This window comes from Vibrio sp. C8 (assembly GCF_054051265.1).
In genome coordinates this window covers 515957-573627 of sequence record NZ_JBPAOE010000011.1, presented here as the reverse complement: position 1 = coordinate 573627, position 57671 = coordinate 515957, and the positions used below count along the sequence as shown (strand labels likewise).

Sequence of the window (57671 nt, the reverse complement as noted above, 5' to 3'; positions counted from 1 at the left end):
CATATGGAGAAACAATCAACGCCAAACAGAAAAGTACAAATATGTTACCAGCCCATATAAATAGCCAGTCGAATGATCCAATGATCTGCCACTTCAAGCCGTCCAATGCGGATTTAGCGGTATCTGCGTCGACAACTAAAATCGTCAATAAGAAAAGTAATATTAAGCCAGCGCTAATACCAAACACAGAGTTGTGGACATCAAATCCCCACTTCTGAACGTTGTCTTGACCTACCGTATAGTCGGTACTGTCAATACTGTATTTATCAATACCTTTTGTCATTTGTCCTCTCTTTGAACCAATCTAAATTGAACTCAAATAACTATGAGTAAGAAGTAAGTTCTTACTGAAGTCACAAAAATTACTTTGTACTCATAACTATTAACTCAACAATCAGAGGTCTACATTGTACACATGACCATTTACAAATCTACAAATAGCTTAAAATAAACACAATATTCATTAAAAATAACGTTTGAATGAGCAATATTTCAACACTAAATACAACATTAATGATTTGTGTACGAAACATTATTGCATTTTAAGTCACTTATACATTGCCTCTTTGTAGAGAAAAAAAGTATGACGTCTATGCTTTTCAATAACGTCTAACTGCGGTATTGTCGCGCTAGAAAATTACACCGCTTTTACTGGGTAGCTAACCGTGGAAAAACATGAAGAAGTTCTAGTCGCAATTCGCCAAATCATCAGAGCCATCGATCTACACTCTAAAAAGCTTAGCAAAGATGCAGGCTTAACAGGGCCACAACTTATTCTCATGCGTGCGATTCAAGAGTTAGGCGAAGTCACAATCCGAGAACTCTCCAAACACACTAATATGAGTCAAGCCACTGCGACCACCATACTTGATCGTCTTGAGCGAAACGGTTATGTACAGCGTATTCGTAGCGTCGAAGATAAGCGCAAGGTCCATGCTCATCTCACCGAAGCAGGAAAAGTTTTGTTGGCACAAGCTCCAGCACCTCTGCAAGAAAGCTTTGTTAAGCGCTTTCAAACCTTAGCAGATTGGGAACAAAGCTTGTTACTCTCTTCTGTTCAAAGGCTTTCATCAATGATGAATGCAGAAAACATCGATGTCGCACCACTGCTCGAAATCGGTAGCATTACTAAAAATGAAGAATAGATGATTTGACGAGAAAAGGTTGGGATTTACCAACCTTTTTTTATTTTATAATTGCAGATGATTAAGAGTGGTTATTCCAACAAACCATGCTGCACTGCGTACTTTGCCAGTTCCGCTGTTGAATGGATATCCAGCTTATGTTTGATATTTTGTCGGTGCGTCTCAACCGTGCGATAGCTAATACTTAATAGCGACGCAATTTTCTTGCTACTACAACCTTGAGCTACCAGTTTTAAAACCGCCTCTTCTCTTCGGCTTAGAGGGTTAGGTTTATTGGCCGAGGGGGTAATCTCACCCGTGAACAGAGTTTGTGTCACCGATTCGCAAAAATAGGTAGACCCTTGATTCACGGTTTTGATCGCCTGAACCATCTTAGAAGCAGAAATCTCTTTGAGCATATAACCCACAGCTCCCGCCTGCATCACTTTCATTATGTACTCTCGATTATCATGCATTGTCAGCATCAGTACTTTTGCATCAGGCACTTCTTCTTTGATTAATCGAGTGGCGTCAATACCATTCATTATCGGCATACTGACGTCCATTAGAATAACGTCCGGCTGATGTTGTTTAACCACATCTAAGGCTTCAAGACCATTACTTGCAGTGGCGACGACTTTTATTTCTGGTTCCAATTCAAGACGAGCCATGAAACCTTCTAGTACCACCTGATGGTCATCGACTATGACAACTCTAATTGGCTTTTCCATACACTAATCCATCCAATCGCAATAACACCGTAATCTCTGTACCAAAACCAGCTTCACTGATTAACTCAAATTCACCACCGATAAACTCGACGCGCTCACGCATATTACGCAAACCTATTCCCCGCTTGTTGAGCGCGTCTTTAACGTTAAAGCCAACACCATCGTCTCTTACCATTAACTGAAGCATATTACCCATTTGATGCAGAATCACCGTTACTTTCTTCGCTTGTGAGTGTTTACGAATATTATTTAGGGATTCTTGAACCACGCGATATAAAGTAGTCGCTGCTTCCGACTTCAGTTTATCCGGTTTGGTATCAAACAAGGTTTCAATTTGAATATTAGAGTGCGCTTGAAAATCTTCCAGCAGTGTCACAAGCGCGGCTTGTAAGCCGATGTCGTCCAGCGCACTGGGGCGCAAATTGTGCGAAATACGCCGGACTTCATTAATTGCAGTCATCAATGATTGCTGGGCCTTTTCAACATGCAAAACTAACGCATTTCCTTGCAGTTTATGATCAAGCAGCTCTAAATGACACTTGCTGGAGACAAGCAACTGATTGATGCCGTCGTGAAGTTCACGTGCCAAATGTTTCTTTTCGTCTTCCTGAAACATCACTGTTTTGTGTGCTAGCTCTTTTAAGTTTTTATCCGCGAGACGATGTTCATGAAGGTTAATCGCTAGCGTTAGCACAATAATCACGGCCACCGTCACGGCCAGAATCACCATCACGGAGAAAAAGGTCGTTTCGATATTTTTATTTATCGCAGACTGCATGGAGGCGACTTCTTGCCTTACATCCTCGATATAGAGACCGGTGCCTACCATCCATTGCCATTTATCCAACCACGCAACATAACTGAGTTTAGTGACAATCTCTTTGGTTGACGGCTTTTGCCATAAATATTGATGAAAACCGCCACCCGACTGAGCCTGAAAAAGAAGAGCCTCAATCAGGAAGTCACCTTCTTTGTCCTGCAAGCGCAGTAAGTTTTGACCAATTAATTCTGGTTGGATCGGGTGAACTAAGTTGACGCCTTCACCATCGTACGCAAAAAAGTATCCATCAGAGCCATAACGAAGCTTAGTCAAAATGGCTTTCACTTCTTCTTGCGCTTGTTCTGTGGTTAAAGAATTGCTGTTATAGATATGAGCTATCGAGTCCAGCGCGAGATCCACACTGTCTTTAAGCGCTGTTTCACGCGCTTTGATTAAGTTGATACGAAAAATCTCGACTTCACGTTGACCGAGTGTTTTCGCTTGATGAATAGAGATCCAACTAATACTTGCTGTTACAAGAAGCAGCGGTAATAACGTCAGCAATATTAGTTTGGCTTTTAGAGGCATTCCGTTTCCCAAAGATCCCTTTGCAAAAATAAAAACAGCTTACTGATTGTCGATGGTTCGACAATCAGTAAGCTGCAATACTTTAGCAACTTCTAAGGTGTGTTTTACCAAATCATTGTACAACCAAGAATTGGATCACATTCCGTAGAATTCCGGGAAGACTAAAATCGAAGCCAGTACCAATATTTGAATCGCGATAAACGGCATTACGCCTCGATAAATATCCATTGTGGTGACCGATTTCGGGGCAACCCCTTTTAAATAGAACAGACTAAAACCAAACGGCGGAGTTAAGAAAGATGTCTGTAAGTTCATCGCCACTAAGATACCAAACCAAGTCATTTCAATACCAAGTGTGCTCGCAACTGGTGCTAAAATCGGCACAATGATGAAACAGATTTCAACGAAATCGATAAAGAAACCGAGAATCAAAATGACAATCATGGTCGCAATCAGGAAGCCCCACTTGTCGCCCGGTATCGCTAACATCCACTCCTCGACTAAAATGTCTCCCCCAGTGTAGGTAAACGCCATTGAGAACGCAGTCGCACCAAGCAAAATAGCGAATACCATTGCAGTCACGTTCACCGTCTCTTTAGATGCTTCGTAAACCATCTTCCAGCTAAATTGACCATAGAGCATCGCAAGAATAAGAGCACCGGCACCACCTAATGCTGCAGACTCGGTTGGTGTGGCAACACCCGCAAAAATGGAACCAAGAACCACGATAATCAGCGCCAGTGGCGGTATTACCGCTTTTAAAGCTGTAATCACTTCTTCTTTGCGAGAAATAGAATCGTCTCGACCAATAGGCATGGCTGCTTCTGGGTTAAGTTTGGCGTAAATTAAAATGTAAACGATATAAGCGCCAACCAAGACCAAACCCGGCCACAATGCCGCATGGAATAAGTCTCCAACAGGGACGCCTAATACATCACCGAGTAAGATCAAAACGATCGAAGGTGGGATAATTTGCCCCAGTGTTCCCGACGCACAAATTGTTCCGCACGCAAGGCCTTTGTCGTAGTTGTATTTGAGCATTACAGGCAATGAGATAAGCCCCATCGCCACTACTGATGCACCAACAACACCGGTTGAAGCGGCAAGCAGAGCGCCGACCAATACGGTTGAAATAGCAATACCACCACGTACGCCACCAAACAGGCGTCCCATAGACTCTAGCAACTGCTCAGCTAAACGAGTTTTTTGTAGTACCAAACCCATAAATACAAACAGCGGCACGGCCATCAGCACGGTATTTTGCATGATGGATTGAATTCGATATGGCATAAAGGCAAACATTTCGATGCCTTCCGCCCATACACCAAATATCAGTGCGATTCCTCCGAAGGTAAAAGCAACGGGGAAACCTAAAAGTAGAGCAAACAGCGCTACAAAGAACATCACGATTCCGATCATTGTTTTTTCCTTTTACTTCGAATCTTTAAAGTTGGTATGCAAAAGCTGTGGGTTCACGATTCGGTTCAGCGAGTGCAGTATCATGCCGATACCACTCATTGCCATGAAGAAGAACGCTACTGAGATTAGGCTTTTAATGATCCATCGATAAGGTAAGCCGCCTGGGTCTCCTGATGTTTCCCCAAGCTCATAACTCTCTTTGGCATAATCAATACCGAAATAAGCCACCAGTAGGCAGAATGGTAGTAGCAGGATAAGAGTGCCTAATAGATCGATGACTGCTTGTGCTTTATTCGACAGTTGCTCGTAGAAAATGTCTACCCGAACATGCCCCCCCGCTTTTAGCGCGTATGGAATACCAAGCATGAACACAGCAGAGAACAGGTGCCATTCAAGCTCTTGAAAGGCAATAGAAACGTCATTAAACGCGTATCGCATAACAACGTCATAAACCACGTTCGCCACAAGCAATACGAATAGAATGCTGGATAACCAACCAAGAAAATCGCTGATACGATTAAACAGTCTTTCGATATAGATGAGACTTCTCATTCCCGACTCCATGGAATTTGCAAATATGCTCCGCTTAACCCAGTAAATCCGGAATGAGCTAGCGGAGCTTAGTTATATTTTTCTTGGGCTTTTCAGCAGCTTTTAATTAAAACTACTGTGCTTCGTTGTTGAGATACGCACGCATAGAAATATCTGTCCACTGGCGAACTTCTTTCAGATAGTTTGCTTGTGATTCTTGAATCTCTTTTGCTAATGGATCTTTAGCTGCGTGATCTGCAAGTAGGCGACCATTCGCATCACGAAGTGCTTTGATAACTTCAGGCGGGAAGTCTTTTACTTTTACGTCTGGATACTCAGTTTTGATTGAAACCCAGTTCTTACCACTTTCATGTACAGATTGTGCATACATATCGTAAGCAGCCGTGCGCATTGCCACACGCAAGATTTCACGTAGGTCTTCAGGTAACTTTTCCCAAGTACGTTTGTTCACTAGGAACTGCAACTCAGTTGCTGGCTCATGCCAACCTGTGTAGTAGTAAGGAGCGATTTTGTGGAAACCCATACGTAAGTCAAGAGATGGACCAACCCATTCAAGTGCATCGATTGTACGGCGTTCTAGCGAGGTATATAGCTCGCCTGGTGCGATGTTCGTTGGCTTGGCTCCTAGTTCTGCAAGCACTTCACCAGCAAAGCCAGGAATACGCATTTTCAGACCTTTAAGATCTTCCAGTGAATTGATCTCTTTTTGGAACCAACCACCCATCTGGATATCGGTATTACCGCCAGGGAAAGAAAGCATGTTGTGAGGTTCATACACTTTCTCCATCAGCTCCATACCACCGCCATGATAGAACCAAGCGTACTGTTCAGGTGCAGTCATACCGAAAGGCATAGAAGTGAAGTAAAGAGTATTTGGAACCTTACCTTTCCAGTAATAAGAAGCAGAGTGACCCAAGTCATATTGACCTGATTTCACCATATCGAACACACCTAACGGTGCTTTGTGTTTGTTCGCAGAGTCGATGCGAATTTGCAGACGGCCGTTTGACATTTTCTCTGCCATTGCAGCCATGTTTTTCGTAGCATCACCGAAAATCGGGAAGTTTGGTCCCCAAGTTTCAGCTAGCTTTAAGCGATACACTTTCTCATCAGCGGACGCTGATGTTGACAGCAAAGCAAAACACGCTGTAAGCGCAACCATACTTGTTGTCATAACTCGTTTTACAGATTGATGAATCAGACTCATTGTTCACGTCCTTTTGTTATTGGTCAGTGCAGTGGTACTTCAGTAGCACTTCAGTTCACCACATACTTTGGGTGAACTTTGATCAATAAAAAATGAGCATGATTACGCAAAGAAATAACATCACCAACCTCATATAAAACCATAGTCTTACGTATAAATACGTAGGATATATAACAACATAAACCTATATGATTGATTAAAATATAATTTATTTAAAATGGAGTATTTAATTTCTGTATTTATACGTAATTACTTTCGCAGACGCGAAGTTTGCATTTTGTTTTCGAAACTGTGACAGAACACCATAAGTACGATGTAGAGTTATGTATAAGGTTAGAAATGAAAAAGCCCCGGTAATACCGAGGCCTTAGAGTTGAAGCTGGGAGGTGAACTACACCGCTTTGTAGATGACTTTGTTACCCGCTAACTGCTCTTTCACTACAAGATTTTCTTCAAGTAGTTTTTTAAGTGCGCCTGTTGCCCAAGAAGCCGCTTTTGCGTCTTCCTGACCAGCTTCTAGACCAATAGACTTAGGATTAATGCCTTCCGCATTTTTAGCAACAATATCAAGAACCTGTTGTTGCTTAGGCGTTAATTCTACGTCAACTTTAATCGCTGCTGCTTGAGCAACAACTTTTTCAACCGCTGGTTTAGCTACTTTTTTCTCTACAACTTTCTTTTCAGCTGCAGGTTTCGCAGTTTTCGTTGCTGAAGATAGGTTCGCTACAGTCGCTTTAACACGCTTTTGCAGTTTAGCCTGCACTTTGCGCTTATGAGCAAGTCTCATCGAGTATGTCTCCATTTCACTGCTTTAATCGCAGTGGTGAAAATTTGAAGCGCGTTTTATATCAAAATTCTGCTGTCATTTGTAGCATTGAGGTCAACTTCTCCTGTAAAAATGCATCTATCGCACGTTTATGTCTACAATTTATACAAGGGTGTTTTTGATTATCACAGTTGCAATACTGGGGATAAAAACAGTTTTATTGAGAGTGTATGTCGTTTCTATGCAGAGTATTCATATCGCCAATCATCACTTTGACTTACGTTCTCCTTATGCAAAATGGGTAGGCATCGCAGCTGCTTTATTGGCTTTGGGGTTTGTTATTTGGTCACCTAGTTGGAGGCAAGCCTTAGTCGCTATAATCGGTATTTGTGTATTGTTGGTTGTGGGTTACTGGTTAATTAGAAAAAGCCAAGTTGGCTATACCTTCACTGCCACTCACTTTCAGCAGCATCTGTTTCGAGGCGGTTGGGTTTTGCGTTGGAATAACATTAGTAAAATCGGCATTTGTACTTTCGAACAAGATGGATGGCATCATCCGTTGCCATGGATTGGCATCAAGCTAAAACGCTACTCTCCTTATCTTGACAGTATTTGTCCGCGTATCGCCTCTGAAATATTGCTCAGCCAACGTGCTCTACTCTATCTCGGGGCACGACAAAAAAACCAAGAAACTCAGTTTGAAGATATGGTGTTGGATGCTCAGCAGTACAAAGAATCTGCAACTAAAAGCTATTCAGGCTTAATGGCTATGTTGGCAAATAGAATGATGTATCAGCGCCAATATTACGATTATGACGTTTTTATCTCAGCGAATGATTTAGATAGAAGTGCGGAAGAGTTTGTAGGGCTAGCTCGGCGCTACCTAGCAGCAGCCGAGCCAGAAAAAACAGATTAGTAAAGCGGCATTTCATCAGCCACGTAGTGATTGTGTAATCGTTCATGACCGAATGTTGATTTAGGTCCGTGCCCAGGAATAAAAGTAACATCGTTACCTAATGGCCAAAGCTTAGTTTTTATGGAGTTCAGCAAATCACCGTGATTACCCTGAGGGAAATCGGTACGACCAATACTACCGTGGAACAGCACATCACCAACAAACGCCAGTCGTGCTTCTTCACTGAATAAAACCACATGCCCCGGAGTATGCCCCGGAGTGTGAATCACTTGAAGAGCCTGTTTACCGAAGGTCACTGTGTCACCTTCATCCAACCATCTGTTAGGCTCAAATGCTTCTGTCAGTGGGAAACCGAACATTTGGCTTTGACCTTCTAAGCCTTGTAGCCAGAAATTATCTGCTTTATGTGGACCAACAATATCGACATTGCCAAGCTGATCGGCCAATGATTCTGTACCACCAACATGATCTAAGTGACCATGAGTAAGCACAATGTGAACCACTTTTACTCCCAGCTCATCAATCATAGCTTTCAATTGTTTGACGTCACCCCCCGGATCGACAACAACGCCTTCCATGGTTTCATCACACCAAACAATTGAACAGTTTTGAGCGAAGTGAGTCACAGGGACAACTTGATATTGTAAAGACATAAAACAAACCTTGTTCGATATTCGAAATTCGAAATTGTTCGAACTATGCCACTAGAACCCTAATTTGACAAGCTACGAGCCTTGCCAGTTGCGGATTGGCCCTGTATCAATATGGACAAAACCACTTTGAGGATAATACCCAACACCACCCGCTTTTAAGCTTAGTGCCGCTTCATGAACTTGTTTCAATGAAACACCATCTAAGCGGAAATCGAATGCCTTACCCATCATATGGAAGCTCTTCTGTGCAACACCATTTGAGTTTTGACGAAGCATTTCATTGGTAGCCGGAGAACGATAACCAGAAATAATCTGCACCTCAGCCTCACAGCCGATTAAGGTTTGAATACGGGTTAACTGATCAAAAAGCCCTTTGTCCATAGGATGAACTTCGTTGCGACGGAAATCGCGGCAGATATGATTGAGTCTTTTAAGCTCTGAACGCACATAACGATGACCATTGAAATAGCAACTTTCTAGCGTTTCACCCGTGTGAAGGTTATTTAGTGCCAAAACACGAGGTTCATCTGGGAGAGAGGCTTGAACTAGGCTTGGCGAACAAGCCGCAACCACTAAACCACTTCCAGCAAATTTCAAAAAATCACGTCTAGATACAATCAAACCAACACCTTTACTACTGATTAAATTTCAAACAGAGGGCGAAACTTAACGGACTCGCCAGTGAAGGTCAAATGCATATTTTGTGCACAAAATCGTCTTAAACAGTGATTTGTAACATTAGTGATTGAACATAAAGAGAAACTTTTATATGTAAATTTTGAGTAAACTTTGAAGTGAATAGCATAGGCAAGTTAAATTGCCAGCCTTTGCCTCTTATCCACGAGCTTGAGCGTCTAGGCGGTAAACATCATCCCTGTACTGAAGACTTCCACCTTCATACCAAACAGTTTGGTAAATGATATGAACTGGGATTCGCTTCTTCAGCGCAATCGACTTATTGCTAGGGTTTTGTTCATCTTTCAATTTGGACTCATCAATTCCCTGAGTTTCAAAAATCTTAGCAGCAAAAATAGACGCATCCTGTACACGAATACATCCTGAGCTGAACGCCCTTGATGGGCTGCTAAACAGATGCTTGCTTGGCGTGTCATGCAAATAGATAGCGCGAGCATTCGGCGTATTAAACTTGTACAACCCTAATGCATTTTGACGCCCCGATTGCTGGCGCATTCGGTATGGGAATGTGTCTGGGTCTACGCTTGTCCAATCGATCGCTTTTGGATCTAAAGTTTTGTCTGAGGACCAACTCTTAATTATTTCAATATGGTGCCGATTGAAATAATTTGCATCCCTCTTCGCCAGTGGAAGTATATCTTCCACCATAATTTTTCTCGGAACATTCCAAGTGGGATTTAAAATCACGGAATCGAGTTTAATAGACATCAAAGGTGTCGGACGTTTAACACTACCCACAACCACTTTCGATGAAAATACCGGTTTGCCTGAATACCAGTACTTCATGTCAAACCCAGGAATGTTCACCACTATCACGGTGTCTTCTTCTTGTGACCATAAGCGACTGCGCTCAGTATTCAACGCCAGAAGAGCCAAACGGGACTTAACAGAAAGGTTGAGCCATTTTAATGTGTCTGGACCGATGATCCCGTCTGACTTGAGACCATGCATTCGTTGAAATCGTTTAACGACTTTCACCAGACTGTTGTCATACCATGTGACATTGTCACTAACCTGACTCATATCTATGTTCACCAGCGATAAGCGATGTATTAACAGATCTCTATCATCAAGCCTATCACCCGGCTTTATTAAACCTTTTTGGTTATAGCGAGGAATGATCTCAGATTCTTTCTCAAGCAGAGTTTTGTATGCGGTCATCAAAGGTTGGTATGACGCATCGTTAGGTGTATATGACTGGACCAACTCACCAATGCCGTTCGTTGCCACTGCTACTTCTAAAGAAACAAAGGCATTTTCACTAGGCAAGGGTAAGTTGTATGTCAGCTTCTTTCCCTCAAAGAACCATTGTTGTCCGAGCTTTGCGGCTTGTTCGGCATAGCTCAGATACATGATGAGAGTATCTGTGGCTAACAGGTCGTATTCAAACCAAGTATTTTGCTCGCGGTATTTTTGCAAGTAGCTTAAGCGCCGATCAAATAAAGGACTGATACCAGCACGATGGATAACTTCAAGCTGCTGCTCAAACTTTTGAATGGTAGCTAAATCGATCCAAATAAGTTGAGCGTTATTTTGCTGATAAATACGCTCAACTCTCTGAGGATATGCCAACAGTGACAAAACCGGTGAATCAGGTTCAATCCAACCTAATTCAGAAAGCCGTTTTTCTGCTGCTGAAACCGATATGCTGAACAAAATTAGCAACACTGCAAAAAAACGATTTTTCTTCATATAACGACGCCTAACTCAACAACCTATAGATTGAGTATGGCAAAGAATTAGTCAATTGTTATAACAAAATTAAACAATTGCTGACCAGTGATTATCCCATTGCACATTTGATACACTCGTTTGCGCGCCATGAGGATATTGGTTACTCACTACCATCCCAGCACCGGAGCTTACCTGAAATTGGTCACCATACACAACAACGCCAGAAGCATCGGGTAAAGGTGCAAGTTCAACTAAACGACGAGTTTCTTTCGACCAAATACCATAGCAGTTGCCGACAGGAGACGTAGCCAGTATCCACTTATCCGTAGCCGCTATGCTTGCTATATAGTGATTAAAGCGAGCCCATTCTTCAGGTTCAGCAAACAAAGGTTGCATTTCTCCACTCCGGGTATGCATGGCAATTAAAGAAGGTGTATCTTCCGGTTGCCCACGATATTGTTGTCCACACAGTACAGTTTCACTTCCGTCGTGAGCAAGGTGACGAATACTCAAATGGTGATCCGGTAAAGAAACCTGCTCCAGTACTTTGCCATTCATAGACAAATAGGTAAGACTCGGCTGCATTGTCTCTATATTTAGAGGCTCACGACCATTGGTATGAACGCCACCCACACCAATCGCTAATGTGTTGTCCGGCATCATAATCACTTCATGTGGGCCGATACCAAAGCCTGTCAGTTCATCGGTTTTCTTGTAGCCCTTTTGAACGTCATAAACACCAATGATCCCCTTGCTAGTTCCTCTTTCACCTTCAGTAGCAAACAACCATAAGCCATCATTGGAATAGACGCCATGACCGTAATAGTGTCGCTGAGAACCAGACGAATTGAGCGCTATCATCTCGCCACTCAGATAGTCAAAAACCATCATGAACTCCCCCGGACGACGGCCAAAAGCAACGGCTTGACTCATTTGTGGATGAATAGCGACCCCATGCCCTCTTGCAGGTAAGGGCAACTGACGAATCGCTTGTCCCTTTTTATCGGCAACTACAGCGCTAAACTGGTCGCGGCTTGTCACTGCACAACCAATGAGTGCTGGTTGATTTTTATTCCCACTGCTTGCACAACCAAACGGAAGTATTGGAGTGCAAACACCGAAGAGAGCCGCTTTTAATAGCGAGCGGCGTGTATAATCAGTCACCATCGGTTGCATTGAATCCTATCACTACATCTAGTTCCACAGAGACTTCGTCATGTAACAAGTACTTGAGTTGCTCCATTTTGTTGTACTGAGAAAGCACAGTTCGGTATCCCTCTTTTGTTTGCAGCAGGTCGAACAAACTTCCCTCTTCAGGCCATGTTGCCAAAAGGTTTGCATATTGGGTTTTCACTCGTTCTGCCAAATCGACCAGTCCGCGATCTCTCAGCATTTTGTCCAAACCATTTCCATCAGATAAATACAGCGATTGCATCGCTTCAATATTGGCTTTTAGGTTGAACATAGACGTTTTAGAGCGCCATGACTCAGAGAAATATGGGCGAGGTTTACCAATATTCGCTAAAGGACGGCTTAACTTAGACATGGAAAACTCTAACTGATTAGATAGCAGCGCTATGTATTCCGAAGTCCACGTTTTTTCATCCAGTTTTGTCCAAGGGTTTGTACGCCACGCTTTTTCAATCGTATCGGCTCTGTTTGCCAGATTTTCACTAATTGCCGTAGCTGACATGCATGCCTGAGCCTTTGAAGTGGTCAGCGGTGATTTTGAATCGTAGAGCATCCATTCAATAGCACCAAGCCCTTGTACCGTCACACTGTTTTCTGCAATTTCGGAAGCAGTCCAAACTTTATCCTGCTTTGTTAGCGCGCCCATTTTCAGACCTGTAGTGTTTTTCTTATCTGGCCAAAACTGCACATTCCAACTTTGAGCAAGAGCGTCAGCAGGACCTCGTTCCTGACCTTCTAATGCCATCCACGCAAGCATAGTGCTATGCCATTGCTGTTTGATCTCTGAAATATCTATGGAATCTGCCTGACAGAACTCAGAAAACGTTTCGGCTAAAGAATGGGCTTGCATAGAAAAATGATTTGCGGCTTGATACTCCACCAAATAAGTAGCCTGGCTTACGTGTTGAGTCTGCTGCGCGTGCGAAGCTGTTTGACTTGTTTGACAAGCCGTTAAGCTCAGTACCAATATGCTTGGCAAAAAAAGTTTGAAGGTCATATAAACACCTAACAAAGAATGACTTTATAAAGAATTTAGAAATGCGATTAAGGCTTCACGTTCTTTCTTACTGAACTGAAGTACTTTTTCTTTGGCTGCTTGAGCTTCGCCGCCATGCCAAAGCACCGCTTCCATAAGATTTCGTGCGCGTCCATCATGTAGGAAGTACGTATGGTTATTCACTTCCTCTGTATAGCCGATACCCCACAGCGGTGGCGTTCGCCACTCGTTTCCTGATGCAAGAGCTTCAGGTCGGCCATCACTTAATCCCTCACCCATATCGTGTAATAACAAATCTGTGTATGGATGAATTGTTTGTTCTGACAGTGCAGGTCTAGATTCCACTTTTGCGGTTTTAACCTCTGTTTTGTGGCAGCTATTACATCCTACTTCAGCAAACAGCTTTTTACCGTGTTGAACTTTTGGGTCATCAACGTTTCGGCGCACAGGCACTGCTAAATGTTGCGAATAGAACTCAACGAAATCGAGTATATTATCACTCACTTCTGGTTCACCACCGTTAGGCACTTGACTACAAAGTGTTTGATGCACACTGCAATTTTCTTTTGGGAATAGATGGCTGGTCAAGCCTAAATCACCATTGAACGCTGCAGCATTTTGTTGCATCAACGATGGTTGCCCTGCTTTCCAGCCAAAACGTCCAACGACTTTTTTCTCTTGGCGGACATCCCAAACTCGGTTTACACGACCAGAAATTCCATCACCGTTAGCATCGTTCTCGTCTTGCCAAGAAAGAATCGTCTGTTCTGGAATAGCTTCTAACAAGCCTAAACCAATCATAGGCGGGGCGACACGCGCAGAAAATTGAGTCTTCGGGTGTAAAGCGCCATAGCCTAGATTTTGAATAGATAGATTCGGTTTACGTAAAAGTACTGGAGTGCCATCCGCAAACTTAACCACCACATCGTCGTAAGTAATTTGAATTGAACCTTCAGCTTTTTTCCCCGGGAGCGCAAAGTCTTGCAGTTGGTCACCGTAAACGGGCTCAGGTACTACACCAGCTTTGTTATATATGGCTTTTTGTGCCTGTGTTTCTGCTGGAATGCTCAAACGCACAAGCATCGAAACCGCTTGTGTATCATTGGCTTCTGGAGGATGCCCTCGTCCGTCTTTGATATGACAATTCTGACAACCATTAGTGTTAAAAAGAGGACCAAGACCATCGCGGGCGTCGGTTGATGAAGGTGCTGGAACCCAAGGATTACGGAAAAAGCTATTACCCACGCTAAAGTCCAAACGTTTTGCCATTGGCAAGTTTGATGCAGGCAGAGAATAAGCATTAGGGCCGGCTTTCGTTGTACTGGTACTGCCCCCAGATTTCACGTCTTCAGCCACAGCATGGCAAGAGGCCAGACTCAGTAGTAGTGCTGAAAAATAAGACTTCATTGCGTCTTTCTCATTATTTAAAAAGCAAGAAACCCAATCCGTCGCACCTCATGTCAAAGATCTAAAGATTGGGTATAAACGAGTTCTCTTTTATGGGGGTGAATCTAGTTAAGAGAGCTCAGTCTGCCATCGAGATTAAAAATCGTGGTCAGCATTATCTGGATTGAGATTGTCGATACCGATAATACCTGCTGCACGCTCAATAGAAGCCGTTTGAGCGACTAAACCCGCGATAGCTTTGTTGACTAACGCGTTGCCTTCAGCGTTGTCTGCCGCAATTAACTGATCAAAGTGCTGATTGTTTTGTTCTGCTGATTTAACTAACTCACTAACTTCTGCACGAGAAGCTTCAAATTGAGCCAGAATGTCTTTCGCAGCTGCTGAATCTTTGTCTGCAACTAAATCATTGATGCTTGGACCAGAAATTTTAGATCCGTCTACACGTGAATATGAGCCCGTATAGACGTTGTAAATGCCTTGCTCATTGAAGTAATGAGAATTGTGCGTGTTGTCTGAGAAACAATCGTGCTCGTCTTCAGTGGAATTCGCTTCAAGCGCCACTTTCATACGCTCGCCAGCTAACTCACCAAGAGATAGCGACCCCATGCCAAACAACATTTTGCGAATGCCGTTTGTTGCTGATTCTGAAAGTAGTTCCTGACGGTAATTGCCTTGTTCCGATGCTGACCACTGTTTTTCCATCCACTCAAGATCTTGAACCAAAAGCTGAACAGCCGCTTTTAGGTATTGAGCACGACGGTCACAGTTGCCGTTTGTACACTCTGCACCTTGAACGTAATCTGTATAACGACGAGCGCCAGCGCCAGGGTTAGTGCCGTTTAGATCTTGGCCCCATAGCAAAAATTCAATGGCATGGTACCCAGATGCAACGTTAGCTTCCGAACCACCAACTTCGTTCAGGCTAGCGATTAAATCAGGGGTAATAGTAGATGCATCGATTGTCGTTGCACCGATCGTGATCGCTTTATTACTGATAATGTTTGCACTTGCGCCTTCATTACCAAGTTCATATTGGTAATCTGTCGCAACGTAATCGATCAGCCCCTCATCCAAAGGCCAAGCGTTTAGCTGCCCTTCCCAGTCATCGACAACGGCGTTACCAAAACGGAAAACTTCAGACTGTTGGTACGGTACACGCGCTGCTAACCAAGCTTTTTTAACATCTTGCAGTTTTGCTTCTGACGGTGCAGACAGAAAAGCATTCACTGATTTTTCAAGGCCTTTGGCTGTTGTCATTGAATCAGCAAACACTGCATGAGCAATATCTGCATAGTTTTCTACAACTTGTTGTTGAGTAACTGCGGCCATGCTTGCAGCACTGGCTAAAGCTAAAGAAGCGGCGATAGATTGGACTAAAAACGATTTCACTTTCATTGAAGCATCCTTGTTGAGCAACTTATAATGTTAGTGCTAATTATTATCATTTGCACTACTAGTTACGCATCATACAAATTTACAATTTATTTGCAAGCTGTAACAAAAAAAACCTCACCGAGGTGAGGTTTTTTTATGCAAAAATGATGAACTATTAAAGTTTTAAATTGTGCTTTCCGTGTGAGACTTTTGCTTTTAAATAGTTTTCGTTGCCTGACTTAATATGAGCGGCGGTATTGACAACTTCAACGATCTCAATGCCATGCTGTTTTAGCTCATTGACTTTTTTAGGGTTATTAGTCACTAATAGAATCTTACTGATACCCAAAGCTTTCAACATTTGTGCAGCTTCAGTGAAATCACGGAGGTCGTCGCCGAAGCCCAAATGGTTGTTGGCTTCGTAGGTATTCATCCCTTGGCTTTGTAAACGGTAAGCATCGATTTTGTTATAAAGCCCAATACCCCGGCCCTCTTGACGTAAATAGAGAATAATTCCGCCAAACTCACCCATTTTCTCAATGGTTTCTTCCAACTGCTCACCACAATCGCAACGCGACGAATGGAAAACATCACCAGTTAAACACTCAGAGTGCATGCGAACTAATGGAATCTCTTGAGACTTATCAACGGATTTGAAGATAACAGCAACGTGCTCTTTGTCTGTTTCTAACCCTTTGAAAGAGAGGATTTCAGCATCAATGTTACTTTTAGCGCCGACTTTAAAGTCAACTCTGGCTCTTACTTCCGCCATATCTGTACTCACTTTACTCAAACATTACTTATGCACAGTCGTTAATAATTTATCTTCTTCTCATACTTAGCAAAGCAAATTACTCTACCACATTGAGAATCCATGCATTCGAATCAGTTAATCTTGCCATAACTATGGGGATTGACCCGCCAGTTTTCAATGAAAAGATCATAATCTGTTTATCCACTCAAGTAACTTATAGAAACGCACTCTGTAAGATTCATTAAGCTTTGTTGTTATAATATAACAATTTAAAAAAACGGCAATAAAAAACCCAGCTGTATAAAGCTGGGTGTAAAGTACTAGACTAACTTAGTTTTTCTGCGTTTTCTTCCACATTGTGAAATCAATCCAAATTTGTTCTAGCTCTTTCAATTCTTCCGCAGTTAATAACGATAACGTTGATTTAGACGGAGTCGAAGAATATGGCTGCAGAGAACTAATTTGTTCATGAAAAACTTCTTTCAATTTATAAATCATCAGTTGGTCCACTGCCTTAATCCATTAATAAGCATTAATTCTCAAAAATAATACCATTTAAAATTCATTTTTGTGACAAAAAACATATTAATGGAACGATTATCACACTTTGCATTTGATTTTTTATAGCTGCTATTTTTGATCAAAAATATTCAAATAGATCAATTACCTTAGCCTTTGGATCAGTTAGATGAGCTTGCTAAAGAATGGGCTATATGCATATTCACTTCGCTTGAATACTACTCCACCTAACCACTCTCTACTTCTCATACTTTAATAAATATTCATATTTTATTTATTAACAAATTGATATCGCATAGAGTTTCAAATATACGCAAATATCGTTTTCTAAAGTGGTATCCAGTTTTTTAGATAAAAAAAACCGAGTATTTAATACTCGGCTTTTTATATAGTAAAAGTTATTTATTCTGAGTCGGATTCGCTATCAGTTTCAGAATTATCACTCTCAACTTCAACGGTATCCGTTGACTCAACTGACGAATCTAGAACTTCATCACCCTCTTCCCCTTCAGGAAGTTCAGTTTCTTCGATTTCTTCGATACGTTGTAGTCCAACGACTTTCTCATCTTCCGATGTACGGATAAGTGTTACACCTTGAGTGTTACGGCCAACTTGACTCACCTCACCAACACGAGTACGTACAAGAGTACCTGCGTTAGTGATCATCATGAACTCATCGCCTTCTTCCACTTGAACCGCACCGATAACGAGGCCATTACGCTCTGATACTTTGATCGACACAACACCTTGTGTTGCACGGCTCTTCGCTGGGTATTCACTTAGAACAGTACGTTTACCATAACCATTTTCCGTTACTGTCAGTATGTTACCGTCAGTCTTAGGAACGATCAGAGACACAATTTGATCATCGCCGTTTAGCTTCATACCACGAACACCAGCTGCAGTACGTCCCATAGCACGAACTTGTTGTTCGTTGAATCGTACAACTTTACCTGATTGAGAGAACAACATGATGTCGTTGTTGCCGTCTGTGATATCTACGCCGATTAGAGAGTCTTCATCACGTAGGTTAAGAGCAATCAGACCATTTGCGCGTACGTTAGCGAATTGATCCAAAGAAGTCTTCTTAACAGTACCGTCGCCCGTTGCCATAAAGATAAATTTATCTTCACTGAACTCAGTTACAGGCAGAATCGCTGTGATACGTTCGTTTTCTTCAAGCGGTAGTAAGTTGACGATTGGCTTACCACGAGCAGTACGGCTCGCTAATGGCAATTGATACGTCTTCAAACGGTATGTCTTACCACGCGTTGAGAAACATAGAATGTTGTCATGAGTATTCGCGACTAGTAGACGTTCGATATAGTCTTCGTCTTTCATGCGCGTTGCACTCTTACCACGACCACCACGACGTTGAGATTCATAGTCGCTTAGAAGCTGATACTTCACATAGCCTTCATGAGATAGAGTCACAACAACATCTTCACGAGCAATCAGCTCTTCCATATCTATGTCATGGCTTGCAGCTGTGATTTCTGTACGACGTGCGTCACCAAAAGCATCACGAACCGTTTCTAGCTCTTCACGGATAACTTCCATCAAGCGCTCAGTGCTGCCAAGAATATGCAGTAGCTCTGCAATTTCTTCTAGAAGCTGTTTGTATTCATCAAGAATCTTCTCGTGTTCTAGACCCGTTAAACGGTGTAAACGAAGTTCTAGAATCGCCTGAGCTTGTTGCTCAGTTAAGAAATATTGACCGTCACGAATACCGTATTGAGCTTCTAACCACTCTGGACGAGCTGCATCTGTACCAGCACGCTCAAGCATTGCTGCTACGTTGCCTAGATCCCAGCCACGTGAAATCAAACCAACTTTAGCTTCTGCTGGTGTTGGAGCCTTACGGATCAACTCGATGATTGCATCGATGTTCGCCAGTGCTAGTGCTAAACCTTCGAGGATATGAGCACGCTCACGAGCTTTACGTAATTCAAAAATAGTACGACGAGTCACCACTTCACGACGGTGGTCAACGAAGCACTTAATCATCTCTTTCAGGTTAAACAGTTTTGGTTGGCCATGTTCAAGGGCAACCATGTTAATCCCGAAAGTAGTCTGAAGTTGAGTGTTTGCATAAAGGTTGTTCAGAACAACTTCACCTACTGCATCACGTCTACATTCAATAACAATACGCATACCATCTTTATCAGATTCGTCACGTAGTGCGCTGATGCCTTCAACTTTTTTATCTTTTACAAGTTCCGCAATTTTCTCGATCAAGCGAGCTTTGTTCACTTGATACGGAATTTCAGAAACGATGATTGTTTCTTTGCCACTCTTATCTGCTTCAATATCAGCTTTAGAGCGCATGTAAACTTTACCGCGACCAGTCTTATAGGCATCAATGATACCTTTACGACCACTAATCAATGCTGCGGTTGGGAAATCTGGTCCTGGGATGTAATCCATCAACTCATCAATAGTGATGTCTTCATTGTCGATGAATGCCAAACATCCATTCACAACTTCAGTTAAGTTGTGTGGCGGAATATTGGTCGCCATACCCACGGCGATACCTGACGAACCGTTCACAAGCAGGTTAGGAACTTTCGTTGGCAGTACAGCAGGAATCTGCTCAGTACCGTCGTAGTTATCTACGTAATCAACCGTTTCTTTATCTAAATCAGCCAACAGTTCATGGGCTATTTTAGCCATACGAACTTCGGTATAACGCATTGCCGCAGCAGAGTCGCCATCGATAGAACCGAAGTTACCTTGACCATCCGCTAGCATATAGCGAAGTGAGAACGGCTGTGCCATACGTACAATAGTATCGTATACAGCACTGTCACCATGTGGGTGATATTTACCGATTACGTCACCTACCACACGGGCAGATTTCTTATATGGTTTATTCCAATCGTTGCCCAATACGTTCATAGCAAATAGAACGCGGCGGTGTACTGGTTTTAGACCATCACGCACATCAGGAAGAGCACGACCAACGATAACTGACATCGCATAGTCTAGGTATGAACCACGAAGCTCATCTTCAATGTTTACGGGCGTGATCTCTTTAGCTAGATCGCTCATAGAGCCTTTATCCCTCTATAGTTTGATCGGTATATCCAGACAGTGAACTATTACTTTAAATAAGCCGAATAGACACTGTTTTCCAATTTCCAGATATTATTGATACTTATAAGGTGAAAAAATATAACACAACTTATAACGGTTCGGCATAACTTTCATTGCCCTTTTATCAGGTTGTGATGTTTGTTGCCTCTAAAATGTGGAGAAATTACACACTTCTCCCATATCCAACTGATAAATGGTTAATTTTTACCCATATATTTACTAAACAATCAATTCTTGCTTAAACAAATAGAGAACAACTGGTTTGATTTACTCATAACGTTATAATGCCCACGTAACCACGGATGAGTATTAAAGGCAAATTCACTATGACGACCACTCAAAATCAAAACGTCGACCCTAACGAAATAAAAAAATTCGAGGACATGGCCTCTCGTTGGTGGGATCTAGAAGGCGAATTCAAACCTCTTCACCAGATTAACCCTCTTCGCCTCAATTATGTTCTCGATAAAGCGGATGGCCTTTTCGGCAAGAAAGTTCTGGACGTGGGCTGCGGTGGTGGCATTTTAGCGGAAAGCATGGCTCGAGAAGGTGCAGAAGTTACAGGCTTAGATATGGGCAAAGAACCTTTGGAAGTTGCTCGCCTCCACGCGTTAGAAACTGGAACTAAGCTCACTTATATCCAGAGTACAATCGAAGACCACGCAAAAGAAAACCCACAAACCTATGATGTGGTGACTTGTATGGAAATGCTGGAACACGTCCCTGACCCACTTTCCGTGGTTAAGTCCTGTGCAGCATTGGTCAAACCGAACGGGCACGTCTTTTTCTCTACTCTGAACCGCAATATTAAGTCTTATCTTTTTGCCATCGTAGGCGCAGAAAAGCTGATGAAAATTGTTCCTGACGGTACTCACGACCACGAGAAATTCATTCGCCCTTCTGAGTTACTAAAGATGGTTGACCAAACACACCTTAAAGAACAAGGTATCACTGGTTTACTTTACAACCCGCTGACTGACACATATCGCTTAGGGAAAAATGTTGATGTGAATTACATCGTTCACACTCGTTTGTTCTGATTGCACATATTCTGGTCGAAAAGTTGAGGGCTTTTTAACCCTCAACTACTTCAAGAAATATTTCATTTTTATGCACGATTTTCGTGCATTCTGTTCCATTTTGAATCAACAAAATTTGGCTCGAATTTTTAGTTAAAGATCAAGGGAATTTTTTTTTGATCGGTTACGAATAAACCAATCTTGAAAGCTCGTTTTTTTACAATCAACTCTGTTCTTAGATCATCAGTTAGTGGCTACTAACGTTTTTTTTTATTTTCAAAGTTATCCACAAAGTTTCCCCTAAACTGTAACTTGCATTAAAGGGGTTATAGCACTATGTTGTAACTCGAACACTGATGCACCCCTATATGTAGTGTCTAGGCCACTACATATAGGAAGAGCATAATCACAAAACCGTTAATAATTTTACAAGAATTACATAGAAAAACGGTTTTAATCAGTTTTGTTAGGGAAATGAAGCAGAATGAACCAACAACTCACTGTCACAAAGCGTGATGGCCGCAAAGAAACTATTGATCTGGATAAGATCCACCGAGTGATCACATGGGCTGCTGAAGGCCTACAAAATGTCTCTGTATCACAAGTGGAACTTCGTGCTCACATCCAGTTCTACGACGGCATTACCACGTCAGACATCCATGAAACGATTATTAAATCAGCAGCTGACCTGATCTCTGAAGAGAGTCCAGATTACCAATATTTGGCTGCACGATTAGCGGTATTCCATCTACGTAAAAAAGCTTATGGTCAATATGAGCCACCAACACTGTTAGACCACGTGTCGTCGATGGTGGAAAAAGGCAAATACGACAAGCACCTAATGGAAGATTACACGCGTGAAGATTTCATCAAGCTTGATAGCTTTATTGATCACCGTCGTGACCTAAACTTCTCTTATGCTGCGGTAAAACAGCTTGAAGGTAAGTACTTCGTACAAAACCGCGTGACAGGTCAGATTTATGAAAGTGCTCAGTTCCTTTATATTCTTGTAGCAGCTTGTTTGTTTGCTAAATATCCAAAAGACACACGTTTGGATTACATCAAGCGTTTCTATGATGCGACATCAACATTCAAGATTTCTCTACCTACACCAATTATGTCTGGTGTACGTACTCCTACCCGTCAGTTCAGTTCATGTGTTCTGATTGAGTGTGGTGACAGCCTAGATTCTATTAACGCGACAGCGAGCTCAATTGTTCGTTACGTTTCTCAACGTGCGGGTATTGGTATCAACGCCGGCCGTATTCGTGCTTTAGGCTCAGAAATCCGTGGTGGTGAAGCTTTCCACACAGGTTGTATTCCATTCTACAAATACTTCCAAACAGCAGTGAAATGTTGTTCTCAAGGTGGTGTTCGTGGTGGCGCAGCAACGGTGTTTTACCCTCTATGGCACGGCGAAGCTCAGTCGCTACTAGTTCTTAAGAACAACCGTGGTGTTGAAGAGAACCGCGTTCGTCATATGGACTACGGTGTTCAGCTAAACAAACTGATGTACCAACGTTTAGTGGAAGGCGGAAACATTACTCTGTTCTCACCTTCTGACGTTCCTGGACTTTACGATGCGTTCTTCCAAGATCAAGACGAATTTGAACGTCTATATGTGAAATACGAGAACGATGCTTCGATCAAGAAGACAACCGTTAAAGCTCTTGAAATGTTCACTCTACTAATGCAAGAACGTGCTTCTACAGGCCGTATTTACATTCAGAACGTTGACCACTGTAATACTCACAGCCCGTTTGATGCGAGTGTGGCTCCAGTACGTCAATCAAACCTATGTTTGGAAATTGCACTGCCAACCAAACCTTTAACTAACGTTGAAGATGACAATGGCGAAATTGCACTTTGTACTCTGTCTGCATTCAACCTAGGTTCGATTGAAAATCTAGACGATTTTGAAGAGTTAGCTGACCTAGTGGTTCGTGCGCTTGATGCTCTGTTAGATTATCAAGATTACCCGCTGCCAGCCGCTTATAAGTCAACGATGAATCGTCGTACGCTTGGTGTCGGTGTAATTAACTACGCATACTACCTAGCGAAAAACGGCGTTAAATACTCAGACGGCAGCGCGAATGCTCTGACGCACCGTACGTTTGAAGCAATGCAATACTACTTGCTCAAAGCTTCTGTACAGCTAGCGAAAGAACACGGTAAGTGTCCTCTGTTTGACGAAACAAATTACGCGAAAGGCTTACTACCAATTGATACGTATAAACGCGACCTAGACAAGATCTGTGATGAAGCACTTCATTACGACTGGGACGCACTACGTACAGAAATCATGGAGCATGGTTTACGTAACTCAACTCTGACAGCTCTGATGCCTTCTGAGACATCTTCTCAGATTTCGAATGCAACCAACGGTATCGAACCACCTCGTGGTTACGTATCAGTAAAAGCATCAAAAGACGGCATTTTGAAGCAAGTTGTACCAGAGTTCCTAAAATACAAAGAAAACTACGAGTTACTTTGGAACATCGGTTCTAACGATGGTTATCTACACCTAGTGGGCATCATGCAGAAGTTCGTTGACCAAGCTATTTCAGCGAACACCAACTACGACCCTAGCAATTTTGAGTCTGGCAAAGTTCCGATGAAGAAATTGCTTCAGGATCTGCTAACTGCATACAAGTTTGGTGTGAAGACGCTGTACTACCATAACACTCGTGATGGTGCGAAAGACGATCAAAAAGACGTGGTGCAGCCACAAGATGACGACTGCGCAGGCGGCGGTTGTAAGATCTAATCTGATTGACTCGAATTTTTAACTGATTTGAATGCCCTTTGACGAAGGCGAAGGGCAAAATGGATGACTGCAAATGGCTTACAGTACTTTTACTCAGAAAAAGAATAACCAACTTAAAGAACCAATGTTTCTTGGTCAGCCAGTTAACGTGGCTCGTTATGACCAACAAAAATACGACATTTTTGAAAAGCTGATCGAAAAGCAACTTTCTTTCTTCTGGCGTCCTGAAGAAGTTGACGTTTCAAGTGACCGTATCGATTACAACAAGTTACCTGATCATGAAAAGCATATTTTCATCTCTAACTTAAAGTATCAGACTCTACTTGATTCAATCCAAGGTCGCAGCCCTAACGTTGCCCTACTTCCGCTGGTTTCACTACCAGAATTGGAAACTTGGATTGAAACTTGGTCTTTCTCAGAAACGATTCACTCTCGTTCGTACACACACATTATCCGTAACATTGTTAATGACCCAGCGGTAGTGTTTGACGATATCGTAGAAAATGAACACATCATTAAACGTGCGAAAGACATCGCGCATTACTACGACACTCTGATCCAGTTAAGCAACGATTACCACCGTTACGGCGAAGGTACACACACGGTTAATGGCGAAACAATCAAAGTAAGCTTGTCTGCACTTAAGAGACAGCTATACCTATGCTTGATGTCTGTTAACGCGCTAGAAGCGATTCGTTTCTACGTAAGTTTTGCTTGTTCATTTGCGTTCGCAGAACGTGAACTGATGGAAGGCAACGCGAAAATCATCAAGCTTATCGCTCGTGACGAAGCATTGCACCTCACTGGTACACAGCACATGATCAACCTGCTTCGTAACGGCATGGACGATTTTGAGTTCTTACAAATTGCAGAAGAGTGCAAGCAAGAGTGTTTTGACTTGTTTAAAGCTGCAGCAGAACAAGAAAAAGAGTGGTCTGAATATCTGTTCAAAGATGGATCTATGATTGGTCTGAACAAAGACATTCTGTCTCAATACGTTGAGTACATCACCAACATCCGAATGCAAGCGGTTGGCCTTGAAGCAGCGTACCCTAATGCAACCAGCAACCCTATTCCATGGATTAACGCATGGTTATCCTCTGATAACGTTCAAGTTGCTCCACAGGAAGCAGAAATCAGCTCATACCTCGTTGGTCAAATCGATAACGAAGTTGGCGCGGATGATTTCGAGGGCTTTGAGCTGTAATGGCAACGGTCAAAATCAACAAAATAATCACTATTGAATCTAATCCGTCAAACACATTGTTAGAAACAATGGAACAGGCGGGGTTAGAGCCGGAATACAACTGCCGAGATGGCCACTGTGGAGCGTGTCGTTGCACGCTTCTCTCCGGCGAAGTCGAATATGTTGGTTTTGCAATGGCGTATACGCAAAGCAATGAAATTTTGCCTTGCATATGTAAAGCAAAAACGCCAGTTGAACTAGCCGATGTGCATTACCAGCCAAAAGCGAAACGAGCATAAGCCTGCGTTATTTGTTCGCACAAGCAGAGATAAATTAAAGCCAGAGCTAAGCTCTGGCTTTATTCATTCCAAATAGAATTTCATCTGCCGTTCCCATAGAAACGGATTTATGACCGATTTCCCTGCCGCCATCATCATACAAAGACAAGCGATAGCCAGGATAGCTTGAATTGTTATTGTCGACTGGCGCATGACGCCACAGTGAAACAACATCATAATCCTCACCACTACCGGTAAGTGCTTCTCCTAACACTACTTTTTGGCTTGCAATTTCGTACCACACTAAGATTTTTGATTGTGAAAACATACCCAGCCTCCTGCCGAAGTCACAGCAACGAGCTTTCAGTTTACAAACAAAATTGAGAAATTTTGACTCATTTGTGAGACGAATTTTTACCTCTCTTAAAATCATCGGTTTAGATCTTAGACAATTTACGCATATGAAATGAGATAATATCGATTTCGGTAATAAGCTAATTATTCATTAGCTTATTACCATTCATCATACGGAAAATAAAACTTGGTAGGATTCGACGAATGCAGATCAATTCAAAACACTACTTGGAAGATACATGTCTTTAACTGTCGTCACTGAACTGTACTTGGCCAGAATAGGTTTTCCTTCCAAGTAACGACGTAACATATCAGCGGCAATAGTACCGATAATTTGCCTCTGTTCTGAAGTGGCGTAACTACGGTTGAACTTCAAGGTTTGTCCCCACTCCCCTTGCGGGCTCGACAGGGAAACCGTGAAATGCTCTTCATTGAGCATGCCCGTCACTAGTGAAAGATCGGTCGCGCATTTTTCTTTCGTTGCCGCAGCCAATGCAAAAGAAGCCGCCAACGGATCCTGATGCCCCAAACCTTCCTCCGCCTTATGGCTAAGTATCCAACTATGCCCACTTAGCTTCTCTATCTCCGCATTGCTCAGCAGCCAATTAGATAGCCAACCTTTGGTTGATTGTTCTGCCAAAGCAAGTGACATCGCTTTTTCAGCCATAAGATGACCGATATGTTCTAGCATTGGTTCATCCACGCTGACAACATATTGCTCCAAGTGCGCATATATCATTTGTAGCAGTTTTACCCGCGTATCTAGGTCATTACGAGGACCAAACAGCTTCACTTCAATAAACGGCAAATAAGAACGGTAACCAAGCACGTATCCTTGAGGAAGCTGAAGTTTATCCAACTTGTCGGATATGCCCGATTCCGTTGTGCCGAATGTATAGAGACGACTACATTCTAAACCAGCCTGTTCCGGATACTGCTTTTTCAAATCTGGCAATATCTGCTCACTGACCATGAGCTTAAATTCTTTCGGAACACCCGGAGTGAAGTAGAACCAGCAGTCATTAATTTGAACCTTAAACCCACAGGCTGTGCCAATTGGATTATCGAGGATGATCGCTTTTTCAGGCAACATGGCTTGTTTGATATTGCTTTCCGGCATTTTGATTTTACGCTGAGCAAAAAACGCTTCGAGTTTCTCTAGCCACTCAGGAAACAGTTTGAGTTCTTGTTCTGCGGCTAACGCTGCGCATTCCGAACTTAGATCATCAGTCGTTGGTCCCAGACCGCCGTTCACTACTACTACATCTGCGTTAAAGCTCAGCATTAATAGCTCTTCGACTAACGACGTTTTTGCATCTCCGACCGTTGAGCGTTTGTTTAACGCAAAGCCATTTTGGAAAAATTCTCGCGACAACCAAGCTGCATTGGTATCGACGATGTCTCCATGCAACACTTCCTCGCCAGTGCTTAACATTGCAACTTTGAGCATATTCTTACCTTTAATATATTTACCTAACCTATACTCGGTTATATAGCATTCACTATATCCTCTGGAATGTGCTATTTCTCCAGAAGTTTTTCGTTTATGTGCAATTTGATGTTTCCATGTTCAAGACTTTAATGGATAATTGTGACAGTGATCATTAAAAACAGTGCCTTGGAGCCTTTTGTGCTAAAGAAAACCATCACAGCCCTCACTTTATCAATGTCAGCTTGTGCAAATGCAAGCATGTACTTTGACCAACAACCTCTTGAACTTGAATACTCAGAAAACTGTGCTGATTCTTTATGTGCTTTCAATTCTCCGCTTTCTTATCAAGCACCTTCACCATTTTCAATGAGCCTTTCTGAGCAGCAGGACTTGCAAATTGATCAGCAACTTCCTCGCTATCTGACGGTATCTAGCGAAAAAGACGCTGAATACCTAAGACAACAAACCTATACCATTCTAGGGTTAAGTGTTGCGACAGTAGCACTTATGACACTTCTTCCTGAATCTATTACTAAATGGGATGCAGAAGACCGTAACCTTAGCGGCTTAGGACAGAAATGGAAAGACAATGTCTCATCTGGTCCAGTATGGGACAGAGATGAGCACTACTTAAACTACATCATGCACCCTTATTTTGGCGGCGTGTACTACACCGCAGCACGTCATGCTGGTTATAACGAATTTCAATCTTTCTTGTATTCGTTCACTATGTCTGCGTTCTTCTGGGAATACGGCGTAGAATCTTTTGCGGAAGTACCGTCCTATCAGGATCTCTTTATCACGCCGTTCTTTGGTGCGGTTGTAGGCGAAATCATGTTCGAGACTGAGCAAGAAATCGTCGCTAATGGCGGTGAAGTTCTAGGCTCTGAAACCGTGGGCGATATTAGCTTGTTCTTCCTGAACCCTGTTGGTCATATTCACGGCTGGGTGAGTAATGCTTGGGGTGGTTCAGCAGAACTTCAACTGCAAACGGACCCTTGGTATGGTAATAACGATGCAGCGAACTTTGCTCTAAGCTCAGGCGTACCTTATGACGATCAGTTTTACTCTTTGAACTTTAAAGTAACCTTCTAATCTCAATCCTTGATATTTAAAAGCGCTGTGTGGGCGCTTTTAAATACTTTCCCCCAACTCAATTCGGTAGCCAAGATCAATACACTCTTGGTATTCCTTTTCACCATTGAGTCGATTCATGATCTCTTTTGCTGCAATCAGACCGATTTTTTCACGTGGTGTCACTACTGTTGCTAACCTTGGTGTCATAGCTTGGCTAATATCGTGTCCATGAAAACCTGCGATAGAAATGTGGTTAGGAACAGAAATGTTACGCCTTACACACTCATAAAAAGCACCAATAGCTAAGTCATCATTGGTGCAAAAGATGCCGTCAACCTTAGGATATTTTTCAAGTGCATCGGCCAATAACTTTGCGCCTAAAGTAAACGATGAGGCCGCTTCGGTTTGTAGAGCCATAGGTTCTAAACCAACTTCATTCATCGCCTGATTATAACCAGACATTTTTTGGCGGGTACGTTCGTCCATTCGCGCCGCTAAATAGACAATCTGTTTGCATCCCTTTGCCAACATTGCTTTAGTCATATCTTTCGCTGCTGAGAAGTTGTCAAAACCCACCGCTTGTTCAATCCTTGGTGAAATCGAGTCCATAATTTCAACCACTGGAATAGACGCGGTTTGCAGCATTTTTTTCACTCGTTCTGTGTGAACATTTTCAGAAAGGATGATTCCGTCCACATTATAAGAGAGTAATGAAGCCACACTCTGCTCTTCCAGTTCAGAGCTATATCCGTAGTGCGCAAGCATGGTTTGGTAGCCAGCAGGACCAGTCACTTGCTCAATGCCTCGAATAACTTCGGCAAAGACTTGGTTGGTTAAAGACGGAACAAGAACACCAATTGCATGGCTTTTCGCATTCGATAAAATATCAGGAGCACGATTAGGGATATAACCCAGCTCTTCGACAGCTGCGAGCACTTTCTCTTGTACCGCTGGAGATACAGAGTTGGGATCACGTAGACAGCGACTGACTGTCATTTTAGTCACTCCGACTAAATTCGCTACATCCTGAAGCGTCGGGCGTTTTTTCTTACTTACCATAAATAATTATTCTCTTTGTTACTGGTAACATTGTACTCAAGAGGTCAATAGAGAAATAGGTTTAATCGCACTTATTTGTTTGACTCCGTTATCAAAAAAGCGTCCGAATAAAGGACGCTTATTAATTAACGGTGAGTTTCTAATCGAGTTTCACTTTCCCAAAGCAAATGAAACTTATCCGTAGACGGCTCATCCACCCGCGCATAAGTATGTGCACCGAAGTAGTCTCGCTGCGCTTGCAGCAAATTAGCCGGAGATTGTGAGCACGACAAAGCATCGTAGTAGTTCAATGCCGAAGTCATTGCTGGCATAGCAACACCGGATAATATTGCCTGAGCACTGCATGTTCTCCATCCTAATACTCGCTTGGAAAGCTGCTCAATGAAATCTTCGGCAAATAACAGATGCTCAAGTTCAGAATTCAGCTCATATACAGCGGAAATGTTTTGCAAGAATGCCGCACGGATAATGCAGCCAGAACGCCATATTTTCGCAATGTCTGAGAAATTGAGCTGCCAGCCCTCAAGCTCTGATTTACTCTTGAGTAAGTCAAAACCTTGGGCATAAGTGACTAATTTCGCGCAATACAAACCATCTTCTAGTGCTTTCAGAGCCTGTGTCTTGTCTTCTAAGCAAGTTTGTTTCACTGAAGGCAATATGGAAGAGGCTTTTACTCGACGCCCTTTATTAGCGCTTAATGCTCGGGCAAACACAGCCTGAGCGATCGTTGTCGCAGGGCTTCCCATCTGCAACGCATTGACCGCTGTCCAAAGCCCAGTACCTTTTTGCTCCGCGACATCCAGAATCATATCCACCAACGAATTGCCCGTTCTTGGATCGTGTTGCTTGAGTATGTCTGCACTGATTTCCATCAGATAACTATTAAGTGCACCTTGGTTCCAAACAGCAAATACTTCACCGATCTCGCAGGATGACATCTGCAAAACTTGGCGCATGTACTGATATGCTTCACAGATAATTTGCATATCGGCATATTCAATGCCGTTGTGCACCATCTTCACGTAATGCCCTGCTCCAGCCGGACCTAAATATGCAGCACATGCCTCGCCTGACTGATGAGAATCAATGGATAAACCGTTCGAATCGACTTTAGCGGCAATTGCAGTCCACATAGGTTCAACGTGCTTCCATGCGATAGGATCGCCACTTGCCATTAAAGATGGACCGTGACGGGCACCTTGTTCACCGCCAGACACCGCTGTGCTGAAAAAGCGTAAACGACCAGCGAACACTTCTTCTCTGCGTTCAGAGTCAGTCCACAGACTGTTGCCCGTATCGATAACAATATCTTGCTCTTCTAAGCCATTTTGCAGTAGTTGCTCGATGACTTGATCAACAACCTCGCCAGCAGGAACCGATAATGCAATCACTCTTGGCGATGCCAAAGAAGAAAGCAAATCTTTTAGATTCTGAGCAACTTTGAACTGTCCTTTATTCGGGGTCAATGAGAGTTCTTGAGCTTCTTTATCTGCTCGCAAACAGTGACTTTGGCTCAAGTCGAAGCCCACCACTGAAAACCCATGATCAACCAGATTAAGCGCAAGACTTTTTCCCATTACGCCTAACCCAACCATTGCAATCTGATAACTCAAGCGCTTTCTCCTTTACTACGAAGCCCTTGAAGCGCCTGTTCTAACACCTCTTCCATAGAGGAGGAAACATCAACAAAAATGGCTTCATCAGCTTCAGGCTCAATCAATGTATCAAACTGACTTTTCAACATCTTCTCACCGTGGAAATAGTGATTTGCGCGCTGTGACAAACGAGCCCAAATCGTGTCGTAGTCACCTTGCAAATAGACAATAGCTAAGTCCTGATTGTTGTTGCGTAGAATGTCTCTGTATTCGGGTTTCAAAGCAGAACAAGCGATCACCGCAGACTCATGCTCTAAAAACAGGCTATTCAAACGTTGCAGCCAACCAATACGGTCTTCATCAGTAAGAGGAATCCCTTGTCTCATCTTTTCTACACTCTGTTCAGAGTGGTAGTCATCACCATCAAAGAATTTCAGGTTCAATGCTTTTGCGATAGCGCTGCCAACCGAGCTCTTACCGCAACCTGAAACGCCCATAACCAATATTTTCTTTGGGTCCATTGAACACACTTCCCTAGACTACTCTCACCGTAGCCGCCTTACTAAATTCAATAAAATGGGTTGCTTTTATTTCCACCACATAGCGAGCTGCGGGAAAGCAATGACCAAACCCAGAACAAAAATTTGCATAAAGATAAATGGAATCAGTGACTGGAATATCTCACCTAAGCTGATTTCTTTTGGCGCTACCGATTTAAGGTAGAATGCCGCCGGACCAAATGGTGGTGATAAGAAAGAAACCTGCATGTTCAGACAGAACACGACACCAAACCAAATCGGGTCAAATCCTAGATTCGTGATAATAGGTACGAAAATTGGCATGGTTAGAAGTGCAACACCTACCCAGTCCAAGAACATACCTAGTACGAGCAGTATCACCATCATAATGAACAGTGTTGCGAATGCGCTGCCGCCAGAAAGCGTAAGAATGGTTTCTTCAACGAAGTCGATACCGCCCATCAGGTTGTATATGCCAACCAAAGCACTCGCACCGATACCAATCCAAATGATCATCCCACAGGTGCGCATTGTCGCCATCGCACTCTCTTGCAGCATCTTCCAGCTCATTTCTTTACGGATTACCGCGCTGATCATGATACCGACAACACCAAGAGCTGAAGCTTCAGTTACAGAAGCAACACCGGTGTAAATACTACCTAGAACCACTGCCACTGATAAAAGTGGGAAGAAAAGTGCTTTGAAGTAACTTGGCTTATTGTCGTCCTCGAATTCATCATCACTAAAATCAGGAGCCAGAGCAGGATTGATATAGCAACGAATCAACACATAAGCGATATAACAAGCCGCTAGAATAAATGCAGGGATAAATGACGCTTTAAACAGATCACCAATCGATACGCTTGCAGTCATACCATAGATGATAAGAACGATACTTGGTGGAAGCATGGTACCAAGAGCCCCACCCGCACACGTTGTACCAATAGCAAGCTTACGGTCATAACCTAAACGCAGCATTTGCGGTAGTGCCAAAATACCTAACAAAACGGTTTCACCACCGATAACACCAGACATTGATGCCAGTAAGACCGCTACCAATAGCGTTTGAACTGCTACACCACCGCGAACTTTACGCCCCACAGACTTCATTGCGTCAAACAGATCTTTCGCGATACCCGAGCGATCCAGCATGGCTGCCATTAATACGAACATCGGAATGGCTAAGAAAATGTAGTCCGATGCGAAGCTATACATACGGCTGGTGACCAAAGGAATAGCGTCAACACCAAACCAGCCTAGAGTAAATACGATAGCGACAAAACAAGTAACAAATGCTAGCTGCATACCGGTCAGCAATAAGCCGATCATCATGACCAGCATCAGCAAGCTGCCCCATTCAATACCAATAGAAGATAAATCAAACATCGTGTTTATTCCTTAAGGCTTGAATCTCTTGAATCATATGCAGAACAAACTGCACTACCAAAATGACCAAAGTGATAAAAATAACCGCTTTAAGCAGCGCAGGATAAGGCGGATTGAAAGCTGAACCAGATGTCTCTAAACGCATCTCTCCCCATGGTGCAAACCATGCGCTTTCTACCGTGATATATGAGGCATAAGCCATCATTAGTGCGAACGCCAAACCGACAATGTGGTGAACCATATTGAGATAGTGTTTAGCGCGTTTTGAAACATTGTCGTAGATAAGAACCACTCGAACGTGCTTGTTCGAAGCCATTGCATACACACCACCGAATACAAACAAACATCCGCCGATAAAGGCTGCTGTTTCATGTACCCACGTTGTTGGTGCATCAAAAACGTAGCGCATAACAACTTCGTAGAAAGAAATCGCAACAGTCAAAAGAAACAACAAGCTAAGGGTGTTTCCGATACGTATGATTGCTCGGTCTAATGCGTTCTTTGGCTGGTCATCAAGGTGTGATGTAGCCTGTAGCTTATTCTCGCTCATAACGAACTCTTTTAGTGAAATGAGAGAGGGCCTAAACACCCTCTCTAAATAAAGGAAGTACTTCGATTACAGTAGGTCGTTCTTCTCTAGGAACGTAGTCACTGATTGGTAAACTTTTTGTGCGTTAGGTGAACGTTCAGCAAATACTTTCCATTGCTCACGAGCGATGGCACGGAACTTCTTGCGCTCTTCATCAGACCAGTTGTGAATTGTGATGTTTGGATTCGCGTTCGCTTCTTTTACTGCAGCTTGGTCAGCAATTTTTAGCTGTGTCGTAATGTCATAAGAGAAATCACGTACAGATGTCTTGAGGATTTGTTGCAAATCTTCAGGCATCTTGTCCCATTTCTTCTGACTAATAGAGATATCGATCAACGGTAGAGAGTGGAAACCAGGTTGAACTGGGTGAGCCGCAACATCGTTCATACCCGCTTTTTGGTTCGTAGAAAATACTGTGTAGTCCGCTGCATCAATAACGCCTTTGCTAAGACCAGTGAAAACTTCTGAACCCGGTAGGTTAACTGGAGTTGCACCTGCTGCTGCAAAAACTTGCTGAACCAGGCCTTCAGGGGCACGTAGTTTCAGACCTTTCAGATCTGCAACACTATCAAGCGGCTTCTTAGAAACGAGAGATTCAACACCCGTAGTCGATGCACCAACAAACTTAACGCCGTAAGGTTTGTAAAGCTCAGTTAGAAGCTCGTTACCACCGCCGTAGTTCATGTATTGAAGAAGTTGAGTCGTGTCAGACCAAGCGCCAACCATATTACCTAATAGGCCGAATGCTGGATCTTGACCAGAAAAGAACTCTGTAGCAGTTACGTGTCCATCAAGAATACCCATTTTGATTGAGCTTAGAGTTTCTGTATGTTTTACCACTGCACCAACGGGTAACAAGTCAATGTCGATACGTCCACCAGACATTTTTTCAACGTTATCAGCCCATACTTGCTGAATTTGGAAATTGCGGTCACCCGATGGGTCAGAAGACTGAATTTTCAGTTTGAAATCAGCCGCCATCGCTGACATGGACACTAAGCCCGTCACAGCAGTAGCGATAAGCGTTCTCGTCATAGCTTTCATTTGTCTATCCTTATTTGCTTCACGTAAATACCGGATTATATTTTTATGTTACCGGTAACCTTGAGGTGACATGTTACCGGTAACTATCACTAAAAGTCTTTGCGGGCGATCACAGGATTTAAACATTAATTAACAAACCCTCTATTTTTATAAAAGAGTAATTAACAGGTTCGGTGGACATAAGCCTGAACAAATGTGCAGAGGGTTAAATAAATGAAATTATTAGAATATCGCGACATCAAAAAATTGACCTTGGTCAAGTCTTGAACACATATAACGCCTAAACTCAAAGAGAAAAGTGATTTTGTAATGATGTTCGGAGGCCGTATATGACTTGTACCTTTATTGTAAGTTTCGTAGGAAAAGCAACCCCCTCAACAATCAAATCTTTGGCCGCTGCGACAAATGAAAAAAGTGGTAAGTGGCTAATTAGCAAAGTGAATTTTATTGAAGATCAAGTTGCTGCTGTTATCAAAATTGAAATACCGGAAGAGAATGCAGATGTCGTCAAAGAAGCATTTTATGCCACACCTGATCTGCTGGTAAAAATTGTCGATGTAGCTGAGCACGTACAACTCGAAGATAAAATCTACCAACTTCGTATTGATTCTAACGACCGCTACGGCGTAGTTAACGAGATCACCCACGTTCTTGATGAACAAGAAGTGCAAATTCTGGATATGGATTGCCAACGCGTGTTTATCGCTGGCGGTGGTGGCGTGAGCTCTAGCTTATTTACAGCAAACTTAGCTGTACGTTTGCCTGTTGAACGTCAATTGAATGATGTGGTCAGCGAACTGGAATCTTTAAGCGAAGATACTCGTGTTATCGTTGAGTCGTAAACTGATTTGAATCATAAGATTAGCTAACTGATAAAACTAAGCTGCATAAAAAAACCACCCTTTCTCGTTTAAGAAATGGGTGGTTTTTTATTACTCGATAAGTCTTATTTAACAGACCATTGAGAAAGCGAACGTTTGAAGTCTTGGTAGCCAAACTCGTTCAGCTTTTGAATGTCGCCATTACTACGTTCACAGTAAACAGAAGGCATCTTCAAACCATTGAACCAGTTAAGCTTCACCATGGTGTAGCCAGCACTGTCCAAGATATGAAGCTTCTGGCCAATTTGCAATGGCTGATCAAACTTAGCAATACAGAATTGGTCACCTGCCAAACATGAACAGGAACCAATCACGTATTCATGCTCGCCAGATTCACTGGCTTCCAGTACTGAAGCAGGCTCATTGTAGATAAGTGTATCTAAACGGTGTGCTTCAGTCGCAGAGTCAACAATCGCCGTCTTCATGCCGTTTTCGACGATATCAACAACGGTAACCACAAGGTCAGTTGTCTTAGTGATTACCGCTTCGCCCGGCTCTAGGTATAGTTGCACGCCATGTTTTTCAGAGAAAGCTTTTAGAGCCAGGCCCAGTTTTTCAACGTCATAACCCGGCCATGTGAAGAATACGCCGCCGCCCATGCTCACCCAATCCAGTTTGTTTAGGTATTCACCAAAACGCTCTGAAATTGAATCAAGCAGGCCGATGAAGGCATCCACATCCTTGTTTTCACAGTTCATGTGGAACATTACACCATTGATGGTCTCGAATACCGAACCATCAATGTGATCAGCCTGAACACCTAGGCGAGAGAATTTACGTGCTGGGTTAGCAAGATCTTGACCTGCGTAGCTGACACCTGGGTTAAGGCGCAAACCGATTGACGCTTTGCCTTCCACAAGGTGACGGTGTGCAGAAAGTTGAGATTGAGAGTTGAAGATCATCTTGTCACAAATGTCTGCCACTTCTTTAACGTCATCTTCGCTGTAACCTACGCTGTATGCGTGAGTTTCACCGCCAAAAGTCTCATAGCCAAGTTTCACTTCAAATGGGCCTGAACTGGTTGTTCCATCTAAGTAAGGCTTAATAATGTCGAAAACGCCCCAAGTAGAAAAACACTTCAGCGCCAGTACCAGTTTGACACCTGAAATTTCTTTCAGACGTTTTGCAATTTCCAGATTGGCGATCAGTTTTGACTCATCAATCATAAAGTAAGGAGTTTTCAATTCACTCTTTTGCATCTTGTTTATTTCCCGCGTATTGCCTTAGCAACACTTCATCAATCGCAAAATGGAAAAAACAGCCATCACCTGAGTGACGGCTGTCTTCAACTATTAACTATCCATCTACCCTCTCATAAGAGGTGGATTATTTAAGGATATGAATCTCAGGCTGAGCTGGCTGAAGTTCAAGAACTTCCCAGTTCAGACCAATAGATGGCATAGTTTCTAGGAACGGATCCGGATTAAGCTGCTCCATGTTGAACACGCCTGAATCAGCCCATTCACCACGGAAGAATTGCAATGCAGCAGTAATCGCAGGAACACCAGTAGTGTAAGCAATTGCTTGATGCTCTACATCTTTGTAAGCCACTTCGTGGTCTGCATTGTTGTAGATAAATACACTGCGTTGCTCACCATTCTTCTTACCTTGAACCCAAGTACCGATACAGGTTAAACCAGTGTAACCCGGAGCCAAAGAGGTCGGGTCTGGTAACATGGCCTTCAGAACTTGTAGAGGTTGCACAACTGTACCGTCTTGCAGAGTTAACGGTTCAGGGCTTAGCAAACCAATGTCTCGCATGCAGTTGAAGTAGTTCAAGTAGCGGTCGCCGAAGCCCATCCAGAATTCAATGCGTTTTGCAGGAATGAATTCTTTTAGAGAACGAACTTCATCGTGTGCCATTGAGTACACTTTGAACGGACCACATTTTGGAAAATCAAATTCCAGCATACGTGTATGACAAGGAACTGTTTTCCACTCACCCTCTTCCCAATAGAAAGAATCACCTTGGATTTCAAGCATGTTCGTTTCTGGGTCGAAGTTGGTTGCGAACTTCTTACCGTGATCACCCGCGTTGATGTCCATAACGTCGATAGTGTCGATTTCATCGAACAGATGTTTCGCCGCATAGGCAGCAAACACACTCACTACGCCTGGATCAAAGCCAGCGCCAAGAATACCTGTGATACCTGCTTGTTTGAACTTTTCGCGGAAAGCCCATTGCGGATCATAAGCTTCTGGTACTTGTTGACCTTCAGAGCAAAGGTCAACAGCCACTGATGTATCTAAGTAAGATACTTTTGCCTGATAACACGCTTCCATAATTGGAACATTGACCCAAGGAGGACCGGCGTTAATCACTAAATCAGGCTTCACTTCTTCAATCAACGCAACTAATGACTCAATATCATCTGCGTTAACTGCACGAGCTTCTAGCTTCTTAGTCGAATCTTTTAAGTTATTTTTACCCTTAATCGATTCAATGATCTTCTCACACTTCCCGATAGAACGAGAAGCAATGGTAATATCACCCAGCACGTCGTTGTTTTGAGCTGCTTTATGCGCGACAACCCAACCAACACCGCCCGCACCAATCTGTAGAATTGACATTTATCCGTTACCTTTATTTCGCTAGCTCTGACGCTAGAGTTTCAATTTTAGCCAGTAGAGATTCGAAGTCCGAAATCTTCAAGCATGGGTTCAATATTGTGAATTTCAAGGCAGTTTTGCCATCCACAATGGTCTCGCCTAATACTGCGATACCACGTACCAGCGCTTCCATTCGAACTGCTTTATTAAGCTCATCGAAATCTTTCGCTTGGCTGTCTACTGCGCGGAATAACACGGTAGACAAAGATGGTTCAGCCAAAAGCTCGAAGGCTTTATGCTGACGAACCAAATCAGCCACTTGTAGAGTTTGGTCTAACAAATGGTCGTACATTGCGCCTAGTTGTTTAGGACCGACGTTTTGCATCGTCATAAACACTTTCAAGGCATCAAAGCGTTTTGTCGTAGAGATAGACTTATCAACCAAGTTTGGCAGAGTGTCATGCTCACGGTTCAAGTAGTCTGCATGGTGAAGCAGGTACTTGAAGTTGTTTTTATCGTTTAGAAGTAGCGCACCACAACTAATTGTTTGGAAGAACAATTTGTGGAAGTCTACGCTCACTGACTGAGCACGTTCTACGCCTTTCAAACGATCTTTATGGCTGCTTAGAATCAACGCGCCGCCGTATGCACCGTCTACGTGCATCCATAGGTCGTGTTTCTCTGCAACATCAGCAATCGTCGCTAAATCGTCGATAGCACCGTGGTCAGTCGTACCCGCAGTACCTACAACTGCAAATGGAATCAAACCTTCAGCTTTAGCTTGTTCAACCGCAGCTTCTAGTTTTGTTACATCCATAGTGCCGTTTGGAAGCGCGTCTACCGCAATAATCGCTTTCTCACCAAGACCCATCCAAGATGCTGATTTTTGTACTGTGAAGTGTGACTTCTTAGAACAAATGATACGTAGTTTGTCTGCGTAATCAGGTAGACCTAGCTTCTGGATAGAGTGACCGCTTAGTTTGTCCGCAATCCAGTCGCGAGCCAACATTAGACCCATCTGGTTACTTTGCGTACCACCGCTCGTTACGATACCGTCAGCTTTAGCACCTAGCTCGTACTTCTCACACATCCAATCAACCACTTTCTGCTCAACGAATGTTGCTGCAGAAGATTGGTCCCATGAATCCATTGATTGGTTTAGTGAACCAATAATGGTTTCTGCCACAACAGATGGCATCAATGGTGGTGTATGTAAGTGAGCAATACAATCAGGGTGTTGAACCATAATTGAGTTCTTAACCACTAGCTCTGCAGTGTCTGAAATCACTTCTTTTAGTGACGCGTTCTTGTTATCAAGATCTACAGCATAAATGGCTTCTTCCAACGCTTTTGGATTCATACCAGAATATGGCGCGTTCACTTCTTCAAATACCGCTTTCATTGCAGCAGTTGTGTGATTCATTACACGTGCAAATTCTGCGCTGCCCATTGAACCAGTGTGAATGAAGTGTTTCTTCCACTCTTGGTTGCTTGGCTCTGGGTCTTTATGACCGCCACCAGCAGCAAGAATTGCTTCTTCTAGAGTACGTAGTGCGAAGTCGATTTGTTCGAAAGAGATAATCAATGGCGGAAGGAAACGAATAACCGAACCGTCACGACCACCTTTCTCTACCATCAAACCACGCTCAAGAGCCGCACGTTGAATAGCTAGTGTTAGTTGCGGTGCAGATTTTGGCTCACCGAACTTGTTTAGTTCGCCGCTTGGATCTTGAATTTCAAGACCTAGCATCAAACCTTTACCACGTACTTCTGCAACGCAGTTTACGCGGCTTTGAATTTTCTCTAACCCCATGCGTAAATATTGGCCCGCAATGTTTGCGTGCTCTACAAGGTTATCACGAGTAATGATTTCTAAAGCTTTCGCGCCAGATACCATAGCTAGCTGGTTACCACGGAAAGTACCGGTGTGTTCACCTGGTTTCCATGTATCAAACTTCTTGTTGATAACCAGAATCGCCATTGGTAGACCGCCACCAATTGCTTTAGATAGACATAGTACGTCTGGAATAATTCCCGCTTCTTCAAACGCGAAGTTGTAGCCAGATTTACCTACACCACATTGGATCTCATCAAAGATCAATAGAATGCCGTGCTCATCACAGATACGACGTAGTTCACGTAGGAAATGTGCTGGAGCTGGGATAACACCACCTTCACCTTGAACTGGCTCTACGATAATCGCAGCAGGTTTCATGATGCCAGCTTCGTCGTCGTTAAGAAGACGTTCAATGTAACGAATGCTCGCTTTCGCACCTTCTTCACCACCTAGGCCAAACGGGCAACGTAGGCTGTATGGGAAAGGCATAAAGTGAACATCTGACATCAAACCAGTACGACGAGCTTTCGTGTTCAGGTTACCCATCATGCCCATAGTACCGTTAGTCATACCATGGTAAGCACCGCGGAACGCAAACATGGTGTTACGACCAGTGGTTTGCTTAGCAAGCTTAATCGCCGCTTCAACTGCGTCTGCACCAGATGGACCACAGAACTGAATAACACAGTCGTCACCAAGTTCAGAAGGAAGAAAACCTTTTACTGCTTTAATAAAGTCAGTTTTAGATTTTGTTGGAATATCCAGTGTTTGATATGGCAAACCAGAATCAAGCTGTTGCTTAAGCGCTTGGTTAATCTCTGGATGGTTGTAACCTAAAGCCAGAGTACCCGCACCCGCCAAACAATCTAGGAAGATTTGGCCACGTGTATCTTCTACTAAACAACCATAAGCTTGTTTAATAGCGATAGGTAGACGACGTGGGTAAGAACGAACTTCTGATTCATGCGCAGCTTGGTCAAGCAACACTTCATCCGGAGTCAGATCATACAATCCGTCTAGTACTGGAATTTGGTTAGACATAATGGTTGCGATAGTGTTATCGACTTCAAAGGCTGTACTCATCTTCATCACCTTGAAAAATAATAATTTCCGTTCATTTCCCGCACGTCAGTAAAAGAGAGAAATGACAAATAGCAAAAAATTCCGAATGCATTAAGCAAATACGGAATACGGGTCATCAGATTGATGACGATTAACTAAATCAGAGGTTCAAGGTTCTGTAATGCTGCTGTCTTGATAAACAGGGCATTCTGGAAGTACAAAGCTGATTCGTGGTTGTAGTTTAAATGAAATCAATGTTGGGTATCCCATTCACATGCTGTTCCCACAGCAAGAGTATCCCGTCTATCAGTAAAAGGACTTACTGATACCTACCCTACGTAATGTCACAATCAGCCTGAATGGTCATTACGCGTATCCCCCAGAAACTCTGTCTGAGATTGGGGCGGAAATTAACATAAAACGGTGGCTTTTTGCAATATGAAATCATGTGAAAATAATGCTCTTTATTACAAATCAAACACATAATATTGAGCAAATAATTGGTACTGGATACTAGATAAAGAAAAGCCCCTGCATAGCAAGGGCTTTGAAACAACGAGACACATATAAAGCTTATTCGCTCACTTTAGCGAGATCAGCTAACAAATCAGCTGCAACAAACTCTGTACCAACAGTGTATATATCTTCGATCACTATAGTTTGTTGCTCGTCTACTCCGTGATTCACTGTTATTACCACGTCATTATCACTTGTCGTCGCCTGTATAACATTACTACTTAACAATGCACCGATATCTGCATCAGTGGATTGATCAGTTAATATTGAACCTATCTCAATCGAGTCAGTACCTACAGTAAAGTTTTTAACTGTGTCAGTACTGTTATCTAAAGCGGAATCAAGCCATGTGAATATGTCTTCGCCCTCCGTTCCTTGAAGTGTTTCACCTCCAACTTGAGCATATATGCTACTATCAGACCCCGCACTAATCGTTACAGTATAGGGTTCACTAGTTAAATCATCTTCGTCAGCCAAATTATCTAACGAATCTACTACTACATACTCGAAACTATCCGATTCGCTAACAACACTTTCTACTCCAGAAAAATTAGTTACTACATAGTTAGAATGACCATCTGTGGTGAAGTCTATTTGGGTTATTGAATTGGAAATCGAACTATAAGTAACGCTATAAACCCCAGTATCTTCGTCATAAGCAACATTTTCACTATCTGTAGTATAAACAATTGAAACCGTCCCTCCATTTTCCAAAGTATACGTTACTGTTGCACCTTGGCCAGGGTTCAATCCACCTAAACCAAAAGTAACACTTTGTAATGGATTTTCATTTAGGTCAAAAGTAAGAATTTCATTGTTATTAATACCATTACCATCATCAATTCCTACTCCTATACCTTGATGATCATCAGGGCTACCCGGATTATCATGCAAAGTAATATAGCCTTTATTCGGTCCACCACCTGAATACTCAGTTGCTTTTAATGTAACGGACATCTCGTTGCCCAAATCAAGTAAAAAGCTATATTGACTCCCCCCACTAGGGATATTTACTTGAGAGAAATCGACACTAAATTCCCCCGAAAATTCAGGCTTATAGGTTATAGCATTAGGGTCTAAATATTGTGTTGGAAAAGCGTCCAATGGTTCGCCATTATAGTAAAGCGTTCCTGCACTAGGAGCACTTGTGATTACTATAAACAATTGATTGTCTCTGAATAAATCCTGATTTTCATCAAATGCTGTGTAAGGCTCACCATTTGACAACTGTTGCTGTGTAAAGAAGTCAACATCTTCATCTGAAATATGGTCACCAAATGTACCAATTCCAGTGTCAAAATTAATCTGAACTGGCTCTTCACTATTTAACGTAACTGTAAAATCTTCTCCTTTTGGAGCTTCATTAACATTACGCTCAAACAAATCGACAGTCGCATAGACTTTATCGCCATATGTTTCAGAACCTTCCTCACCAAATATTTCTCTTACAAAGACTGTTATTTGATGGTCATTATCACCATCTTCATAATTTGAATAATATTGGGCTCCGAGCGCAGTTAAACTAATTTCACCAGTCAAAGAATTGATTTGGTATAAATCAAACGTATTGTCTCCTACAGTCACCGACACATTATTTTCAATGCCGTAGTTTAAATTACCTGTATCAACATCATTAGCTTGAACTTGGCCAATAGCTACGCCTTCATCTTTGTTTTCGTCATAATAAAATTTATAAGTTGCTATTGCTGGACTTTCGCCATCATTCGTCGCCTCTGTAAAGTCATTACCTGGCAAATAATTATTTGGGTCATCAGATACGTCTGTTTCATCAGTGTAAGATGTATCAACAAAGGCTGGTGGCTCATTGACGTTCATTTCATTAAGTGTAACAGGCACCCTCACAGAAGGATTAACCCCATCAGATACCACAACGTAAACATGATGCTCGTTGTCTGGTCCATTTAAGTCTTCAAAGTCATTTGTATATGCAGCAGCGCCTTCAGCTGTTAAATAGATTTCACCTGTTTCTTCATCGATAGTGAAATAATTAATATCATTTGGGTGATCGGGGTCTGCCTCAAGTGAAAAAGCAAGCGAGCCACCACCATCAGGAAAATCAGGGTCAAAAGCTTTTACCTGTCCCAAAACAGTTGGATTTTCGCCTTCAATACCGATGCTATTTTCAAAATAGCTTATGTTGTACGCTTCTACCTGACCATCTTCATCGTCATCTACAGATGTATCGTGTGTATCTTCATCATCTAAACCGTCGTCAATAAAATAAGGCGATTGATCTACATCTAATGCCGCAGCACTTACAACAGGAGCGATAGGTGCAAGGGCTTGCGCAACGACTAAGTCAATAGCCAAACTTTGTGTTTGGGAGAGAGCAGGATCTTGGAGACCATGAGTATCAAATGCTGTTTGAGCGAGCACCTCAGCAAGCGTCATATCAATGGTACCCGTGTCAGTAGGGCTGGAACCATTTGCTCCACCAGCGGCGGTTGCTTGATCAGGATTTAATGTAGGGTCAACACCTTGCTCTAATTGCGCGAGTATTTGAGCGACCTCATCATCGAGGTTGAGCTGAGTCGGTTGATTGTCTGGTTGAATTAACTGAGCTTGAACCTGTGGATCTGGCCCGTCACTAACCGTCATCACCACCTCACCGGGAGCAGGTGCAGCGCCAGCGGTAAGTTCTCGAATTTGACCTTGCCTATCAATGACCAAAGTTACGTTAGCTAACATAAATTGGCTGAGTGTACGTGCATTCATGAGCCTATTCCCTATGAGCGTGTCAATAACACGTATGCACACCGTCTCTTACACTACAACTTGTACGAATGTTCACACGCCACTGCGTGAGCAGTTTTCATACTTAAACATTAGTAATAGCTAATTGGACATTCAACTGATTTAGTAGAGTCAAGGCTCAAACATCAACTAAGGTTTCAATAAATAAGGAAAATAATCATTGGTACTTTTTTGAACTAAACTCTCAAAATCCTAATTTATAAACTAAGCTTGCATAAACTAAGGCATGGCCTTTTTATCGCTCGCCCCAAAAAATGAAGTATCTCAATGGTCGAGTAAGAGATAATTCCACATTAAGGAGCTTCATAGTGAAACGGAAACTTTCATTCTTAACAGGATGTTTGCTACTGGCTTCCACCTCTGCTTACGCGCAAACATTAGAGCAAGCAGTCGCCATAGCATTGGCAAATAATCCCGATATAAAAGCTAGCTATAACCAATACGTCAGTACCGTTAATGACAGCAAAGCGTCAGGTGGTAAGTACCTTCCTACTATTGATTTGGACGCAGGCATTGGCTACGAAGGTATTCGCCCAGCTTCAACGAGCGGGCGTGACGATACCGACCTCACTCGAAAAGAAGCAAGTATTATTCTCAACCAGCTTTTGTGGGATGGTAATGGCACATTAAACGATATGGATAGAACGGCCGCTGAAGCAGAGTCCACGAGGTTTCAACTATTAGATGACGCATCGAATTTGGCTCTTCAAGTTACCGATGTCTATCTCAATGCAGTAAAAGCTACAGAGATTCTGGCTCTTTCTGAAAGCAATTTATCTGTACACGTTGATATTTACCGAGACATTAAAAAACGAGTTGACTCGGGGGTAGGTTCAACAGCAGATTTAACTCAGGTAGAGGCTCGTATTGCAAAGGCACAAGGTAACCTACTGGCGGCTCAGAACAACCTTTTTGATACTCATACCCAGTTTCGCCGACTTGTAGGACAAGAACCTCTTGGGTTGATTTACCCTAGAGCAGATGAGTCCAAAATTCCTTTATCGCTTACCGATGCGTTAGTTGAGGCATTTGATAAACACCCTGTAATCAAAATCGCTAAAACAGATGTAGATGCAGCGCGTTTCCAATATAAACAATCAAAAGCACCTTACTACCCAACGTTTTCCATCGAAGCTCGTCAAACATGGCGTGACGATGCTGGCGGTTATGAAGGAAATGCCGATGAAACTGTTGCAATGCTGCGCATGAGATACAATTTGTATAACGGTGGTAGCGATAGTGATCGCAGTGAAAGCTCTGCTTACCAATTAAATAAGGCAAAAGACTTAAGAGACAGCGCTTATCGTCAAATTGAAGAAAGCTTGCGCTTATCTTGGAGTGCTCTCGACTTAACACTTCAACAGAAAAACTTCTTAGCTGACCATGTTGACTCATCTGCACAAACCGTCATTGCTTATGAAAAGCAATATGGTATTGGTCAACGTACCTTGCTTGATTTGTTAAACACCGAAAACGAGTTATTTGAAGCTCGTAAAGAGTATCTAGATGCTCACTATGCCGAGCAATACGCTAAATATCGTGTAATGAACGCGACAGGAGTATTAATCGATGCACTTCTGGTTGATGTTCCTGAAGAATGGACCAAGGAAGTGGAGTATTAATTATGAAGATGAACATTCTGTCACTAGCAATACTCGCTGGCCTTACCTTATCAACGTCGGTATACAGTTCTGAAGAGTACGAATACATGGCAACACCGACTGCCAACCAAATTGCCGATTTACAAGATGACGACCAAGATGGCGTGGTGAATGGTCGAGATATCTGCCCAGGAACCCCTGCGGGATCAGAAGTAGACAATGATGGCTGCGGCGAAGTAAGACGAGACCAAGATGAGCGTCAGCTACGTATATTGTTTGCCAATGATTCCTATGAAATTAATCCTGTATTCGGGAACCAAATACAAACCATGGCCGATTTTTTAAAAACGTACAAATCAGCCTCTATAGAAATTCAAGGTTACACCAGTAAAGTAGGGTCAGATGAATACAACTTGGAATTATCTAAGAAACGAGCCGAAGCAGTAGAACAAAAATTGCTTTCGTACGATATCAGCCCAGATCGAGTCAGAATTATTGGCTATGGTGAAAGCCGCTTAGAAAATCCTGGAGATGACCCAGCAGCGCATGCGGTAAACCGAAAAGTAACAGCGACCGTGGTTGGTCTAAAAGAAAAAGTGGTTGAAGAGTGGACCATATTTTCTACTTTAGAAAAACGTTAGTGTAGCTCTACTTATAAAAAGCCCCTCAGGTGTATACATCTGAGGGGCTTTTTGTTTTCACAAACCACTTTTATTTTAAACGCCGATTAGCCTGCTTTTTTCTTAGGCAATGATGTACTTAACAGGAAGTAACCAACAACAGCAGCCAAAGTTGAACCCATCAAGATACCAAGACGAGCATAGGTATCGAAATGCTCGAAATCAGCACCAAACGCCAACGATGAAATGAATATCGACATAGTAAAACCGATACCACACAGCACAGATACGGCGAAGATATGCTTCATATCAATACCTTCAGGCAATTTCGCAATACCCAGTTTTACAGCAACCCAGCTGAAGCTAAAAATACCTAACGGCTTACCAATAAACAAACCTAACGCTACACCTAGCGGCAGAGCTTGAGTCAAACCACTCAACGAAACACCTTCAAGAGATATACCCGCGTTAGCAAATGCGAACAGAGGCAAAATACCGAAAGCTACGTATGAATGGAGGCCATGTTCTAAGTGCTTAAGCGGTGAATGTTCTTTGTCATTTCCTTTCAATGGAATAGAGAAACCAATCACTACACCGGCTAATGTTGCGTGAACACCGGACTTTAGAACCGCTACCCAAAGAATAAAACCAATGATTAAGTATGCACTAATCTTAGTCACATGCTTCGCGTTCATAATGAACAATATCGCCGTCATCAGAAAACCTACAGCCAATGCCATCGTAGACAAGTCACCGCTGTAAAACAGTGCAATAATCACGACGACACCCAAGTCATCAATGATTGCCAAAGCAAGCAAAAATACTTTCAAACTGATTGGGACACGGCTGCCTAGTAACGCCATGATACCCAAAGCAAATGCGATATCCGTTGCAGCAGGAATAGCCCAGCCTTGGATCGCCGTTTCATTTGAAATATTAAACATCACATAAACAAGCGCAGGGGCAAGCATACCACCCACAGCCGCAATTGCCGGAAAAATAGCCGTTTCACGCGATTTCAAAGCGCCCTCAAGCAACTCGCGTTTTACCTCAAGACCAATCAACAGGAAGAAGATAGCCATCAAGCCATCATTGATCCAGTGTGAAACAGACATACCCAAAATGTATGTGTGAAGACCCGCTTGGTAGAACTCATTAAGCGGAGAATTGGCAATTACCATAGCTACAGCTGCTGCAATTACCAGAATTATGCCACCAGCAGACTCCATTTTTAGAAAGTCGCGAATGATATCAGTCATTTATCGTCCTTATAATTTCGTTATGTCGATACATGAATCAGAACAGATGCACAGGAGTTTAGTGCTTTCGAGCATTTTTGAACAATCGCTTGTAATGACCCAAAACCTCGGTTTTTCCGAAACAAATGAACATTTAGCACACATATTCCGTATTAATTGCTATTTGGTAAGTATAGGAAAGAATTAATGGTCTAAACAATGTTAGTTATTGAAATTTCTCACCTCCAGATACAGAAAAAGGAGCATTAGCTCCTTTTCAATCGTCATTTTTACATAACAGCTAATAACCTGTTAACTGCATATATCCGTGAGCAATGTCTGAACCGGTGGTATTTATTGCCCCTTCCCAGTAAGGAACGATGAAAGGCAACCAAGATTGTTTGTTCACTGCCGCTGTCTTCAGGTCAATATTGTATCTGGGCACCATGATACGCCACTCCAAAGGTAGTACTCTACCACCCTCTATTACTGTTTTGTTGAGGGGCAGAATAACAATATCTTTGCTATCCAAAACGATGTTTTTTTCTTTTGAAGATAGCGTACCAAACAAATATGGTAGCTCTTCGTCATGTCGGTAACGGTTTACTGACAAAGTTGTGTCGTCGTCCAGCTTTAAGACAAACTTATCCCAACCTTGCTGTTTGCTCGACATCAAACCACTGCCCCACTCTTTGCTCATGAAAGCAGTGCCTTCAACGGCTATCGGATCAGTCTCTTTCGTCAATCTCAATTGACCATAAACCCTAAGAAACGGAGCCTGCAGGTTGTAAGTCGCTGTAGGTTCTGTTTCGTGTTTTCTTTGAAAACCTTGGTCTCCGGGTAATACGTACGGACCATCCAAATCACTGTATAGCGATAAAGTGAAAGTATCTGCTTTCACATCAAGATGTCCGGGGAAAGGATTTCTACCCAGAGATCGCCATGTCCAGTCATCAATCCACATACGCAATGGCAAAGCACTCACTCCGGCTTGGCCAATACCACCCCGGGCAATCCGTTGCTCTCGCCAAATCTTTCTGTCTGTCGATATCACTACCGAAGAAAAATAAACCTGTGAGTTTAACCAACCAAGTTCCTCAACACGCTTGTCATGAGCAATACGAAAATAGCTCCACTGCACAGAATAAAGGTGTCCTTTTTTGTCACGGACGTTAGCAAAATAATGGAACCACTCATGCTGATACTGCGGATGAAAAGACGAATCCGCTGGTAAAACGACAGGATTATTCGGTAATACTGGCGAGAAAGCATGCTTCACATCCGCAGATAAAAGCGAGCTTAACTCACGGTTTGGTTTCACATCTTCTTCAAATTTGTAATCGCGAAAAACAATACTCGCTACGGAAACCGTTGCTGCAAGGATTAAGAAACCAATCAAGTATTTGAGGCTGACTCGAACTTTCATTACAGAGCATCCCTTAATGACTTCATTGGTGATTTACGAAGTAAACGGATAATAGGCAAAGCACCAGCGACGATAAGCGCTAGCATAGAAAGGATGGCCGTTTTCACATAAGTCATAGGTAAAACTATCAGTTCCATTGTCCAACCGAAAGAGTGACGGATCACCACATCGACAACCAATTTCGCTAGACCTAAACCTAGTGGCATCGCAATCAGCATCGATATCAAACCAAAAACAAACAGCTGTAACGCCCCTAAGCCAACTAATTCTTTTCCAGACACACCTAAACAGCGCAGCAACGCAATGTGTTTCTGACGAGAAAGCTCACCCGCCAATGTTGCAAAGAAGATACCGCATACAGCGATAAGCAAAGTAATGTTGCCTAAGGTATCGGCAATCACAAACGTACGGTCAAAAACGCGCATTGCCTGACGATGAATCCCGTTGTTATCCATCACGCGCTCAGCATCAAGGTGGAAAGCAGAATGCAAGTGACTGTTCAGTTTTTCGCTATCTGCACTGTCATTTAATACAATAGCCAAAGCAACATCACCACTTCCAACAAAAGCGTGTAACCAGTTCGAATGTGACATCATGATTTGGTTGTAAGGATTTCCGTAATCGTAGTACACCCCTACAATTTGCCAGCCTGTACCAAGAGGTTCAGAGAGTTCTACCGTATCACCTGGTTTCAGATTCAGTTTGATGGCCATCGATTCGCTGATCATAATCCCTTTTGAGTGATGCAAATAGTACCAGTAGTTAGGGACACCCAGTTTCACCGTCAGTGAATTCGCCTCGCCTTCTGAATTACCAGTGCTCACGACTTGCAACGTACCTTTGTTGGAAGGAAGCTCTCTCTCCCAACGCCACCATACCTCTTTCACTTCTGGCTGATTACTTAACCAGCCACTGATCATAGAAGCAGAGCTGTTGGTCGGATACAGATACATGTCTGCAGCTAAGCGCTGATTAAGCCACTTATCAGTGGTATCTCGGAAGCTGCCCACCATAGTAACCACACCAATATTGGCTGCCATTGCAATCATAAATGCCATGGTAGCAACACCACGATAGCTCATACTTGCCGCGGCATCGGCAAAGAACCAGCGAGCTTTTACCCAACGTAAACTGTAGGAAAAGCTATTAAACAGCTTCCAAATAACGAATGGAGTAAACAGGGCTGCACTGAGTAACATTAAAGCAATAATCGTATAGCCCGATGATTGTGTTTTTGGTGCTTGATAAATAGCTATGGCTGCGACTGCTAGTGCGCCTCCAATAAAGGCCTGAATACTGAACTCTGAACCGGCAAATCTTGCAAGTGACAATCGAGTACTTAAACGAATAGGCTGAGATTTCAGTAAGCGCACCAACGGCCAAGCACATGAGGCGAAAGCACCACACACAGCCATAAGCAAGCTGTAACTGCTCCACTCCCAGTCCCACTGAATCGAAAGGCCTACATTCGCGTTGTACAAATCAGCCAGACTGACAGACACGGAAGGAATTAGCTTATTTGCCAACAAGAGACCTAAGCCGTTGCCGCAAACCCAGCTTACAAACACTAACGCAAAGAGTTCAAGCATCAGAGCTTGCGCGAGTTGCCAACCATTCACGCCTGTTTGGCGTAACATACCAACCAAGCGCTGACGCTGTATAAGCGAAAGAGACATCGCTTGGTAGAAGATAAACAATCCGACCAAGAAAGATAGCATGCCCATCGCCGTTAGATTCATGTGGAAAGCTTTAGTAAGAGATTCCAATTCTGAACGTGTACTGCGAACCAATATCATGCCATTTGGCAAACTAGCTGCTAGTTTTTCAAGTTTTTCTTCAGGCATCGAGCCACAGGCAATAACAGAAAAACCGGAGCTTTTCTTCAGCTGTCTAACCAAAGACATATCCGCGACTAAACGAGTACCACTCACCATCCCATGACGGTCAATAAGCAACGGCCCCAGCTGTTCACCATTACTGAGCTGAATCATATCGCCATCGTCCCAGCTTTGGTGAGCAGCGAGCTCCTGCCCAACCATAACCGGATAAGGAGGTTGCATCAATTTTAAGGCGCTGATTTCACTCAGTGTTTTCTTACCCATTACGGGAACAATAGCCAATGGGTCAATGCCAAGCAATGTCACGTCCGTACCGAGCTTTGTTGTAAAGCGGTAGCTGTCCAAAGGCACACACTGATGAAAACCATCACGACGTAACTGGATATAAAAACCCTGGGGAATTTTATTGGCGACTTGTTTAGTACGAATGCGGTAAGGCAAAGGGTTGGCAAAAAGCTTTTCACCACTTTCATAACTTTGACGAGCGTGTTGGTTAATCGCAGTAACACCAACAAGAAGAGAAATACCAAGAGTAAGACCAAACCAGACGAGAATGATCTGCAGAGGATAGCGACGATAGTGACCGAGTAGTGCTTTAACTACGGGCCATAACATGAAGGTGTCCTCCTTGAAGACGAATACATCCTTCCATATGCTTTGCGACTTTCTCACTGTGGGTTACAAGGAACAGCGTACATTTAAGCTGTCTTGCCAGTGTCGTCAGAAGTCTCATTACCGCTTCTGCGTTACGTTCATCTAAGCTACCTGTAGGTTCATCAGCTAGCAGAATTTTTGGTTCCATATATAGAGCACGTGCAATAGCAGCCCTTTGCTGCTGGCCGCCCGAAGCCTCTTCAGGATATCGACCTAACAGTGGCATTAGATCAAGCGCAGAAATGATCTGACGCCATAATCCAGTATCTTCAGGCAAGCCCTTTAGCTGACGGCAAAAACGAATGTTATCGGCAATATTTAGCGTAGGAAGGAGGTTAAACTGCTGGAAAATATGACCGATGTTGTTACGACGATAAGCCGTTCTTTGGAATTCTGAAGTATTGTGCATCGCGAAATCTGGGAACCAAATTTCACCGGAGTCTACAACATCTAAGCCAGCAATAAGGTTTAACAGCGTACTTTTACCAGAACCGCTTTCTCCCATTAGAGCCAGTTGATCGCCTTGATGAATCGTCAGTTCAGCGCCCTGCAGCACAGGATGGAATTCACCACCATCTAGATATCCTTTGCTCAGGTTTACCAGCTGTAACATCAATCATCACCGTAGACTAAAATTGGACTCAGAATCTACACTAATTCCTTTTCAGTAGGAAGTATTTTGCAGCGTACTTACACCGAGTTGTTGCAAAATGCAGCAACTCGGTAGACAAAATTCAACTTCCGATTAAATTTCGCATCCACTTCTTACTTCTTATGCGATAAAAGCACCCAACCCACTTCACGACCTCTTCACTTAAAAACAACAAGTAGATCCATTCAGGGCTGGCATTAAGGTAGAGCGCGGCGAAAGCAGCAAGCGGAATTCCAACAACCCATTGGGCAATTAAATCCTGACCTAAGCAGAATTTCACATCCCCGCCGGCTCGCAATACACCGACAATCGCCACCATAGGAATTGAACGAAGTACGATACCCAAACTCAATATCAGCATAAATTCTTCAACAAGAATTCTCGTCTCTTCCGTTAGAGCACTAAACGAATTGAGAATCGGAATTTGCAGAAGATACAACAAGCCAGACATAAAAATCGCGGTGATAAAGTTAGCACCAATTACACCAATAGCTTGGTAGTAAACCGCTTCATAATTTCGCGCGCCAAGCTGGTTACCGATTAATACTGCAGCCGCGTTAGACAGTCCTATCAGCAAACTCAGTGAAATCGATTCAACTGGAGTCATGACAGATAACGCAGCCAAACCTTGCACACCAGTTTGCCCCATGATCGCGTGATAAACGAATAATCCACCAGACCATACAAGGAAATTGAACGTAGTTGGCAACGATAATTTTAAAAATCGAACCACATTGCTTAGCTCGACCACTTTGCTAAGGTCTTCATAGCGGAACGCCAGTAGGTGTTTCTTGCTGTAAAGGTAACCATAGAGGCACGCGACTTCTATTGCTCCACTTAGCACCGTCGCAATAGCCGCACCCTTAATACCCAAAGCCGGAACACCTAATTTTCCGAAGATGAAAACCCAGTTCAACAATACGTTAGAACCGATACCAATCGCACTAAAGAAGGTACTGATCCCCGGTTTGTGCATCGCTCGAAGCCCGACAGCCATACTGTTGGCGCTGGCAATGGCAAACATACTTACGGATGTAATCACCAAGTACTGGCTGCCAAGTTCATTGACCATTTCTGAATCTGTCGTCAACGCCATAATGTCGTGCGGGAAGATGACAAACAGGACAACCGTAAACAAAGCAAATATCATCGACATTAGCCACGTCAAAGCTGTACTGCTTCTCAACCCGTCTCGATCTCCTGCCCCCCAGAACTGCGCAGAAAGCAATGCGCCACCCGCTGAAATACCAACAAGCATAATGGTTGAAACAAATGTAGCTCGCGCAGCAACGCCAACGGCAGCAATTTCAGCCTCGCCTAACTGACCAAGCATTAATACATCGACCAATCCACGGCTCGATAGCAGCAACATTTGTAAGCTGATAGGAAGCGCAATCGCAATTAAGCGACGCAAGAAATCTCCTTTTGTATGGAGCAGAACTTGGGATAACAGAGACAAACGACACCCCTAGAGACAAAGGATTGATAGAAAGAGAAAAAGTAAGCGGCTATTATACTCATTAGTGCATAATCTAACCAACATAAAGCAAGGATAATGAATGAAAAAAGTACTAGTGCTTGGCGCATCTGGCTATGTTGGTTCACAGCTATTACCTTTACTGCTCAACGAAGGCTATGAAGTTACCGCCGCGGCTCGGCACATTGACTACTTACAAGCTCGAGTCGCGCCCCATCCAAAACTGACCATCACCTATCTAGACCTTGCAGATAAAAAGGCAACGCTCGACTTGGTTCCACAGTTTGATCTGGTGTTCTTCTTAGTTCATGGCATGGCTCAGGGCCATGACTTTGCAGAGTATGAACTCTCTTTGGCCAACAATTTCAAACAGGCGCTGGATATCAGTCAGGTAAAGCACGTAATTTATCTCAGTGCGCTTCAGCCACAGACTGGGAATTCAGAACACTTAAAAGCACGCCAGCAGACAGGTGAAATACTGAGGAAAAGCCACGTACCAATTACAGAACTTCGTGCTGGTGTCATTATTGGGCCTGGGTCTGCCGCTTTCGAAATTATGCGTGATTTCGTTTACAACCTGCCCGTTCTTATCACACCGAAATGGGTAGATTCAAAAGCCAACCCGATTGCATTGGAAAATTTGAATCACTACCTGCTGCAACTTGCCAAAGAGCAACCGACTTCGCATCAGCTTTATCAGGCCGGAGGCCCAGATACACTCTCCTATCGCGAGCAGTTTCAGGTCATTTGTGACCTCGCAAACAAACCGTTTCGGTTATGGTCAACATCATTGCTTACCCCGCAAATGGCCTCTTACTGGTTAGGGGTTGTTACTTCTGTTCCGTCTAACATTGGCCGTGCTCTGCTTGCAGGCTTAGAACATGACTACATAGCGGAATCAGATCAGCTAACTGCGCTTTATCCACAAACCCTGATTCCCTATCGTGATGCAGTTCGAAGCACTATCGAGCATGAAGGGACATTTGTTCGCAGCAAGGTTTGGGGCTTTGAGACCAACGCATTAAAGAGATGGCAACCGGGTTTTGGCTATTATCCCAAACAGGCTGGCGCAACAATAGAAACAGATTTAACCAACAGCGAACTATGGAAAATCATTAAAACCATCGGCAGTAAAGATGAAGGATACTTCTTTGCTAACGCTCTTTGGCGTACCAGAGAATGGCTGGATATTTTCTTTGGTGGTGGACGCCCAGTTCGACGCAACCCCGAAGGTCCAGAGCTCAAAGTTGGAGACTATATTGATTCATGGAAAGTCATACGCTGTGAACCTAATGAATTTCTATCCCTGTTTTTCGGCATGAAAGGACCCGGTCTAGGGCGATTAGAATTCACCATTAAAGACCATGGTGACAAGCGCGAACTGAACGTTACCGCTTGGTGGCATCCTCAAGGTTTTCTCGGCCTCATGTACTGGTTTGTCATGATGCCTGCGCACCTGTTTATCTTTAACGGCATGGTTAAAGCTATAGTCAGGAAAGCCCATAGCCAGAAAGGTAAAAGATAAGCATAACCGGAACGTAAAAAAGGCTCTGAGATTTCTCACAGAGCCTTTTCCTAACGCGATAGTAAACCGTTATTCAACTTTAAATGACAACGGAATCTCAGCCAATTGTTTACCCTGATTGGCAGGAAAAACAAGATATTCGCCGTGATATTTCACGTTCGATTTATAGTCAGTTTGCTTATGAACCATAAATCCGGCTGCACTTGCCATTTCAACAAACTGAGCATGATTACCACGCACAAACCAGTTCATCGGCTTCACCATTAGTTCGCCATCAAAGCAAGATTCACACTGTACCGAACACAAGGCTAACGAGTTTTGACCGTCGGTAAAGATTTGTACTTTTCCAGCACCGACAAGAGGCTCAGAAGTAGACACTTCCCAATCCGCCTGCTCCATTTGATCTAAGAACGCTTCGATCTTCTTGTCTGTGATGACGTTATTTGTTTCACTTTCAAAGAAGCTTTTGTAAAAAGCTGAGATACGTTTGAAAGTAAACAGCAGCTCTGACTGATTACCTTTAGAGCGTCCAGCCTTTAGCCAACGTGTTAAATCATCGACTACGCAACGATCAAAGCGCTGTGCTTTAATCGCTTTAGACACCCAGTGAACAAGAAAATGGTTGTTGGCAACTGGCGCATTAACAAGCTTTCCAGATTCATGCTCAGCGGCTAATTCACCCAGTGCTGAGTTAACGACATTTTGAATTTCTAAGTAATATGCTGACACTATGCTTTTCTTCCTAATGTCCAATAGAAGGTTGCTGAAAGTACTGAACAGGCTGACATCACCAATATCATTGGCCATGCCACTCCGCTAGGCATTGCTGCTACAATTGCACCAATCACCGATCCGGTACCAAATCTTAACGTTCCAGCTAATGATGATGCCGTACCCGCCATTCTTGGATAACGGCTTAATAATAGAGCCATAGAGTTACTGCCGATGGTTGAGATCGTACCCACAAACATCACAACAAATGGCACTGTACCCCACAGTCCCCAATCCATAAGCCAGCTTAAGAACAAACCAAAGCCGGCCATTAACTGAATGAACAGACCAAAACGCAGCATGGCATGAGAACCGACTTTCTTGACAAAACGTCCGTTAAGGCTGGTCATAGCAATCATAGCGACAATGTTAAGACCAAACAGATAACCGAACTCACTTGGGCTAACGCCATACAAATCAATATAAACGAATGAGCCTGCGGTCAGGAATGCGAACATACCGGCAAACGAGAACGCACCAGAGAATATCAGCCCCATCGCAAAGCCAGCACGGCACAGCTGTACATAATTGCGAATGGTACTACGGAAATGCAGAGGTTGACGATTCTCGGCTGAAAGCGTTTCTGGAATTTTCCATAACACCATAGCAATAACAACCAAGGCAAAGCTTGCTAATACCCAGAATATCGAACGCCAGCCAAACCATACCGCTAAGTGACCACCAATCATAGGTGCCGCTAATGGTGCCAAAGTGATCACTAGAGTGACGAATGACATCGCGCGTGCGAAATCTTCGCGATCATACATATCTCGCACAACCGCCTGAATCACTACCGCAGCCGCAGCACCAGCAAAGCCTTGCGCAGTACGGACGTAAGTTAATGCATCAATACCATTGGTAGTTGCACTGACAATAGAAGCGATAGCAAATAAGGCTATCCCCACTAGCATTACAGGTCGACGACCATAACTGTCGGCCAGTGGACCATGCAGTAACTGACCAATAGCAAAACCGGCGGTGTAAGCAGTCAGCGTAATTTGCACCGCACCCGCACTCACACCTAAATCTTTGGCAATTGCAGGCATAGCTGGCAGATACATATCAATAGCAAGAGGCGTCAAGGCGCCTATCGCTCCTAATACGATAAACATTACAAAGCTGATTTTAGCGGCGTCACTAGCGGGCGACGTAGTATTCGAAGTCATAAATCTCCGTTCGATGTTAGAACCAGTGCATCACGTGAATGACGCACTCAATAATAGCTTAAAGGAAGGACACGAAGTCCAAGCTAAGAGAACTGTGTGAAAGGTTTTCTTGTAGAGGAAGCAGAGGCTTCCTCATGATTCACTTGTATGACAAGAGCAAACAAATAAATCCGCAATTACTTCCAGATTGAAGCAACTTCTTCTTCGGTAAGGTAGCGATACTCGCCAGGTTCTAATGACTCATCCAGAACGATGTTACCTACTCGTTCACGATGAAGCCCCGCCACCTTATTACCTAGCGCTGCAAACATTCTTTTTACTTGGTGATACTTGCCTTCATGAATGGTCAGCAGT

At 43.1% G+C, this 57671-nt stretch carries 48 protein-coding genes (2 of these 48 running past the window's edge); 11 read left to right on the top strand and 37 right to left on the bottom strand.

The features are described 5' to 3' along the window. On the bottom strand, positions 1 to 283 hold the 5' end (the start) of the coding sequence (locus tag ACRQQK_RS08735) for a BCCT family transporter (protein WP_457511022.1). 1295 nt of this gene lie to the left of the window's left edge; only the first 283 of its 1578 coding nucleotides appear in the window; its start codon is at positions 281 to 283; its stop codon lies beyond the left edge, outside the window. A 382-nt stretch (positions 284 to 665) separates the two neighbouring features. On the opposite strand from ACRQQK_RS08735, the gene ACRQQK_RS08730 reads away from it, so the two are divergent. Then, a complete protein-coding gene (locus tag ACRQQK_RS08730; protein ID WP_457511020.1) occupies positions 666 to 1145 on the top strand; it encodes a MarR family winged helix-turn-helix transcriptional regulator in 480 nt (159 codons plus the stop codon). A 71-nt stretch (positions 1146 to 1216) separates the two neighbouring features. On the opposite strand, the gene ACRQQK_RS08725 is transcribed toward ACRQQK_RS08730, so the two are convergent. The 6 genes from ACRQQK_RS08725 to ACRQQK_RS08700 all read right to left on the bottom strand — a co-directional run bounded on the left by ACRQQK_RS08725 (position 1217) and on the right by ACRQQK_RS08700 (position 7168). After that, positions 1217 to 1855, bottom strand: coding sequence for a response regulator (locus ACRQQK_RS08725; protein WP_457511018.1), 639 nt, complete (start codon positions 1853 to 1855; stop codon positions 1217 to 1219). Next, complete coding sequence (locus tag ACRQQK_RS08720) at positions 1839 to 3203, bottom strand: cache domain-containing protein (protein WP_457511016.1); 1365 nt, start codon at positions 3201 to 3203, stop codon at positions 1839 to 1841. The genes ACRQQK_RS08725 and ACRQQK_RS08720 overlap by 17 nt, the downstream gene beginning before the upstream one ends. A gap of 135 nt (positions 3204 to 3338) precedes the next feature. Beyond that, positions 3339 to 4622 (bottom strand): TRAP transporter large permease, encoded by a 1284-nt coding sequence (locus tag ACRQQK_RS08715; RefSeq protein WP_457511014.1) that lies wholly within the window; start codon positions 4620 to 4622, stop codon positions 3339 to 3341. Positions 4623 to 4634: 12 nt separating this feature from the next. Further along, positions 4635 to 5174 (bottom strand): TRAP transporter small permease subunit, encoded by a 540-nt coding sequence (locus ACRQQK_RS08710; protein WP_042487680.1) that lies wholly within the window; start codon positions 5172 to 5174, stop codon positions 4635 to 4637. A gap of 112 nt (positions 5175 to 5286) precedes the next feature. Further along, positions 5287 to 6381, bottom strand: a complete 1095-nt coding sequence (locus tag ACRQQK_RS08705; RefSeq protein ID WP_457511012.1) for a TRAP transporter substrate-binding protein — start codon at positions 6379 to 6381, stop codon at positions 5287 to 5289. Between the two features lie 391 nt (positions 6382 to 6772). Next, the gene (locus tag ACRQQK_RS08700) at positions 6773 to 7168 is read right to left on the bottom strand and encodes a MarR family transcriptional regulator (RefSeq protein WP_102965916.1); all 396 of its coding nucleotides are present in this window, start codon (positions 7166 to 7168) and stop codon (positions 6773 to 6775) included. A gap of 220 nt (positions 7169 to 7388) precedes the next feature. On the opposite strand from ACRQQK_RS08700, the gene ACRQQK_RS08695 reads away from it, so the two are divergent. Beyond that, on the top strand, positions 7389 to 8063 hold the full coding sequence (locus tag ACRQQK_RS08695; RefSeq protein WP_457511010.1) for a DUF2982 domain-containing protein: 675 nt from the start codon (positions 7389 to 7391) through the stop codon (positions 8061 to 8063). Here the strand turns inward: ACRQQK_RS08695 and ACRQQK_RS08690 are convergent. The 10 genes from ACRQQK_RS08690 to gyrA all read right to left on the bottom strand — a co-directional run bounded on the left by ACRQQK_RS08690 (position 8060) and on the right by gyrA (position 20379). Further along, a complete protein-coding gene (locus ACRQQK_RS08690) occupies positions 8060 to 8716 on the bottom strand; it encodes an MBL fold metallo-hydrolase (RefSeq protein WP_457511008.1) in 657 nt (218 codons plus the stop codon). The genes ACRQQK_RS08695 and ACRQQK_RS08690 overlap by 4 nt on opposite strands. Positions 8717 to 8788: 72 nt before the next feature. Next, positions 8789 to 9337 carry a DUF882 domain-containing protein gene (locus ACRQQK_RS08685; protein WP_457511006.1) on the bottom strand — a complete coding sequence of 183 codons (549 nt, stop codon included), beginning with the start codon at positions 9335 to 9337 and terminating at the stop codon, positions 8789 to 8791. A gap of 213 nt (positions 9338 to 9550) precedes the next feature. Then, positions 9551 to 11104, bottom strand: coding sequence for a L,D-transpeptidase family protein (locus tag ACRQQK_RS08680; RefSeq protein ID WP_457511004.1), 1554 nt, complete (start codon positions 11102 to 11104; stop codon positions 9551 to 9553). 69 nt (positions 11105 to 11173) lie between these two features. Continuing rightward, positions 11174 to 12262, bottom strand: coding sequence for a DUF1513 domain-containing protein (locus tag ACRQQK_RS08675; protein ID WP_457511003.1), 1089 nt, complete (start codon positions 12260 to 12262; stop codon positions 11174 to 11176). After that, the gene (locus ACRQQK_RS08670) at positions 12243 to 13274 is read right to left on the bottom strand and encodes an imelysin family protein (RefSeq protein ID WP_457511002.1); all 1032 of its coding nucleotides are present in this window, start codon (positions 13272 to 13274) and stop codon (positions 12243 to 12245) included. Before ACRQQK_RS08670 ends, ACRQQK_RS08675 begins: the two co-directional genes overlap by 20 nt. A 24-nt stretch (positions 13275 to 13298) precedes the next feature. Continuing rightward, complete coding sequence (locus ACRQQK_RS08665; RefSeq protein WP_457511000.1) at positions 13299 to 14681, bottom strand: di-heme oxidoreductase family protein; 1383 nt, start codon at positions 14679 to 14681, stop codon at positions 13299 to 13301. A gap of 135 nt (positions 14682 to 14816) precedes the next feature. Beyond that, on the bottom strand, positions 14817 to 16076 hold the full coding sequence (locus tag ACRQQK_RS08660; protein WP_457510998.1) for an imelysin family protein: 1260 nt from the start codon (positions 16074 to 16076) through the stop codon (positions 14817 to 14819). Between the two features lie 154 nt (positions 16077 to 16230). After that, positions 16231 to 16827, bottom strand: coding sequence for a GTP cyclohydrolase II (locus ACRQQK_RS08655; RefSeq protein ID WP_457510996.1), 597 nt, complete (start codon positions 16825 to 16827; stop codon positions 16231 to 16233). Between the two features lie 312 nt (positions 16828 to 17139). Continuing rightward, positions 17140 to 17319 (bottom strand): hypothetical protein, encoded by a 180-nt coding sequence (locus tag ACRQQK_RS08650; protein WP_457510994.1) that lies wholly within the window; start codon positions 17317 to 17319, stop codon positions 17140 to 17142. 411 nt (positions 17320 to 17730) lie between these two features. Further along, the gene (gene gyrA / locus ACRQQK_RS08645) at positions 17731 to 20379 is read right to left on the bottom strand and encodes a DNA topoisomerase (ATP-hydrolyzing) subunit A (RefSeq protein WP_457510993.1); all 2649 of its coding nucleotides are present in this window, start codon (positions 20377 to 20379) and stop codon (positions 17731 to 17733) included. A gap of 371 nt (positions 20380 to 20750) precedes the next feature. Here gyrA and ubiG point away from each other — a divergent pair, with 371 nt between their 5' ends. The 4 genes from ubiG (at position 20751) to yfaE (ending at position 25695) form a co-directional block, all read left to right on the top strand. After that, a complete protein-coding gene (gene ubiG, locus ACRQQK_RS08640) occupies positions 20751 to 21464 on the top strand; it encodes a bifunctional 2-polyprenyl-6-hydroxyphenol methylase/3-demethylubiquinol 3-O-methyltransferase UbiG (RefSeq protein ID WP_457510991.1) in 714 nt (237 codons plus the stop codon). A 463-nt stretch (positions 21465 to 21927) separates the two neighbouring features. Next, positions 21928 to 24210 (top strand): class 1a ribonucleoside-diphosphate reductase subunit alpha, encoded by a 2283-nt coding sequence (gene nrdA, locus ACRQQK_RS08635; RefSeq protein WP_457510989.1) that lies wholly within the window; start codon positions 21928 to 21930, stop codon positions 24208 to 24210. Between the two features lie 73 nt (positions 24211 to 24283). Next, positions 24284 to 25417, top strand: a complete 1134-nt coding sequence (gene nrdB, locus ACRQQK_RS08630) for a class Ia ribonucleoside-diphosphate reductase subunit beta (protein ID WP_457510987.1) — start codon at positions 24284 to 24286, stop codon at positions 25415 to 25417. Further along, a complete protein-coding gene (gene yfaE / locus ACRQQK_RS08625; RefSeq protein ID WP_457510985.1) occupies positions 25417 to 25695 on the top strand; it encodes a class I ribonucleotide reductase maintenance protein YfaE in 279 nt (92 codons plus the stop codon). Before nrdB ends, yfaE begins: the two co-directional genes overlap by 1 nt. 46 nt (positions 25696 to 25741) lie before the next feature. Here yfaE and ACRQQK_RS08620 read toward each other — a convergent pair whose 3' ends face one another. Together ACRQQK_RS08620 and ACRQQK_RS08615 are read right to left on the bottom strand one after the other, a co-directional pair. Continuing rightward, on the bottom strand, positions 25742 to 26002 hold the full coding sequence (locus ACRQQK_RS08620; protein ID WP_102953074.1) for a 30S ribosomal protein S6 modification protein: 261 nt from the start codon (positions 26000 to 26002) through the stop codon (positions 25742 to 25744). 237 nt (positions 26003 to 26239) lie between these two features. Beyond that, positions 26240 to 27478, bottom strand: coding sequence for a CinA family nicotinamide mononucleotide deamidase-related protein (locus tag ACRQQK_RS08615; protein ID WP_457510983.1), 1239 nt, complete (start codon positions 27476 to 27478; stop codon positions 26240 to 26242). 141 nt (positions 27479 to 27619) lie between these two features. Between ACRQQK_RS08615 and ACRQQK_RS08610 the strand changes: the two genes are divergently transcribed. Beyond that, positions 27620 to 28555 (top strand): DUF3943 domain-containing protein, encoded by a 936-nt coding sequence (locus ACRQQK_RS08610; RefSeq protein WP_457510981.1) that lies wholly within the window; start codon positions 27620 to 27622, stop codon positions 28553 to 28555. Positions 28556 to 28594: 39 nt separating this feature from the next. On the opposite strand, the gene gntR is transcribed toward ACRQQK_RS08610, so the two are convergent. From gntR to ACRQQK_RS08580, 6 genes are all read right to left on the bottom strand, one after another. Continuing rightward, on the bottom strand, positions 28595 to 29596 hold the full coding sequence (gntR, locus tag ACRQQK_RS08605) for a gluconate operon transcriptional repressor GntR (RefSeq protein ID WP_457510979.1): 1002 nt from the start codon (positions 29594 to 29596) through the stop codon (positions 28595 to 28597). A 125-nt stretch (positions 29597 to 29721) separates the two neighbouring features. Continuing rightward, positions 29722 to 31191: an NADP-dependent phosphogluconate dehydrogenase gene (gene gndA, locus ACRQQK_RS08600; protein WP_457511108.1), complete on the bottom strand. Its 1470-nt coding sequence runs from the start codon at positions 31189 to 31191 to the stop codon at positions 29722 to 29724. A gap of 14 nt (positions 31192 to 31205) precedes the next feature. Continuing rightward, on the bottom strand, positions 31206 to 31712 hold the full coding sequence (locus tag ACRQQK_RS08595) for a gluconokinase (RefSeq protein ID WP_457510978.1): 507 nt from the start codon (positions 31710 to 31712) through the stop codon (positions 31206 to 31208). A gap of 66 nt (positions 31713 to 31778) precedes the next feature. Then, entirely contained in the window at positions 31779 to 33095 is a 1317-nt protein-coding gene (locus ACRQQK_RS08590; protein WP_457510976.1) for a TRAP transporter large permease, read from the bottom strand. Beyond that, positions 33088 to 33645: a TRAP transporter small permease subunit gene (locus ACRQQK_RS08585; RefSeq protein ID WP_337163536.1), complete on the bottom strand. Its 558-nt coding sequence runs from the start codon at positions 33643 to 33645 to the stop codon at positions 33088 to 33090. The genes ACRQQK_RS08590 and ACRQQK_RS08585 overlap by 8 nt, the downstream gene beginning before the upstream one ends. 66 nt (positions 33646 to 33711) lie before the next feature. After that, on the bottom strand, positions 33712 to 34728 hold the full coding sequence (locus ACRQQK_RS08580) for a TRAP transporter substrate-binding protein (protein WP_457510973.1): 1017 nt from the start codon (positions 34726 to 34728) through the stop codon (positions 33712 to 33714). Positions 34729 to 35057: 329 nt separating this feature from the next. Between ACRQQK_RS08580 and ACRQQK_RS08575 the strand changes: the two genes are divergently transcribed. Next, positions 35058 to 35570, top strand: a complete 513-nt coding sequence (locus ACRQQK_RS08575; RefSeq protein ID WP_042487752.1) for a glycine cleavage system protein R — start codon at positions 35058 to 35060, stop codon at positions 35568 to 35570. A gap of 104 nt (positions 35571 to 35674) precedes the next feature. Here the strand turns inward: ACRQQK_RS08575 and nspC are convergent, their stop codons facing one another. From nspC to ACRQQK_RS08555, 4 genes are all read right to left on the bottom strand, one after another. Then, entirely contained in the window at positions 35675 to 36808 is a 1134-nt protein-coding gene (nspC, locus tag ACRQQK_RS08570) for a carboxynorspermidine decarboxylase (RefSeq protein ID WP_457510971.1), read from the bottom strand. Between the two features lie 127 nt (positions 36809 to 36935). After that, positions 36936 to 38180: a carboxynorspermidine synthase gene (locus ACRQQK_RS08565; protein WP_102963360.1), complete on the bottom strand. Its 1245-nt coding sequence runs from the start codon at positions 38178 to 38180 to the stop codon at positions 36936 to 36938. A 13-nt stretch (positions 38181 to 38193) separates the two neighbouring features. Continuing rightward, on the bottom strand, positions 38194 to 41079 hold the full coding sequence (locus ACRQQK_RS08560; protein WP_457510969.1) for a diaminobutyrate--2-oxoglutarate transaminase family protein: 2886 nt from the start codon (positions 41077 to 41079) through the stop codon (positions 38194 to 38196). Between the two features lie 552 nt (positions 41080 to 41631). Further along, the gene (locus ACRQQK_RS08555) at positions 41632 to 44310 is read right to left on the bottom strand and encodes a hypothetical protein (RefSeq protein ID WP_457510967.1); all 2679 of its coding nucleotides are present in this window, start codon (positions 44308 to 44310) and stop codon (positions 41632 to 41634) included. A 347-nt stretch (positions 44311 to 44657) separates the two neighbouring features. Here ACRQQK_RS08555 and ACRQQK_RS08550 point away from each other — a divergent pair, with 347 nt between their 5' ends. Next, entirely contained in the window at positions 44658 to 45971 is a 1314-nt protein-coding gene (locus ACRQQK_RS08550; protein ID WP_457510965.1) for a TolC family outer membrane protein, read from the top strand. Then, a complete protein-coding gene (locus ACRQQK_RS08545; RefSeq protein ID WP_457510963.1) occupies positions 45947 to 46591 on the top strand; it encodes an OmpA family protein in 645 nt (214 codons plus the stop codon). The genes ACRQQK_RS08550 and ACRQQK_RS08545 overlap by 25 nt, the downstream gene beginning before the upstream one ends. An 86-nt stretch (positions 46592 to 46677) precedes the next feature. On the opposite strand, the gene nhaA is transcribed toward ACRQQK_RS08545, so the two are convergent. The 5 genes from nhaA to ACRQQK_RS08520 all read right to left on the bottom strand — a co-directional run bounded on the left by nhaA (position 46678) and on the right by ACRQQK_RS08520 (position 53837). Continuing rightward, positions 46678 to 47829, bottom strand: coding sequence for a Na+/H+ antiporter NhaA (nhaA, locus tag ACRQQK_RS08540; protein WP_457510961.1), 1152 nt, complete (start codon positions 47827 to 47829; stop codon positions 46678 to 46680). Positions 47830 to 48109: 280 nt separating this feature from the next. After that, entirely contained in the window at positions 48110 to 49234 is a 1125-nt protein-coding gene (locus ACRQQK_RS08535) for a lipocalin-like domain-containing protein (RefSeq protein ID WP_457510959.1), read from the bottom strand. Then, positions 49234 to 51687 (bottom strand): ABC transporter permease, encoded by a 2454-nt coding sequence (locus ACRQQK_RS08530; protein ID WP_457510957.1) that lies wholly within the window; start codon positions 51685 to 51687, stop codon positions 49234 to 49236. The genes ACRQQK_RS08535 and ACRQQK_RS08530 overlap by 1 nt, the downstream gene beginning before the upstream one ends. Then, positions 51668 to 52339: an ABC transporter ATP-binding protein gene (locus ACRQQK_RS08525; protein WP_457510956.1), complete on the bottom strand. Its 672-nt coding sequence runs from the start codon at positions 52337 to 52339 to the stop codon at positions 51668 to 51670. The genes ACRQQK_RS08530 and ACRQQK_RS08525 overlap by 20 nt, the downstream gene beginning before the upstream one ends. A 121-nt stretch (positions 52340 to 52460) precedes the next feature. Further along, positions 52461 to 53837: an MATE family efflux transporter gene (locus ACRQQK_RS08520; protein ID WP_457510954.1), complete on the bottom strand. Its 1377-nt coding sequence runs from the start codon at positions 53835 to 53837 to the stop codon at positions 52461 to 52463. A gap of 100 nt (positions 53838 to 53937) precedes the next feature. Here ACRQQK_RS08520 and ACRQQK_RS08515 point away from each other — a divergent pair, with 100 nt between their 5' ends. After that, positions 53938 to 55380 (top strand): DUF2867 domain-containing protein, encoded by a 1443-nt coding sequence (locus ACRQQK_RS08515; protein ID WP_457510952.1) that lies wholly within the window; start codon positions 53938 to 53940, stop codon positions 55378 to 55380. A gap of 69 nt (positions 55381 to 55449) precedes the next feature. Here the strand turns inward: ACRQQK_RS08515 and ACRQQK_RS08510 are convergent, their stop codons facing one another. The 3 genes from ACRQQK_RS08510 to rsuA form a co-directional block, all read right to left on the bottom strand. Further along, a complete protein-coding gene (locus tag ACRQQK_RS08510) occupies positions 55450 to 56109 on the bottom strand; it encodes a DUF2913 family protein (protein ID WP_457510951.1) in 660 nt (219 codons plus the stop codon). Continuing rightward, entirely contained in the window at positions 56109 to 57317 is a 1209-nt protein-coding gene (locus ACRQQK_RS08505) for a Bcr/CflA family multidrug efflux MFS transporter (RefSeq protein WP_457510949.1), read from the bottom strand. The genes ACRQQK_RS08510 and ACRQQK_RS08505 overlap by 1 nt, the downstream gene beginning before the upstream one ends. Before the next feature lie 176 nt (positions 57318 to 57493). Then, on the bottom strand, positions 57494 to 57671 hold the final stretch of the coding sequence (gene rsuA / locus ACRQQK_RS08500) for a 16S rRNA pseudouridine(516) synthase RsuA (RefSeq protein WP_457510947.1). Its footprint extends 518 nt past the window's final position; only the last 178 of its 696 coding nucleotides appear in the window; its start codon lies beyond the right edge, outside the window; it ends in the stop codon at positions 57494 to 57496.

Bases quoted from the DNA above. Each gene is read 5' to 3' on its own strand.
- ACRQQK_RS08675 (WP_457511003.1), bottom strand. From the start codon at position 12,262: ATGCAACCGATGGTGACTGATTATACACGCCGCTCGCTATTAAAAGCG.
- ACRQQK_RS08545 (WP_457510963.1), top strand. From the start codon at position 45,947: ATGGACCAAGGAAGTGGAGTATTAATTATGAAGATGAACATTCTGTCA.
- nrdB (WP_457510987.1), top strand. From the start codon at position 24,284: ATGGCTTACAGTACTTTTACTCAGAAAAAGAATAACCAACTTAAAGAA.
- yfaE (WP_457510985.1), top strand. From the start codon at position 25,417: ATGGCAACGGTCAAAATCAACAAAATAATCACTATTGAATCTAATCCG.
- ACRQQK_RS08665 (WP_457511000.1), bottom strand. From the start codon at position 14,681: ATGAAGTCTTATTTTTCAGCACTACTACTGAGTCTGGCCTCTTGCCAT.
- ACRQQK_RS08680 (WP_457511004.1), bottom strand. From the start codon at position 11,104: ATGAAGAAAAATCGTTTTTTTGCAGTGTTGCTAATTTTGTTCAGCATA.
- ACRQQK_RS08580 (WP_457510973.1), bottom strand. From the start codon at position 34,728: ATGAAAGCTATGACGAGAACGCTTATCGCTACTGCTGTGACGGGCTTA.
- ubiG (WP_457510991.1), top strand. From the start codon at position 20,751: ATGACGACCACTCAAAATCAAAACGTCGACCCTAACGAAATAAAAAAA.
- ACRQQK_RS08515 (WP_457510952.1), top strand. From the start codon at position 53,938: ATGAAAAAAGTACTAGTGCTTGGCGCATCTGGCTATGTTGGTTCACAG.
- ACRQQK_RS08505 (WP_457510949.1), bottom strand. From the start codon at position 57,317: ATGACTTCGAATACTACGTCGCCCGCTAGTGACGCCGCTAAAATCAGC.
- ACRQQK_RS08575 (WP_042487752.1), top strand. From the start codon at position 35,058: ATGACTTGTACCTTTATTGTAAGTTTCGTAGGAAAAGCAACCCCCTCA.
- ACRQQK_RS08725 (WP_457511018.1), bottom strand. From the start codon at position 1,855: ATGGAAAAGCCAATTAGAGTTGTCATAGTCGATGACCATCAGGTGGTA.
- ACRQQK_RS08560 (WP_457510969.1), bottom strand. From the start codon at position 41,079: ATGAGTACAGCCTTTGAAGTCGATAACACTATCGCAACCATTATGTCT.
- ACRQQK_RS08710 (WP_042487680.1), bottom strand. From the start codon at position 5,174: ATGAGAAGTCTCATCTATATCGAAAGACTGTTTAATCGTATCAGCGAT.
- ACRQQK_RS08595 (WP_457510978.1), bottom strand. From the start codon at position 31,712: ATGGACCCAAAGAAAATATTGGTTATGGGCGTTTCAGGTTGCGGTAAG.
- nrdA (WP_457510989.1), top strand. From the start codon at position 21,928: ATGAACCAACAACTCACTGTCACAAAGCGTGATGGCCGCAAAGAAACT.
- nhaA (WP_457510961.1), bottom strand. From the start codon at position 47,829: ATGACTGATATCATTCGCGACTTTCTAAAAATGGAGTCTGCTGGTGGC.
- gndA (WP_457511108.1), bottom strand. From the start codon at position 31,191: ATGGTTGGGTTAGGCGTAATGGGAAAAAGTCTTGCGCTTAATCTGGTT.
- ACRQQK_RS08670 (WP_457511002.1), bottom strand. From the start codon at position 13,274: ATGACCTTCAAACTTTTTTTGCCAAGCATATTGGTACTGAGCTTAACG.
- gntR (WP_457510979.1), bottom strand. From the start codon at position 29,596: ATGGTAAGTAAGAAAAAACGCCCGACGCTTCAGGATGTAGCGAATTTA.
- ACRQQK_RS08620 (WP_102953074.1), bottom strand. From the start codon at position 26,002: ATGTTTTCACAATCAAAAATCTTAGTGTGGTACGAAATTGCAAGCCAA.
- ACRQQK_RS08655 (WP_457510996.1), bottom strand. From the start codon at position 16,827: ATGGCGGAAGTAAGAGCCAGAGTTGACTTTAAAGTCGGCGCTAAAAGT.
- ACRQQK_RS08555 (WP_457510967.1), bottom strand. From the start codon at position 44,310: ATGAATGCACGTACACTCAGCCAATTTATGTTAGCTAACGTAACTTTG.
- ACRQQK_RS08690 (WP_457511008.1), bottom strand. From the start codon at position 8,716: ATGTCTTTACAATATCAAGTTGTCCCTGTGACTCACTTCGCTCAAAAC.
- ACRQQK_RS08660 (WP_457510998.1), bottom strand. From the start codon at position 16,076: ATGAAAGTGAAATCGTTTTTAGTCCAATCTATCGCCGCTTCTTTAGCT.
- ACRQQK_RS08530 (WP_457510957.1), bottom strand. From the start codon at position 51,687: ATGTTATGGCCCGTAGTTAAAGCACTACTCGGTCACTATCGTCGCTAT.
- nspC (WP_457510971.1), bottom strand. From the start codon at position 36,808: ATGCAAAAGAGTGAATTGAAAACTCCTTACTTTATGATTGATGAGTCA.
- ACRQQK_RS08715 (WP_457511014.1), bottom strand. From the start codon at position 4,622: ATGATCGGAATCGTGATGTTCTTTGTAGCGCTGTTTGCTCTACTTTTA.
- ACRQQK_RS08720 (WP_457511016.1), bottom strand. From the start codon at position 3,203: ATGCCTCTAAAAGCCAAACTAATATTGCTGACGTTATTACCGCTGCTT.
- ACRQQK_RS08565 (WP_102963360.1), bottom strand. From the start codon at position 38,180: ATGTCAATTCTACAGATTGGTGCGGGCGGTGTTGGTTGGGTTGTCGCG.
- ACRQQK_RS08585 (WP_337163536.1), bottom strand. From the start codon at position 33,645: ATGAGCGAGAATAAGCTACAGGCTACATCACACCTTGATGACCAGCCA.
- ACRQQK_RS08705 (WP_457511012.1), bottom strand. From the start codon at position 6,381: ATGAGTCTGATTCATCAATCTGTAAAACGAGTTATGACAACAAGTATG.
- ACRQQK_RS08700 (WP_102965916.1), bottom strand. From the start codon at position 7,168: ATGAGACTTGCTCATAAGCGCAAAGTGCAGGCTAAACTGCAAAAGCGT.
- ACRQQK_RS08535 (WP_457510959.1), bottom strand. From the start codon at position 49,234: ATGAAAGTTCGAGTCAGCCTCAAATACTTGATTGGTTTCTTAATCCTT.
- gyrA (WP_457510993.1), bottom strand. From the start codon at position 20,379: ATGAGCGATCTAGCTAAAGAGATCACGCCCGTAAACATTGAAGATGAG.
- ACRQQK_RS08525 (WP_457510956.1), bottom strand. From the start codon at position 52,339: ATGTTACAGCTGGTAAACCTGAGCAAAGGATATCTAGATGGTGGTGAA.
- ACRQQK_RS08615 (WP_457510983.1), bottom strand. From the start codon at position 27,478: ATGCTCAAAGTTGCAATGTTAAGCACTGGCGAGGAAGTGTTGCATGGA.
- ACRQQK_RS08695 (WP_457511010.1), top strand. From the start codon at position 7,389: ATGCAGAGTATTCATATCGCCAATCATCACTTTGACTTACGTTCTCCT.
- ACRQQK_RS08590 (WP_457510976.1), bottom strand. From the start codon at position 33,095: ATGTTTGATTTATCTTCTATTGGTATTGAATGGGGCAGCTTGCTGATG.